This is a genomic window from Kamptonema sp. PCC 6506 (assembly GCF_000180455.1).
Classification (GTDB): domain Bacteria; phylum Cyanobacteriota; class Cyanobacteriia; order Cyanobacteriales; family Microcoleaceae; genus Kamptonema; species Kamptonema formosum.
The window spans coordinates 1-48128 of sequence record NZ_CACA01000330.1 but is presented as its reverse complement, the minus strand read 5'-3'; the positions used below and the strand labels follow the sequence as shown (position 1 = coordinate 48128).

The following is a 48128-nucleotide window of genomic DNA, read 5'->3' as shown; positions in this document are numbered from 1 at the left end:
AAGGGAGGTAGGGGTAGAAATGATGTTGATAGCAGGTTTTTCGGGAATTGGAAAAACTGCGGTTGTCAATGAAATTCATAAACCAATTGTGCGCCAGCGCGGTTACTTCATTAAAGGAAAATATGACCAATTCCAACGTAATATTCCTTTCAGTGCTTTTGTGCAAGCCTTTCGAGATTTAATGGGGCAATTGTTAACTGAAAGCGAGTCTCAAATCCAGCAATGGCAAAGTAAAATATTAGCAGCAGTTGGGGAAAACGGACAAGTAATTATTGATGTCATTCCCGAATTAGAAAGAATTATTGGTTCACAACCAGCGCCACCCCAATTATCAGGAACAGCAGCGCAAAATCGATTTAATTTATTGTTCCAAAAATTCACCCAAGTTTTTACAACAGCCCAACATCCATTAGTAATATTTTTAGACGATCTACAATGGGCAGATTCAGCATCGCTGAAGTTAATGCAGCTCTTAATCGCTAATACAAGCTATCTTTTCTTAATGGGTGCATATCGTGATAATGAAGTTAACCCGGCACATCCATTAATGCTGGCTTTGACCGAAATAAAAAAACACAAGCAATAATTAATACGATTACTTTACTACCATTAACTCAAGGGCAAGTGAATCAATTAGTTGCTGATACGCTTAAATGTACAGAAAGTTGGGCAGGTACTCTTTCTCAATTGGTCTATCAAAAAACTCAAGGTAATCCGTTTTTTGCCACCCAGTTTCTCAAGGCATTACATCAAGATAATCTCATTAAATTTGACTTTGGATTAGGCTGTTGGCAATGTGACATTACACAAGTTAATCAGCTTGCACTTACAGATGAAGTTGTGGCATTTATGGCATTACAACTAGGAAAACTACCGACATCAACTCAACAGGTGTTGCAGTTAGCTGCTTGTATTGGCAATCAGTTCGATTTAGCAACTTTGGCAATTGTTTCGGAACAATCCCAAATTGAGACGGCTGCTGCTTTGTGGAAAGCATTACAAGAAGGGTTGATTTTACCAGTTGGTGATGTTTATAAGTTTTATGTTGGGCAAGAAAGTCAAATAGTTACTAAAGAAAACGATCGGATTGTTACATACAAATTTTTACACGATCGCGTCCAACAAGCTGCCTATTCTCTGATTCCAGACGAGCGCAAGCAAGCAACACATCTACAGATAGGTCAACTACTTTTAAGAAATACTGTTTTGGCAGAGCGCGAGGAAATGTTATTCGAGATTGTCAATCAACTAAATCGCGGTCGATACCTATTAAACGATCCAGAAGAACAGGAAAGATTGAGCCACTTAAACTTATTGGCAGGACGAAAAGCTAAAACTTCTACGGCATATACTGCTGCCTGTGAGTATATAATTACTGGCATGGAATTATTGATGGAAGACTGTTGGAATATTCAATATGAATTATGCTTTGCGCTCCACAAAGAACGGGTTGAAGTTGAATATTTGAATGGCAATATTGAAGCATCACAAAGCTGGATCGATCGCACTCTCGAACGGACAAGAACTGCCCTAGAAAAGGCAGAGATTTACAACTTGGCAATTATTCAATATACCCTACGAGCTGAGTATCCAGAAGCTATTGCTGCGGGGATTAAAGCTTTATCCTTGTTCGGTATTGATATTAACGATGAGGATTTTGAGGTGGTACGCGATCGCGAAATTGCCACTGCTCAAGCTATCTTAGAAAGCCGAGGGATTGCTTCTCTCAGCGATCTACCCATGATGACCGATCCTGAGAAAAAAATGGCTACAAAGTTAGCTATTGCTATGGGCCCGCCCACCTATCGATCGCATCAGCGTCTGTGGTCAGTCATTTGTGTCAAGGCTGTTAATTTGTGTTTGCAATATGGTAATACGCCTGAAATAGGCTATATTTACCCAGCCTACGGTGGCCTACGTGGTTATGCTTTAAATAACTATCAAAATACAGGTGAGTTAATCGATTTAACGCTGCAATTAATGCCCAAGTTTAATAATAGTTCGGCTGAAAGTGTAGCCTATTTAATGATTGGTAGTTCTCTCCGCCATTGGTCTCACTCTCTTAAGGTAGCCAGCCAAGATTACCAAAATTCTTATCAAATTGGTTTGGAATCCAGCAATTTACAATATGCGGCTTATGCTTTTGGACACAATATGTACTGTCGTTTTTATCAGGGAGTAGAACTGAAGCAGTTAGAGGCAGAAATTAATCAATCGCTGGCTTTTAGCCAACAGCAAAAAAATCAATGGGCTATCGATTTACTAACTGGTGGTCAAATGCTTGTAGCCAAGTTGATAGGAAGGAAAAATTGGTCGGAAACTATAGAAGATGATTATCTCGAACGCTGCCGAAAACATAAAAACTGGCAAGTTATCTGTATTTATACTATTCTGAAAAGCCAAATACTCTACCTCTGCGATTGCCCAGAATCAGCTTTAGAATCTGCCGAGAAAGCTGAAGCTGAGATTGTTAATGTTGCTCCCCAAGGCTTACTTCCCTACGCCAGACATCGCTTTATCTATGCTCTATTGTTATGCCAAAGTTACGAGCGAATACCACAGGCAAAACAATCGGATCTGTGGCAAAAATTGATAGAATATAAACAGCAATTAGCTGTTTGGGCGCAAAACTGCTCGGAGAATTTTAGCGCTGCCTACGATCTAATTTCAGCAGAAATGGCGCGTATTTCTGGAGATAAATTATTGGCAATTGAACTGTACGATCGCGCGATCGCAGCCGCCAGTCAAAACCAACTTCTACAAGAAGAAGCTCTCGCCAACGAACTAGCAGCTAAATTTTACTTGGAATGGAAGAAAGAAAAAGTAGCTCAAGCCTACATGATTGAGGCCTATTATTGTTATTCACGATGGGGAGCCAAAACTAAAATAGAGGATCTAGAAAAACGCTATCCTAAATTACTCAGTCTTATTAAAAACGAAGCGAGATATGCTAGTACCTTGAATGATACTATTACGCGGGGTAAAATTAGTTTTACTCGCTCTTATAGTAGCGTCTCAGAAGCTCTAGATTTGGCTACTATGCTAAAAGCTTCTCAGGCTATTTCTGGGGAAATTGAACTGAATAAACTTTTAGCTATTGTAATAAAAATAGCGAGCGTAAATGCTGGTGCAACTAAGTGTGTCTTGCTGCTTAAACCTGAGATTGAGTTACGGCTAGCAGCTCTTATGGAAGAGGGACAAGAACCACAGATATTATCATCAATGCCTTTAGCATTAAGTCAGGATGTGGCGCTGAGTTTGGTGAATGCTGTCAAGCATAGTTTGGAAGCGATGGTAGTTGTTGATGCTAGGTTAAATCCTCAGTTTGCAGGCGATCCTTATATTGAACAGTACCAGCCTAAAAGTATTCTTTGTAGTCCAATTATTAATCAAGGACTATTGATTGGTATTTTATATTTAGAAAATAATCTGACCGTTGGAGCGTTTACGAGCGATCGCGTCGAACTACTCAATTTACTCTGCACTCAAGCCGCAATTTCCTTGGAAAATGCCCGACTTTATGAGCGATCGCAACAAACTCTAATTGAACTGCGTGCCAGCGAAGCTCGCTTTCAGAAGCTGACGGATAATTTGCCTGGGCTAATTTATCAGATCCGCCTCGCTGCCGATGGTTCAATTTCAATTCCCTACGTTAGTCCAGGCTGTGCCGATCTCTATGAAGTGCCACCAGAAGAGTTCTTGACAGGAATCAAAGACTTTCGGATGTTGGAGCATCCCGACGATCGCGCAGCCATGACCCAGGCGTTCGTCCATTCTGCCCAGACTCTCATGCCATTTGAGCAGGAATGGCGGATTATTACGACCTCTGGCACTGTGAAATGGGTGCAGGCGGCATCACGACCAGAACAGCAAGCCGATGGCTCGATCGTCTGGGATGGCGTGATGATCGATATTAGCGATCGCAAACTTGCCGAGAAATCTCTCAGACTCAATCAGTTTGCGATCGATCGTTCCAGCATCCCGATCTGGTGGGTTAAACCTAGCGGACAGGTTGCTTATGTTAATGATGCCGCCTGCCGCGATCTCGGCTATTCCCGAACCGAGATTTTGCAAAAATGCGTTGGAGACTTTAACCCAGAACTTTCCTCAGAGGTTTGGGAAAAACATTGGCAGGAGATTAAGGAACAGGGTTCATTTGTCTTTGAGGCTTACAATTTCAACAAATCAGGACATCGTTATCCGGTGGAAGTAACGGTTAATTACCTTGAACTAGATGGCGAAGAATATAACTGTGCGTTTGTGAAAAATATTAGCGATCGCAAACAAGCTGAAGCCGCACTCTACGCATCCCAACAACGCTTGTCGTTGCTAATCCAACAAACGCCAATGGCAGTAATCGAGTGGAGTCCAGACTTTCTGATTCAATCTTGGAACCCAGCCGCTGAAAAGATTTTTGGTTACACAGCAGCGGAAGTAATGGGGCGTTCAGTCGATTTTTTGATTGCAGATGAAACCGTAAAAATTCATTTCGATCTGATTGTGGCACATCTGTTAGCGCAAACAGGAGGCAATCGCAGCACCAATGAAAATATCACAAAAACAGGCGAGAGTATCTTCTGTGATTGGTACAACAATCTTCTAGTCAATGAAGATGGAGATTTAATTGGTATTGCCACGATCGCAATCGACATCACCGATCTCAAACAAGCCGAAAAACAACTGCAAGCATCCCAGCAATTATTAGAACTGGTACTCAATACTATTCCCCATAAAGTGTTCTGGAAAGACTGCAATCTGATCTATCAAGGCAGTAACCGCGCTTTTGCTGAGGTTTTAGGGTTTAGTTCATCCACAGAAGTCGTTGGCAAGTCAGATTACGATCTGTCTTGGACTGCCGAAGAATCAGACTGGTTCCGCCAGTGCGATCGACGGGTGATAGAATCAAATCTGCCCGAACTCGGTATTGTTGAAACGACGCTGCAAGCCGATGGCACAACAGTTTGGGCTGAGACTAGCAAGCTACCGCTACACGATACCACTGGCACAGTCATTGGTGTATTAGGAATTTACCAGGATATTAGCGATCGCAAGCAAGCCGAAACCCTGATCGCCCAAAAATCTCAGGAACTGGAACAAGCCCTCCAAAACTTGCAGCAAACCCAACTGCAAATGATTCAAAGTGAGAAGATGTCAGCATTAGGGAATTTAGTCGCCGGTGTTGCCCACGAAATCAATAATCCGGTGGGTTTCATTGGCGGCAATATTCAACCTGCCCTAGATTACATCAATGATATCTTTGGATTAATAGACCTAATCCAACAAAAATATCCTCAGTTAGACCCAGAAATTCAAGCAGAGATAGAAACTATTGAACTAGACTACATCCGGGAAGATTTACCAAAATTAGTTGACTCCATGCGGGAAGGAATCAAACGAATTCAAGAGATTAGCACTAGCCTGAGAACTTTCTCCCGCGCCGATACCGATTATCCAATCGCTTGCAATATCCACGATGGTATTGATAGCACAATCATGATTCTGAAACATCGCCTCAAAGCCAATGAATCTCGCCCAGAAATTACAGTTATCAAAAACTATGGTAATTTACCGCAAGTAAAATGCTATGCAGGGCAGTTAAATCAGGTATTTATGAATCTTTTTAGTAATGCCATTGATGCCCTAGAAGATTCAAACCAAGGGCGTAAATATGCAGAAATTGCCAATAAAATTACAGTTGATACTGAGTTATCAGCAGATAAAAAACAGGCAATAATTAGGATTAAAGACAATGGTATTGGCATGAGTACAGAGGTTCAGTCCAAGATTTTTGAGCATTTATTTACGACGAAAGGAGTAGGGAAAGGGACGGGATTGGGGTTAGCGATCGCGCGTCAAATAATTGAAGAAAAACATCAGGGAAAAATTACAGTTAGCTCTGTACCTAGTGAGGGTACTGTGTTTGAGATCACTATCCCTGTTAAATAATAAAATATAATTAAATTCACCTGTTATCTAATAGAGGATAAACGAGTTATGCACCCGCGCTCAAATTTTTCAAACTATCAAATCACAGAAGAACTATACGCAGGTACGCGCACCCTCGTCTATCGCGGCATCCGTATTAGTAACCAACAACCCGTTGTCATCAAACTCCTGCGAAACGAATACCCCAGCTTCAATGAAATCATCCAGTTTCGCAACCAATATACCATTGCCAAAAATCTCACGTTTCCTAGTGTTATTCAACCCCTAAGTCTAGAACCATATCGCAATAGCTATGCCTTAGTGATGGAAGACTTTGGCGGAGTCTCCCTATCTACTTATTATCTCAAAACAGCAACAAATGACCGTAAAACAAATAAATATTTACCTTTAGCAGAATTTCTTAACATTGTGATTCGACTGACAGATATTCTCCACTATCTCTACCAAAATTGCGTCATTCACAAAGATATTAAACCTGCTAATATTCTGATTAACCCAGATACCAAGCAAATCAAACTAATTGACTTTAGTATTTCTTCTCTCCTACCCAGAGAAACCCAGGAAATCCAAAATCCTAATGTTTTAGAAGGAACCTTAGCCTATATCTCTCCGGAACAAACCGGGAGAATGAATCGAGGGATTGACTATCGGAGTGATTTTTATTCACTAGGAGTTACACTCTATGAATTATTGACAGGGTCTTTACCATTCGTCTCAGCAGATGCAATGGAATTAGTCCATTGTCATCTTGCTAAACACCCAATACCAATCCATCAAATTAATCCAGAAATTCCCCTAAGTTTATCAGAAATAGTCAGCAAATTAATGGCAAAGAATGCCGAAAACCGCTATCAAACTGCATTAGGAATCAAGCACGACTTAGAGATTTGTTTAGAACAATTACAAACAACAGGTAAGATAGAATCTTTTGAACTTGGCAAGCGAGATATTAGCGATCGCTTTACCATCCCCGATCAACTTTATGGCAGAGAAGCCGAAGTAGAAAACCTGCTAGAAGCATTCGATAGAGTCAGCCAAGGTGCAACAGAAATGATGCTGGTAGCTGGGTTTTCGGGAATTGGGAAAACCGCAGTTGTTAACGAAGTGCATAAACCAATTGTCAGACAACGCGGCTATTTTATTAAAGGTAAATACGACCAATTCAACCGCAACATTCCTTTGAGTGCTTTTGTCCAGGCTTTTCGTGACTTGATGGGGCAATTGCTGAGTGAAAGCGATACTCAACTGTTGCAGTGGAAAGAGAAAATTTTGTCTGCTTTAGGTGAAAATGGGCAAGTTTTAATAGATGTCATCCCCGAACTAGAGCAAATTATCGGCAAACAGCCAGCAGTTCCAGAACTCGGTGGTAGTGCTGCTTTAAACCGCTTCAACTTGTTATTTGGCAAGTTCATAGCCCTGTTCGCTACACAGCAGCATCCTCTGGTAATGTTCCTTGATGACTTGCAGTGGGCAGATTCCGCTTCACTAAGCTTGATGCAAGTGTTGATGAGTCAAAGCCAGATATGTTATCTGCTGATTGGGGCATACCGAGATAACGAAGTCTTTCCGGCTCATCCCTTAATGCTGACATTAGAGGAGATGAAGAAAGACTCAGCAACCATCAGCACTCTAACTCTGGCTCCTTTAAGTCAATCTCATATCAATCTTTTGGTTGCCGACACCGTCAGTTGTTCCACAATCACAGCGCAACCTTTGAGTGAGTTAGTCTATCAAAAAACCCAAGGCAACCCGTTCTTTGCTACCCAATTTCTCAAAGCTTTGCATCAGGATAGCTACATTGCTTATGACTTCAATGTAGGATATTGGCAGTGCGATATTGCAGCAGTGAAATTGCTCTCGCTCACTGATAATGTAGTCGAGTTCATGGCAATGCAATTGCAAAAGTTGCCCGATACAACCCAAAATGTCCTCAAACTTGCTGCCTGTATTGGCGCTCAATTTGATTTAGAGACATTGGCTATAGTTTCAGAATTTTCTTCAATCGAAGCCGCAACAGCATTGTGGAAAGCCTTGCAAGAAGGCTTGATTTTACCCACCAGTCAGATTTACAAGTTTTTTCTGGGTACACAACACTCACAGGCAGAGGATACAGTTAATCCAAGCTATCGATTTTTACACGATCGCGTCCAACAAGCTGCCTATTCTCTGATTCCCGATGACCAAAAACAGGCAACTCATCTGTCGATTGGTCAACTCTTGCATGACAATATTTCTGAAACTGAGCTAGAAAAGCATATTTTTGAGATTGTCAACCACTGGAATCAGGCGATCGCCCTCGTCCTTGACTCGGCTAACAAAGATCGTCTTGCCCAACTCAACTCAATTGCTGGGCGCAAAGCCAAAGCCTCTAGTGCCTATGAACCTGCCCTCAAGTATTTCAACACAGGTCTAACGCTTCTGTCTGAGCAAACCTGGCAGACTCAACCCAACCTGACCCTGGCGTTGCATGAAGGTGCGGCAGAAGCAGCTTGTCTCTGCGGCAATTTTGCCGAAATGGAGCAGCGAGTCAGCGAGATTTTAGCTCAAAAACTCCATCCGCTCGATCGGGTCACAGCTTACGAAATTAAAATTGATACCTATACGACCCAGAATCGACCTCAAGAAGCGATCGCCATCGCTCACACTGCCCTGAAGCAATTCCACATTTACCTGCCAAAACAACCCACTGAAGCAGGGATTGCTACAGAACTAGAAGAAGTTGCTGACCTGCTGCACAACAAAACGACTCACGATCTGCTCAATTTGCCAGAAATGACAGAGGCAGAATCACTGGCAGCAATGCAGCTACTATCCAGCTTAATGCCAGTAGCTCACGTCTCTGCTCCCTTGCTGCTTCCCTTTGTGATTATAGCTTCGGTGAAACTATCGCTGCAAAAAGGAAATGCTGCCCTATCTGCTTATGCCTACAGTTGCTATGCCACCCTATTGAGCAGCATTGTAGAAGATGTTGATGCTGCTTATGCCTTTGCACAGCTAGGGTTGCAAATCGTTGAAAACTTGAATGCACGACGTATCCGGTCAAAAGTTAGTTTCGTCGTGGCAGCATTTATTGTGCATTGCAAATCTCACCTCCGTGAAAGTTTACCCCTTTTTAGAGAAGCGTTTCAGGTCGGGCTAGAGGTGGGCGATATTGTCCATGCTAGCTCCAGTGTGGCATGGTTCTATCAATCTGCTTATTTGAGCGGTCAACACTTAGGCACTCTGGTTTCAGAAGCAGATCCTTATATCACTGCACTGCTGAAGCTCAATATAGTTACTGCCTCAAACTATAGCTATCTTGCTTTAGCTGCGATCCAGAGACTACAAGGAACGCAAAGCCAGACCGAGTTGGATGCCCAGACCGCACAACTCTATACCACGCTGACAGCCGCAAACGATCTACTCGGGCTGCATTTCTACTGGGTTTATCATCTAACGGCGTTCTATCTGTTCAATGAAATCGCTCAGGCTGTGCAGGCAGCAGATGAAGCCCGTCAAACCCTGGCAGCAGGATTGGGTTTCTTCACAATCCCAACGTTTTACTTCTACGATTCGCTCACAGCACTCGCCGCTTATCCCGAAGCAACCGATAAAGCGGCGTTGCTCGATCGCATCTGGGCCAATCAGACCAAACTCTATCATCGGGCCCAGCACGCGCCTATGAACTTTCAGCACAAATATGATTTGGTGGCAGCCGAGCGCTGTCGAGTATTGGGCAATAAAACTGAGGCGATCGACCTGTACGATCGCGCCATCTCCCTCGCTAGAGCCAACGACTATATCCAGGAAGCAGCACTAGCCAATGAACTCGCCGCCAAATTCTACCTCGACTGGGGCAAAGAACGCATTGCTGGGGAATATGCGATCGAAGCCTACTACGGCTATGCCCACTGGGGAGCCAAAGCCAAAGTTGTTGACCTGGAAACTCGCTACCCGCAACTACTTAGACCTATATTAGAGCAAACCCGTTCGACTCTCTCCACTCACGAAACTCTGTTCACGTTGGGTGGTGTCACCTCCAGCAGTTCGGCCATATCCAGTAGTAATGTTTCTCTGGCTTTAGATTTAGCTACTATTCTCAAAGCTTCTCATACTATTTCCGCTGAAATCGAACTGGAAAATCTACTTTCATCGTTGATGACGATCGTCATCGAAAATGCGGGGGCTGATAAATGCGTGTTAATGCTCTTGCGAGACTCGCACCTGTTAATCAAAGGGTCAATTACCACAGGTTCAAAGCCAGTTGTCTTGCAGCGTATTCCCATTGAAGATAGCCAGGACATTCCCCACAGACTGATTTACAAAGTCTTGCATGACAAGCAAACTGCTGTGCTGGTGAATGCAAGTGCCGATCGCACCTTAGCCAATGACCCCTATATCATCCGTCAGCAGCCCAAAAGTATCTTGTGTAGCCCGATTTTGCATCAAGGTAAGTTGATGGGCATTTTATATCTAGAAAATAATTTAGCGACGGGAGCATTTACAAGCGATCGCGTCGAACTCCTCAACCTACTCTGCGCCCAAGCCGCCATTTCTCTAGAAAATGCCCAACTTTATGAACGTTCTCAGGAATATGCCCAACAGTTAGAGCGATCGCTTGATGATTTACAACAAGCCCAATTACAAATCATTCAAGGTGAAAAAATGTCCGCCTTGGGTAACTTAGTAGCTGGTGTCGCTCACGAAATTAATAACCCCGTTGGTTTCCTTGGTGGCAATATTCAACCTGCCCTAGATTACATCAATGATTTGTTTGAATTGATTGACTTATATCAACAAAAACAGCCAGAGGCTGATATTGAAGAGAAAATATACACCATCGATCTTGACTATATCCGGGAAGACCTCCCAAAATTAGTTGGTTCCATGCGAGAAGGGGTAAAACGAATTGCCGATATCAGCACGAGTTTGCGAACTTTCTCCCGCGCCGATACAGATCGTTCCATTCCCTGCAATATCCATGATGGGATTGATAGCACCATTATGATCCTGAAACATCGCCTCAAAGCTAATGAAAATCGCCCAGAAATACAAGTGGTTAAAGAGTATGGTAATTTACCTAAAATTGAATGTTATGCGGGACAGTTAAATCAGGTATTTATGAATTTATTGAGCAATGCTATTGATGCCTTAGAAGACTCAAATCAAGGGTACAAGTATGCAGAAATTCCCAATAAAATTACTGTTAAAACTGAGTTATCAGAGGATAAAAAACAGGCAATAATTCGGATTGCAGATAATGGAATTGGGATGAGTGAAGAGGTACAGGCGAAGATTTTTGAGCATTTATTTACTACCAAGGGAGTAGGGAAAGGTACGGGTTTGGGGTTAGCGATCGCGCGGCAAATTATTGAGGAAAAACACCAAGGTAGCATCAGCGTTCATTCGGAAAATGGTGTCGGCACAGAGTTTATTATTTCTATTCCTATCCAATAATAGCAATATTTTAGGATACCCGTTAGAGTACAAAGTTTTGGCCTGCTTACAAAGAGCGATTACCGAAGCTAATTGAACAATATTATCAATAATACAGTTACTTTAAGCAGGCGATCGCAGACAGTTCTTACTAACCCTTATTCACATTAAATTCACAATTTATACATATCCTTATAATTAAAAAAGTGATCTCGATCAATTGTCGTTAAAGAACATCAGAGTATTCTAGAAGTTGAGTTAGTAGTCGATCGGGGAGCCCATTTGTATAGACGACTAACAGTTTAAGTACGCAGAGAATTTCTGATCCAGCCACTCAAATAAAAATCACTATCCCAGCAAATCAGAGAAAATCACCATGAATCTAAGTGGATATCAACTTAACACGGAATTGTACAACGGCTCGAGGACGGTTGTTTATCGAGGGCAAAGGGAAGCAGATTCTTTACCAGTAGTAATTAAATTCTTGAAAAATCCCTATCCCAGCTTTAGCGAAGTGTTACAATTTCGCAATCAATATACGATCTCTAAAAATCTCCATTCACCCCTCATCGTTCCAATCTATACCCTAGAACCATATCAAAATAGTTATGCCTTGGTAATGGAAGACTTTGGGGGAATTTCTTTGCGGGATTATTTCCGTGTGGGAGAAAAGTTATCTGCTGACTCGCTGCCAGAATTTTTGCAGATAGCGATCGCCGTCGGCAATGCTTTAGATGTTCTTTATCAAAATCGCATTATCCATAAAGATATTAAACCCAGCAATATCTTAATCAATCCCATCACTAAACAAGTTAAATTAATTGATTTTAGCATTGCGTCATTACTACCGAGAGAAACCCAAACCCCGATCCATCCAAATGTCTTAGAAGGCACGCTGGCTTACATATCCCCAGAACAAACTGGGAGAATGAACCGAGGGATTGACTACCGGACAGATCTTTACTCGCTGGGTGTAACTTTCTTTGAATTACTCACAGGTGAGTTATCGTTTGCCTCTAATGATGCAATGAAATTAGTACATTGCCATCTTGCCAAATTTCCGCCATTGGTACATGAAATTAATCCGCAAATTCCCCCTGTCTTCTCAGAAATAGTCAGCAAGTTGATGGCAAAAAATGCGGAAGATAGATATCAGAGTGCATTAGGATTGAATTTTGATTTAGAAAAATGTTTAACTCAGTTAAAAGAAACTGGTGAAATTAGAAACTTTGAGATTGCGAGTAGGGATGTGTGCGATCGCTTCATCATTCCAGATCAACTTTATGGACGAGACACAGAAATTAAAACCCTCCTAGAAGCCTTTGATAGAGTCAGTCAAGGTGCAACAGAAATAATTCTGGTGGCTGGTTTTTCGGGAATTGGTAAAACCGCAGTTATCAACGAAGTCCATAAACCCATTGTTCGACAACAGGGTTATTTTATCAAAGGCAAATATGACCAATTTAATCGCAATATTCCCTTCAGTGCCTTTCTGCAAGCCTTCCGCGATTTAATGGGACAATTATTATCAGAATCAGACGAGCAATTACAAACATGGAAAACCAAAATTTTAGCAGCAGTGGGAGATAACGGACAAGTATTAATTAACGTAATTCCTGAATTAGAAAACATCATTGGCAAACAGCCACCAGCGACAGAATTATCAGGCAGTGCTGCACAAAATCGGTTTAATTTACTATTGCCCAAATTTGTACAAGTTTTCACCAGTAAAGAGCATCCATTAGTGATGTTTTTAGATGACTTGCAATGGTCAGATTCCGCTTCCTTGAACTTGCTGAAATTATTGATGCAAGATACAGAATATCTCTTAATATTAGGAACTTATCGGGATAATGAAGTTTCTCCCGTTCATCCCTTCATGTTAAAAGTAGATGAAATTGTCAAAACTGGGGCGACAGTGAAGACAATTACTTTGACACCACTGGGAAAATCTGAGGTGAATCAGTTAGTGGCAGATACGCTGAATTGCGAATTATCTATTGCCCAACCTTTAAGCAAATTAGTCTATCAAAAAGCCCAAGGAAATCCTTTCTTTGCGACGCAATTCCTCAAAGCTTTACACGATGACAAGTTAATAAGTTTTAATTGGGATATTCAGCATTGGCAGTGCGATCTTGCTCAAGTTAAAGCCTTAGCAATCACCGATGATGTGGTAGAGTTTATGGCATTGCGATTAGAGAAATTGTCGATAGAAACTCAGGAAATTCTGAAGTTAGCGGCTTGTATTGGGGCTGAATTTGATTTGAATACCTTGGTAATTGTGAGTGAAAAATCGGCAGAAAAGACGGCTACAGCTTTATGGAAAGCATTGCAAGAAGGGTTAATAATTCCGAAAACAAAAGTCTATAAATTCTTTACTCAATCGGATAGCGATCGAGTTTTCAAAGCTTCGGCAAATCCGACTTATCGATTTTTGCACGATCGAGTGCAGCAAGCCGCTTACTCTCTCATTCCTGAGACTTGGAGACAAGCAACTCACTTCCAAATTGGCAAACTTCTGCTTGCTAATGTTTCACCAGAAGAACAAGGCAGCAAAATTTTTGCCATCGTCAATCACTTAAATGAGGGCTTTGAACTTCATCAAAGTCACGAAGAACGTTCAGAACTTTTACACCTAAACTGTATTGCGGGGAGAAGGGCTAAAGAGTCTACTGCCTATGGGGTTGCTGTTAACTACTTTACGGTAGCTGAACATTTATTACCTCCAGATAGTTGGCAGCAATGCTATGAAAAGTCCTTAGACGTTTATTTCAATCTAGCAGAAGTGAAGTATTTGTCTGGAGATTTTCACTCTTCTCTAGCCATTATTAAAGCGATATCTAGCTTTGCGAGACGACAAATTGAAAGAGCTGAAGCGTTTAACCTTGCAATTCTGATGTTCACATTGCAAGGTCAGTATCTCCAAGCGCTTCACTATGGACAAAAGGCATTGTCTTGTTTGAATTTTGATTTATCAGAAATAGATTTACCAGAGAAACTAGAATCTTACCAACGTGAGATTCAATTGAAATTAGCGAATCGCCAGCCAGAGCAGCTAGTCGATGAACCAGAGGCTACCGATCCAGAGAAATGCCTAATTATCAAAATTCTGAATAATTTAATCGTACCCGTTTATGTTCTACAGAAGGGAGAGCTATACTTTTTCGTCGCGTTATCGATGGTTTCAGTATCTCTCAACTTTGGCGTGATAGCTGAATCAGGAAACGGATTTTCAGCCTATGGAATGTATCTGGGATATTATCAAAGTGACTATCAATCTGGCTATGAATATGGAGTACTTGCAGAAAGTTTAGCCAAACGATTCAGGCAAGCAGATAATCTATGCAAAGCTTGCTATATGCTTGGGAATAATCTTCTTTCCTGGGTACGTCCCTTGCGTTGCTCAATGCCTATTTTTGATGAAGGATTAGTGGCTGGGCTAGAGTCTGGAGAAATGGTTTACTCAGGTAATCTTTTGATGTACAAGCTGCTCAATTCATTTTATGCAGGAGACAGCGTATTAGAAGTTCAGCAAAATCTTCCTGAATATTTAGAGTTTTCTGCCAAGAAACTTAACTATCAACTTGCCGTGGATGTCATCTCTGGATTAAACATTTGGCTTGCTGAACTTACAGCTAGTCCTGCTGAGGATATTCCGACTGAGCAGCAGCATCTTGAGGCCTGTAGGATCAACAACAGCGACTATGCAATTTGTCACTATTTGCTCCTAAAAACTAAGATTTTATGTTTTTACGGGCGCTATGAGGAGGCAGTGGAATCATCTCGGGGGGCTGAATATCTCGTTGGTACAATTACGGGAAAATATCAGGTTGCAGCGATCAATTTCTATCAATCTATTGCTCTAGCAGAATACTGTCGAACTCATTCTCTAGGTTTAGACAATAATAGTTACATCCAAAAAGTTAAATCAAACCAAGTGCAACTGAGTCTATGGGTAGCTAGCTGTCCTGAAAACTTTGCTCATAAGTACGATCTCGTGAATGCAGTCTTAAGCGTTTTATCAGGACAGAAAACAGAAGCCATTGAACTGTTTGATCGCGCTATTTGCGGTGCTAAAGAAAACGACTATATCCAAGAAGAAGCCCTCGCCAACGAACTAGCCGCAAAATTTTACCTTGACTGGGGGAAACAGCGCATAGCCCAAGAATACATGATTGAAGCATATTATGGTTATGCCCGTTGGGATGCCAAAGCCAAAGTCGCTGATTTAGAAAAACGCTATCCCCAATTACTCGCCCCGATATTACAGCAAAGTTGTTCGCTCATTTCCAATAACGAAACTATCTTTCCTTTGGGGACTGTGACATCCACAAGTGCGGCTATATCCGGCAGTACCAGTTTCTCAGATACCCTAGATTTAAAAGCAATTCTCAAAGCTACCCAAACTCTCTCTGGGGAAATCGAAATGGAAAAACTGCTGGTATCATTGCTTTCTATTATTATTGAGAATGGAGGGGCTGATAAATGTGTCTTTATGCTGTTACGAGACGATCGTCTGCTGATCAAAGGGTTAATTACTGAAAGTTCGGAACCAGTGGTGTTACAACAGATACCTGTGGAAGAAAGTGAGGAAATTCCCCTGAAACTGATTTACAAAGTGCAGCATAACCAGCAAACGGTTGTCTTGATTAATGCTAGTAACGATCCGAGCTTCGCTAATGACCCCTATATTATCCGTCAACAGCCTTTGAGTATTTTGTGCAGCCCGATTTTGCATCAAGGTAAGTTACTGGGTATTTTATATCTAGAAAATAATTTAGCCAAGGGAGTATTTACAAGCGATCGCGTCGAGATCCTCAATCTACTTTGCGCTCAAGCTGCTATCTCCCTAGAAAATGCCCGACTCTATCAAAGTTCTCAGGAATCTGCCCAACAATTAAAGCGATCGCTTGATGATTGCGATCGCTTGATGAAAGTCAGTCGATTCAGCACCCCTTCCCCAAACAGGCGATAACGTGATTCCGAACGCTCGACAGTAGGTGCTAACAGACCAATCTCTTCATAATAGCGAATAGTTTTTACAGATATGCCGCTAATGGCCGCGACTTCGCCAATTTTGTGTAATTTTTCCGCAACAGATGTACCCATAATTTTAGTTGGTAATAAGGGGACTTAAACAAATTTTAAACCCAATTTTTCCACTGTTACAGTTTCATCATCGCTATGGCTTTTTTGAGAGGGGAAATCTCTTCAGCAAGATAGAAACTGAATTGATTTAATTGGTGCTAGGATTCCATCATCTTTTCCCTCATCCATCCTACCATATTGGCGATTAAATTTGGCTGCGAAGGTGAAAAGGTGGGTAAGGAAATTTCGGCTGCGTCGCACACTGCACAAATGAAGCCATCAAATTTACTTAAAGCCTTGAGGAAGGTATTGCTAAATGCTGTCGCGTTTTCGGTTCCTGTTTGAGGGAAAGTTTGCCAGTAGAGGGTCATTTGGTTAGGGTGGTGGAAGAATTATGCCATGCTTCATAGAAGGTGAGGTAAGGTAAGTTTTGGGCACAAAGCCAGACGACTTTGTAGTTTTCGCGGATACGAGAATCTGGGCAATCTTTTAAGCCTTGAATTACTAAAGGTAAAAAAATAGTTTGATTTGAGACTTGTTGACCTAATAATATTGATTCTAAGCAATCACGAGCTACCTCTTGAATTTTATTGTCTTGGTTTGTACGTAAAACTAAGTTTAAATGAGATAATATTTTAATAATTTGCAAGTCTAAATCTTTTTCTGTTATATCGCCTAAGCCAAGGATGTTAAGATCGTTTGGAAGCAGATCTATTACCCCATCTTTAAGTTGATTAATCACTGCCTCGGTTCTTTTTTGAATGTCAGTAGCATACGGGTATTGTGGGTGGTCAGTTGGGGCTATCTTTAAAAAAGCCTTAGCGATTAACCAGTTAGTAAGAAAAGAAGAACATAGCCTATCAATTTTTTCTATATGTTGAGCCATATTTTCTACGATAAAATTTATGCCATCAAAATTAATATCTAAACTCTCAAAAACAAGTTGACTAAGATAATCAATGGCAGTTCCAGTAGGATCTATATTCATCAAATCCATGATTTTTTGAATGGCTTTTAATCTGAGATTTCCTGTGGTAATTTTACCCAGACTACAAGAAGCTATTTCTACACAACAGTTATTTTCAGAGACATCATCTATTATGCAATCCAATGCCTGAATTGCATCACAATTACCAGTGCCGATTACTCCTAAAGTTTTGATCGCTTCATGTCGGATATGCCGATACTTACTTCTATCTAGTAATGGCAATATAAATTTCACCGCTTTATGGTAGTCTGCTTCCGTTAGTGCTTCCCTAGCTCCCTCTATAATACTAGAATGAAATTGATACAAGCCTAATTTTTCATAGAGATAACCAAAACTCCATTCTATAATCTGCTGTACAATCTCATCAGCAAAGCTACTGTTCCTAAATTCAGTAATTGCAGCAGCAGCTAGAAAATAAGCTCGATACCAATAAAATTTACCCTCAAATCCATCATCAAACTCTAACAACGCCTTAATAAACCCTTCCTTCTGCTCAAATAAAACATCATTCCGCCCCACCCACAACAACATCACCTCTTTCCACCGCCGCTCAAAAATCCGATAACTCCCCAACTTCGGATTATCCGGTACATGATGCAAGAAAAAGTGCCAATCCTCAATAGCCTTCGCCGCAAAATACTCCTGAAACGTGGGATGAAAAAAGGCATAAACCGCTTCATCCGTTTTCGCATCTCTATCAACCAAATTCAGCCACCCTAACTCCTCAGCTAACTTAAACTGAGACTCCCCCATAAGCTGAATTGCCCAACTTTCCCTTAACCGAAACCGGCTCTCACTTTCAATTCCTGCCTTTGCCAATTCTCCCAGCACTTGATTTAACTGCTGTCGCTGTGCCCTTGTTGTCGAGTGTTTCTCTTGTTTCCACTCATAAAAGTAGCGAATAAACCGCTCGTAGAGCATCGCCTGAGTTTCCGGCAACTCTTCATCAGGACTTAAATAAAACGTCTGGCACAACAACGCTAATCGCAGGGGATTTCTAACTAATTTATAAATGTTAGTGCGGTTGGATTCTTTTAATTTATTCAGTAATTTTTTTCCTTTGCTCAAACAGTTATCAGATGGGTATTTCTTGTGCGCTTCTGTAAACCAATCCCTAATAAACTTATCAACTTTCTCAGGCTTAAACTCCAACGTGCGATAGGTTTTAAATCCAGGTAGCGGATTATTAACACTAGCATCCCAAACATTCAGGCGACAAGTCAAAACCACCCGCGCCTCAGCCACCCATCCGACAAGTTCATCCCGAATTTTTGCTAACGCCTCAGCGGGAGAAGCAGCCGCCATTTCATCCACTGCATCTAACAGCAACCAGACTTTACCTGACCGAAATTGTTGCTCAAGGGAGGCGGCTAAATTCTCCTGTGTGGCTTCGATTTTGCCAGCTTGTTTCAGCCAAATTTTCAACAGATACCCGGCTAAAGTTTCACCTTGCAAACCACCCAAGGGAATGCAAATCGGCAACCCCAAATTATGCTTGTCAATCCAACTCGCAATCTTATCGAGCAGCGTAGTTTTACCCGCACCCGGTTCACCAATAATGGCAAGGCGTTGGTCATTTCCCCCTTGAATCACCTCTGTGAGAAACTGCTGATTCTCATATTCTTTAACAATAACTTGCGGATTAAGTTGATATACATCATCTTTTGGCACAGATTCATCGCGTCGCTGCTGTTGCTTGCGCTCCAATAACCCTAGTGGCACATAGACATTTAATTCACATCCTAATTCCGTTGCTTGGCGGCGGAGTCGCTGTTTTTTTTGCTGTTCGGTGAGGATGTCGCGGCAGATTTGCGACCAGTTAATTTCAAGTTTATCGGGGTCTGGTGGGTTACACTCCTTCGGATCGACGATTTCGTTGATGTTTAAATTTAAGGCGTTGCAGATGACTTGAGCATAAGCCCGATCAATCTTTTCACCCTGAAAAAATCGCCCTATTGTCTTGGCATTTATCCCAGTATTCTCAGCAATCTTCTCATAAGTCAACCTGCCCCGATCATCACCTGGATCATTTTGAGCTTGTTTAAGTTTAATGATGCCTTCTGTAGTTGGCTTGATGCTGCGAGATTTGCGCGGTTGATTCATAGCTGCTTGAGCAGGAGGTACAGAGAGGGTACTACTATGCCCTGACTTATATCCCTAGCTTACCTAACTCTAGCTTTAATTGTGAAGGACAGAACAGAAACTTAATTATCTTTCCAATCTGGGCTGGTGACAACCCTATACCAAAAACTAGAGTTGTCTCAAAGCTAATTCATACAAAGGTTTTGAGCCATGAACGACTCTCAAAGAAATCAAGCACGTTTACTCAGCGAAGCTATGTCAAACTTCGACACGGCTTTAGAACAAGAACCGCAAAGAATAATTGAATATCAACTGCAAACGAGCCAACCCCATACAGAAAACCTGCCGGTCTTTCCTGGCTTGCCCCTATCAGCTTCGATAATGTGGTTTCTGCTAGTTTTAGTGCATTTTATCGTTCTGTTGAGAAGCACTAAAAAATAGATTGCTAGAGAGATAGGAATGAAAATCAAATAATTACTGCATATAATAATATGTAGTTGCGCTTTAGTGAAGATAGCGCAACTACATACATGAGAGTCAATTATTTAATTTTCTTCATTCCCTAAGAAATGATCCCGCCATTTCTAGGCGTGAGAAGCAGTAGCAGTTTGAGCTTTTGGTTGCTGACCATCCGCTGAGAGGGATTCTCCTTCTATAAAAGAACGTAGCATCCAGGCCATTTGTTCGTGCTGTTCCATCAAACCAGTCAAGAAATCAGCAGTTCCTTGATCCTTAAATTCTTCTGAGCAACTATCAATATGCTTGCGAAGATTGCGGATAACTAACTCGTGATCGTCCACTAAACGCGCCACCATTTCTGTTGCTAAAGGCAAATCGCCAATATGTTCTTTAACCGAGGCATATTTCAGAAATCCTTCAGCAGTACCAATTGGATAACCGCCTAAAGTTCTCACTCGTTCCGCTAGTGCGTCAATATTGATAGTTAATGCTTGGTAGTGTTCTTCCCACAACTGGTGTAGCGAACGAAATTGAGGGCCGACGACATCCCAGTGATACTTTTTGGTTTTGATTAAGAGTAGATAAGCATCTGCAAGATCGTGATTCAATAATTCAACCACGCCACCACGCTGCTCTTCAGATAGACCGATGTTTAACTTACGCATAGAAACGGCTCCTTACATTCATTATTCTCACTATCATTGGAACAAATTTTATCTATAGATTACATCAACCAAGAGGATGATAGAATTTAGATAAAAATGGCACAATTGAGGGTAAAATATTCTAATTAGATATCTTTAGATAGATGCAAATGATGCGATATTTTGGGTTGTGCGATCGCGAGAGAGGTAAGCAGTGAAAATTTTTGTTCCAGGCCGCCTTTGTCTGTTTGGCGAGCACAGCGATTGGGCTGGAGGCTACCGCCACGTAAATCCTGCTTTAGAAAAAGGCTACACGCTAATTGCTAGTACAAATCAGGGAATTTATGCAGAAGTTAAGCCTAATTCTACCGAATTGATAATTAAGACTACATTAAATGATAGTACCAAGCTCGATGAAATTGCACTGTCTATGGATAGAGCTAGTCTGCTGGCAGAAGCAGAAAAAGGTGGCTTTTTCAGTTATGCGGCTGGCGTTGCTTACCAATTTCTGACTCACTATCGCGTCGAGGGACTGGAAATTGATAATTATTTAACAGATTTACCTATTAAAAAAGGCTTGTCTTCAAGTGCGGTAATTTGTGTTTTAGTAGCTCGTGCTTTTAACCGTTTATACGACTTGAAAATGACGGTGAGAGGAGAAATGGAGATGGCCTATCAAGGCGAGATTTTAACTCCTTCTCGTTGCGGGCGTATGGATCAAGGTTGTGCTTACGGAAATCGACCAATTTTGATGATTTTTGACGGTACACGGATGGAGGTAAATGAGGTAAAAGTTCCCAAAGATTTGTTTTTTGTAATTGTAGATTTGGCTGCTAGTAAAAACACTCAAGAAATCTTAGGTAGTTTAAATAATTGCTATCCATTGGCTGTGAATCAGGTACAGAAAGATGTGCAGGAATATCTCGGTTCTATTAGTTCTAAAATCACTCTAGATGCAGTTGCGGCTTTGCAAGATGGAGAGGCAGAAAAAATAGGTGAATTGATGAAAATTTCCCAGAGTGAATTTGACAGATGTTTAATTCCTGCTTGTCCTCAGCAATTAACGGCTCCCGTACTTCATGAACTTCTAAATTATTCAGCTATTCAGCCTTATATTTTAGGCGGTAAAGGTGTCGGTTCGCAGGGAGATGGTACTGCACAGTTTATTGTTAAAAATGAAGAGAGTCAACAGCGGGTTATTGATATAATTGAGCGAGATTTCCCTCAGATGCAATGTTTAAAGCTCACAATTCCTTCTCAGTCTAGAGTTCGTAAAGCAGTAATTCCAGCGGCTGGGTTTGGTACGCGAATGTTTCCGTGTACTAAGGTTGTAAAGAAGGAATTATTTCCCATTATAGACCGGGATGGTCGCGCTAAACCTGTAATTTTGGCAATTGTTGAAGAAGCAATTAGTGCGGGAATTGAAGAGGTAGGAATTGTCGTACAACCAGGCGATCGCGAAATTTTTGAAGATTTATTTAAAAAGCCACCCAAGCCAGAACTTTTACAAAAATTGTCTCCACAAAATCAGGAATATAGCAAATATCTAGAAGATTTAGGAGAAAGAATTACGATTCTTACCCAAGACAGTCAAGATGGCTTTGGACACGCTGTGTTTTGTGCTAAAGAATGGGTAAATGACGAACCATTTTTACTGCTTTTGGGCGATCACATTTATGCGTCTGAAAGCGAAAGTTGTGCGCGTCAGCTATTAGATATTTACTCCCAGGTACAGCAGAGTGTTGTTGGTTTAAGAATTACGCCATCGGAGATGATTCATCATTACGGTTGTGCTACTGGAGTTTGGCAAAAAGAGGGTTCTATTTTGTCTGTTACTCAATTCTATGAAAAGCCGAAAATAGAGTACGCTCAGCAATACCTTCATATAAAAGGTATGGCAGATGAGCTGTTTTTGTCAATCTTTGGTATGTATGTACTTCAGCCTAAAATTTTTGATTATTTGGCAGCTCACATTAACCAAAATTTCCGGGAAGGAGGGGAATTTCAATTAACGTCTTGCCTGGAAAAATTGCGGCAGGAAGAGGGGATCGCAGGTTATATTGTGAAAGGCAAGTGTTTCGATACGGGATTGCCCGATGTTTATCGACAGACATTAATTGATTTTCCTAACTCTGGTCAGTAGCTATGTTTAATAGCAGTAGCTCTCGCGCTTCTTGCTTGACTCTACCTTCAATTACCTCTGCTTGTAAAGTAATAAAAGCCTCGAAGTCTTCTAATCCGTACTTTGTCATCTGCAAAAGGTGACGCAAATTTTCTTCAGCTTCTAGGGTCAAATAGCCCGTTGCTAAAGCGTTTTGAACAATTTTACTAATTAAATTCACAGTAGTTGCCCCTAGAAATTACACATTCTTACGCAAGACTAAGCCTCCTTAAACTTTGTTTCACAATTCTGGGGAAATCTAGGTTGTTTCTATCTTAAGAAATAGATGTAATGGCTCAGACTCGTACTAAAGTTAGATAAACAGAACTTACGCACCCAACCAAAGAAACCGGGTTTTTTGACTAAAATACTTCGCCCTTATCCACAGATCCTCTCAAAAACCCGGTTTCTGGAGCCTGATTTGTCTGAGATTATTGCTAGTTACTAATGGCTGATATTGCTTTTCCCTTCTTCCCTAGCCCCTAGCCCCTAGCCCCTAGCCCCTAGCTATAGTTGCTAGTAAAATTATGAAACGGGGACAAATAAGACAGATTCCAGACGCTCTAAAGTGCCTTGCAAATCATCATTAATTACTTGGAAATCAAACTCGCCAGCCGCATCTATTTCTTCTTTAGCGCGTTGGAGACGACGGGCGATCGCATCCTCTGAATCTTGACCCCGACTCCGCAAGCGCCTCTCTAACTCATCCCAGGAAGGCGGTAAAATAAAAATCCGCAACGCCTCTGGGAAAGTATCTCTAATTTGTCTCGCCCCTTCTAACTCAATTTCTAAGACTACCAATTTTCCCTCTTGAATCCCCTGCTTTACAGACTCGATCGGTGTTCCATACAAATTGCCTGCAAATTCAGCCCACTCCAGTAATTCCCCAGCCTCTACCATTTGTAGAAACTTGCTGCGGCTGACAAAATAGTAGTGTTTCCCCTCAATTTCCCCTTCACGCGGAGAGCGAGTCGTCACCGATACGGATAAATACAGTTGAGAGTGGCGTTGGAGGAGCGATCGCACTAAAGTCCCCTTTCCCACCCCGCTAGGCCCTGTCAACACAATCAATCTACCATTCGTCATTGCTTAATCATCCTTGCCTTGACCATCTTTGTGGAGTACGAATCTGTGAGCAACTGTTTCCGGCTGAATTGCGGACAAAATTACATGACTGGAATCTGTAATAATTACCGCTCTAGTACGCCTACCGTAAGTAGCATCAATCAGTTGTCCCCGTTCGCGCGCATCACTAATGATACGCTTGATTGGCGCAGACTCAGGGCTGACAATTGCAATCACTCGGTTTGCAGACACAATATTGCCAAAACCGATATTAATTAGCTGAATATCCATGCAAAACTAAGGCGCTAGTGTGTAAGAAGCTGTAATTTCTTAATTTTAATGATATCTACAAAAATTTTGAGTTACAAGCCGGAAACTGACAAAAACTGACTTTTTTAGTTTTTGTCAGTTTTCGGCATTTTTTAGCATAATTTATGAATTTTTAAGGGCGAAATTTTTAATTTTTAATTTTTAATTTTTAATTCTGCAAGTGCTTTTTGGCTTTTTTGCTCGAAATAGTCTTAAAATGTAACTTGTGCTTGCCAGTAGGGAACTGCAACACCTGTAATTTAACGACTAAAAAGGGTGCTGCTCGTGCAACCAGTTGACTTTACCACTTTAATGGCTGCTTGTTGCGAACTGCGCTCAGACTGGCTGCCGGCGCGTCTGGAACAAGTATATCAGCGCGATCGCCACACTGTAGCTTTAGCACTGCGAACTATAAATCGGCGCGGCTGGCTGGATATTTCCTGGCATCCTCAAGGTGCTCGCCTCTGCATTGGTTCACCACCGCCTCGCACGCCCGATACTTTCACCTTTAGCCAACAACTGCGGCATCAACTAGGAAGTTTAGCACTGGTGGCGATCGCACAAGTCGCCCCTTGGGAAAGAGTCATCGACCTGCAATTTGCCCGCAGACCCGGAGAACCCGCCCTCTGGCATCTCTACGTCGAGATCATGTCTAAATATAGCAACGTTATCCTCACTACTCAAGACAACCTGATCGTCACCTGCGCCCACCAAGTCAGCGCCCAACAGTCCAGCGTCCGCCCCATCCAAACAGGTCAACCTTACGAACTTCCGCCCTCCCTCACCGATGCTGTACCCAGTTTAAGCGAACCTATAGAGCGATGGCAACAACGCATCAGCCTAGTTCCCGGACAATTGCGGCGGAACTTACTTAAAAATTATCGCGGATTAAGTTCAGCATTGGTCATGTCTGCGATCGCAGCCGCCGGTTTAGACCCCGACCAATCTACCTTAAATCTCAGTCCTGAAGATTGGCAACAATTATACAATTGTTGGCAACAATGGCTCCAAGCCTTAGAAAAATCCAACTTTCAGCCTAGTTTTACGCCCCAAGGCTACACTGTCATCGACTGGAATAGTCGGCAATCTCTGAATGGGAAATCGGCTGTTGAATCTGTACAAAAATTACTCAATACCTACTACACAACAGAGTTAAATCAACAAGTATTCGCGCAACTGAGCCATCAATTAAAACAGAAACTCAGCAGCCTCTTAGCCAAATTACGCCTCAAAGCTAATACCTTTAAAGAACGTTTACAACAATCTGCTCGTGCTGATGCTGACAAATTGCAAGCAGATTTATTAATGGCCAACCTGCACGAATGGCAACCGGGGATGAAAACTATTACCCTCCCCGACTTTGAAACTGGGGAACCAGCTACCATTCCTCTTGACCCCGAAAAAAACGCCGTCCAAAACGCCCAAGCCCTTTATAAACGTCACCAAAAGCTTAAACGCGCTCGTATAGCAGTAGAACCCCTGTTAGCAGCCGTACAGGAAGAAATAGATTATTTAGAGCAAGTAGAAGCCGCTCTTTCACATTTAGAAAGCTACCATAACTCCGAAGATTTGCAGACTTTAGAAGAAATTCGCGACGAGTTAATTCAGCAGAAATATCTCGAAGATCCCGGTAATCGCTTGCGGGCGGGACAAGAAGCCCGCGCCGCTAAGGAACAAGGGCCCGATTTCTATCGCTATAAAACGCCCAGTGGTTTTGAATTATTAATTGGTCGCAATAATCGCCAGAATGATTTATTAACTTTCCGCATTGCTGGAGATTATGACCTGTGGTTTCATACCCAAGAGATTCCAGGGAGTCACGGATTGCTGCGCCTAGAACCGGGTACTGCGGCTGAGGAAGCCGATTTGCAATTTGCAGCTAATTTGGCCGCTTACTACAGTCGCGCGCGTCAGAGCGAACAAGTACCAGTGGTTTATACTGAACCGAAGTATGTTTATAAGCCCAAGGGTGCCAAACCTGGGATGGTAGTTTATAAGCAAGAGCGAATTATTTGGGGTCGTCCGCAGCAAGCCTTGGCTAAGGCTGCACTTAGGGTTTGATGGCTTTGGCTGTCAATTAAACCGAACACAGGCTTAACAATTTGTTATATATATGCAATTTTTTTGTTAAACTATTACTTGAGAGGGAAGACAAAGGTCTTCATAACCCCCTGCAAGCTTGGGAAGGCGCAGTTTGGGTTTCCTCCTTCTGAGAACACAACGGATTTAAATATTTTTGCAGACCAGCTTGTATTTAAGCTGGTTGTTCTGTTTCAGGAAATAGAAGAAGGGGCTAGGGGCTAGGGGCTAGGGACTAGGGAAAGAGGGGGAGCGGGGGAGCAGGGGAGGATGGGGGAGATGGGGAAGATGGGGAAGATGGGGAAGATGGGCAATTAGCAATTAGCAATTACCAATTACCAATTACCAATTACCAATTACCAATTACCAATTACCAACTCAGATAAAACCGTGCTTTCTGTATTTGCTAATTCTTCCAATGTTAAACGAGTTAAGGCGATTAAAAACTTCCCTTGATTGACAACACTTGATAACTCCTCTAGATGATTTGTGTGAAATTTTTCTAAATTCTCGGCCGCATCTTTGACTAAAGCGTGCAATACTTGAAAAGCTCCCATAGACAAAGGCGGTTCACCGCGATAGTTTTCCATCCGGCCACCTTGTCGATATTCTGGATAAGCTTCTAATCCTAAAAACTGCAAAAACCAATCAGCCCGATATTTACCATTATTAGCAGCAATAATACCTCGATAATCTGCAATTAACTCATCCATTAAATTATTCCGCATTGAACCTAAAAGTCGGCGCGTAAAATAGTGAGTACATTCATGTTCCAAACGAATCGTAAGAGAGATAGGCAACCACTCTGATTCACTCATTCCCATATCTGAGGCTGCCAATCCACTATAACCCCCTGGACTCAAAACAATAAACCGATCTTGATAGCGATCTTTTTGGGGAATTAACTTCTTGAACTCAGCTTGCCATGCTGCCTCTGTTATCATTTGCATTTGTTGAGATTCCCACTGGGTGCGATAAGTACGAACGCGATCCCAATTGTTGTATCCTGCTACCATCACAGCACCCATTGAGTTAGGAATAGGTTGAGGTTCATTGCGATGGATAAGTGCTTGCACCAAGCTGACAAAATCTTCGCGGCATCCCGCAATTAAAATCGGAATTTTGCCCGCCAAACTTTCATGGAGAATCAACTTTAATGTTTCTGGCTGTTGTAAGACTAACCCTGTTGCTTCCGCCATCGCCACTGTAGAATAACCCTTCCGAGTTGCTAACCGATAATTTTCTATTTCACTGATACCAGCGAGTATGGGAAATTGTAACTGTACGAGTTTCGATCGTAAAGTGGTAAATACCCCCTCCTGCTCTGCTTCAGTTAGGTAAGTTTCCCACGCTGTCAGATATGATTCAGGTAAAAGGGGAAAGGTAGGCAAAGAGTCAAATTCAAGCGGTGCGAACACATTGTCATTGTAGGCGAGTAATTCCTCTATTTCTAAGGGAGTTGCGCCATAACGGGTGAGGATGTCGGTGCGAAGGGATAGAGACATTTTCCCAAGATTTGCAATTGCTAAAACTCAATTTGCCAGTGAGTATAACATAGAAAGAGTCATCAGTTTTATTCTGTTCTCACTGGCGTTATTTAAGAAATCATTTAATTTGGCTAAGTTTCTTTAAGCGACGGCTTCTAGTTCATCTTCACTGAATTCTCCCTCTTCAAATACTATTTGGCTCCGCGCGATCGCCACTACCAGCATTTCTGCAACTTGCTCTTGAGTGAAGGTGGTATCTACTTCACTTTTTGCCAGTTCTAAGACTTTTTCGCTCTTGCTATCCATACTCTACGCGCTCCTATGACTGCAACTTAGAATAGCTTGATTAAGCAATCCCTAGATTACAACTTGACCCGAAGTTTGATTACAGTTTTGTAATTTTTACGTAGTCATTAGCTCTAGAAGAGCGATCGGTACAGTAGTGGATCGCCAATAGCTCAGCTTCTGGTGGACTTTGATTTTAGATCGACTCTTGACTTTTGATTTGAAATATGATAATTCCTGAATTACTTAGAAATAAAAGTTTTGTGACACTCTTCATCTAAACTTGGCGCTGATGAGGGTAGGATGAGAGCCAATAGACTAACATTGAGACAGCATTCCTAAAATTGGATAGACAAGAAGATGGGAATCAACAACGATATAACAACAGCTCAAGCCTCACAAAAAGTTGTCAAAGGAAATGACCCTCTGGTTTTAGATAATTCTAATATCGTCTGGCTAATTCAGTCGGGAACGCTAGCGATATTTGCTGTAACAGTTGTTGATAAAGTTCCCACCGGAGCCCGTCGCTACTTATTTAGTGTCTGTGCTGGTAATGCCCTATTTGGAGTGGTAAAAGCTGGGGAAACGCCCTATCAAATTATAGCAGTTGCCGTTGAAGAAGCGACATTAATTGAGTCAAGCATGACTGAGATAATTCAACTTGCAGAGTCTCAAGTTGATGACGAACGAGAAACTTGCCGACAGATCCTAGAGACTTGGAATAGTCACCTGACCTCTGTATTTACAGGCACTAATATTCCCTTCAAACCGATCGACACGCTCAAAGATCGAGTCCAGATTACTCCTTTTCTCTCTCAACTCCACAGTGACTTTCTTTACCACTTAGAGCAACTAGAGAACCAAGAAATTAATGCTAAATTTGCCATATTTCAAGAGCGTCAACGCCTCAACCAACAAAGTACCCAAGGTGCAATTACTAAGTTAGTATCAATTCTCAAACCCAAAACCGTAGAATTTTTTCAGGAAGGAACCCCCTTATTAATCGCTGCTGGGGCAGTTGGTCGAGCTATGGGCATAGAAATTCGTCCTCCCGCCCGTTCAGAAAATTTAGAGCGCCTCAAAAACCCCTTAGAAGCTATTGCTCGTGCTTCCCGAATTCGTTATCGGCGAGTGCTACTTGAAGACCGCTGGTGGCGGCAAGACTGCGGGGCTATTTTAGGCTATATGGAGGCCGATAAACGACCGGTTGCCTTATTGCCGGTACCAGGAGGCAAATATGAGGTTTTCGATCCAACTCAACAGCAACGTCTACCTTTAACCTCAGAAATTCTTGAGGAACTAGATCCCGTTGCCTATACTTTTTATCGACCCTTTCCAGAACAAACTCTTAACTCTTTAGAAATTATCAAGTTTGCCACCAAGGGTCTGCAACGAGATATCGCAATTCTCATTCTTGCTGGAGTGATTGCCACTCTGTTAGGAATGGTTATTCCCCAAGCTACTGCCATTCTAGTTGATAACGCAATTCCTGATGCCGATCGCGGGCTACTATGGCAAATTGGACTGGCTTTGCTAGCCACCAGTTTTGGCAAAACTATATTTGAGTTAGCGGAAGGATTTGTCACTTTAAGAACTCAAAGTCTTTCTAATTCAGCCTTGCAAACCGCTTTTTGGGATCGGTTACTGAAACTACGAGTTTCTTTTTTCCGCCAATATTCAACCGGGGACTTGCAATCGCGAGTTTCAGCTATTACCCAAATTCGGCAAATTCTCACCGGTACTGTCTTGGGAACTCTGTTTCATAGTTTCTTCTCTCTGTTAAATTTGGGATTACTATTTGTTTACAGTAGCAGTTTAGCTTTCATAGCTGTGGGAGTTGGTGTCCTCAGTGTGATGGTGACATTAATCTCAGGACTGCTCACTCAGCGAACAATGCGTCCTTTGCAAGAATTAGAAGGGGAAATTTTTGGATTAACGGTGGAGTTAATCGGAGGTGTTTCTAAACTTAGAGTAGCAGGAGCCGAGAACCGTGCCTTTGCTTACTGGACGAGAAAATACACAGAGCAACTTCAGTTAATGTTGAGTACAGAAGTGCTTGAGGATATAGTCGCGATCTTCAATACAGTTTTACCAACTTTAAGTTCGATGCTCCTCTATTTCTTAGCAGTTAATTTGATTGTACAAGGAAAAGGTACGCTTTCTACTGGTACATTTCTGGCATTTAATAGCGCTTTTGCGATTTTTATTACGGGGACTACTAGCCTTAGTAATACGATTATTAAGATATTGGAAATAACGGTGCTGTGGGAACGGGCAAAACCGATTTTAGAAGCAGAACCGGAAATCGATCTGAATAAAACAGATCCCGGTAGGCTAAATGGAGGGGTGAAATTAGACCGGGTGACATTCCGCTACCGCCCGGATGGTATGCTCACACTCGATCAGGTGACAGTTGAAGCTAAAGCTGGAGAATTTATTGCCCTTGTTGGCCCGTCAGGTAGCGGAAAATCTACGATTATTCGGTTACTTTTAGGATTTGAAACGCCGGAAGATGGAACAATTTATTATGACGGTCAAGATTTAGATGGTCTAGATATTTCTGCAATTCGCCGTCAGTTAGGAGTGGTGTTACAAAACGGTCGGATTAATAGTGCATCTATGTTTGAAAATATTTCTGGCGGTGCATTAGTGACTATGGATGAAGCTTGGACAGCGGCAAAAATGGCTGGGTTAGGAGAGGATATTGAAAATATGCCGATGGGAATGCACACTGTGATTTCTGAAGGCGGTACTAATTTATCAGGGGGACAGCGACAACGTTTGTTAATTGCTCGTTCGTTGGTACTGAAACCCAAAATTTTGATTTTTGATGAGGCAACTAGCGCTTTGGATAATAGGACACAAGCAATTGTTAGTGCTAGTTTGGAACAGTTAGATGTAACGCGAATTGTGGTAGCTCATCGCTTGACTACTATTCGTAATGCAGATTGCATTTATGTGATTGAGGCTGGTCAAGTGGTACAAAGTGGTAAGTTTGAGGAGTTGATAGAAAAACCGGGATTATTTGCTCAATTGATGGCTCGGCAAATGGCTTAATGTTATGTATTGTTAACAGTTAATCGTTAACAGTTAACCGTTAACAGTTAACCGTTAACAATGTCTAAACAAATGCCCCTAAAAGTTTGAGTGTTGCTAACTGTGCTTCTGTTAAATGTGTAGATTCCCTCAAACACATTCCTTCATAAAGCCTTTTACTTCTAAGAGTTTCTAAGCATTCGCCGGTGCTGACTTTCCACAATTTAATGGTTTCGTCTTGACCGGCACTGGCTAAAATGTCACCATTCGGACTAAATGCGATCGCCCAAACCCAGTTTGTATGTGCCGATAGAGTTTGCCAACACTCACCGCTGTCAATTTCCCAAAATTTTACGGTTTGATCGCAACTTCCACTCGCTAAGAATTTGCCATCGGGACTAAAGGCGACTGTTTGCACCCAACTCACATGATCCCAAAAGGTTTGCAGGCATTGACCTGTATCAATATCCCAGAGTTTAATAGTTTGGTCGCAACTGCCACTAGCTAATAGTCTTCCATCGGGACTAAAGGCGACTGCTTGCACCCAACTGCTATGTCCTTCAAAGGTTCTTAAACATCTTCCTGTGTGGACGCACCATAATTTTACGGTTTTGTCTTCGCTGGCGCTGGCAACGATCGCACCATTAGGACTAAAGGCGACTGACCACAACCAACCTGCGTGCGATCGCCAGGTGGCGCAACAGTTGCCAGAACGAAGGTTCCATAATTTTACGGTATTGTCACCACCACCACTAGCTAACATTTTCCCATCGGGGCTAAATGCTATAGACCGAATCCAGCGCGGGTTTCCTAGTAAGGTTTTCAGGCAAGTGCCGCTGCTAGCATCCCATAATTTAATCGTGTAGTCGCTGCTGGCACTAGCTAAGGTTGTGCCATCGGGACTAAAGGCGACGGAACAAACCCAACCTGCATGGCCTAGTAAGGTAATGGGACTGCAAGGGCCAGAGGAGTTAAGGTTAGTTTTCCAAAGCTTGACTGTACCATCTTCGCTGCCGCTGGCTAGGGTTTTGCCATCGGGACTGAAGGCGACGGATTGAAACCAACTGGCGTAACCTTGCCAAATGCTGTTGCAGTTACCCGTACTCACTTCCCAAAACCTGACGGTGCGGTCTTCGCCACCGCTGACTAGGGTGTTGCCATCGGGACTAAAGACGACGGCGCAGAGGCGACTGCTATGGCCGTGTAGTGTTTTCAGGCAGCGCTTTGCTGTTAAGTCCCAGATTTTGACGGTGCGATCGCCACTACCACTGGCAAGTAGTTTACCATCGGGGCTAAAAGCGAGGGAACGCAAACGTTGGGAGTGTCCGGGGAGTGATGCTAATAGGGTTCCTGTGCTAGTTTCCCATAGTTTGACGGTGCGATCGCCTCCGCCGCTGGCTAAGGTTTTGCCGTCTGGACTGAAGGCGAGGGTGCGAACCCAACTGCTAGAATCCTGCCATGTCTGCAAGCATTTCCCTGTGAGAACGTCCCAGAGTTTGATGGTACGATCTTCGCTACCACTGGCGAGGGTTCTGCCGTTGGGACTAAAAGTTACTGACCAGACGTAACTGGTATGACCTGCGTAAATTTGTTGACACCAACCGCTTTGAATGTCCCACAATCGGACTGTGCGATCGCTGCTGCTGCTGGCTACGGTTTGACTGTCAGGACTGAAGGCCACCGTCCGTACTCGTTGATTGTGTCCTGAGAGGGTTTTCAGGCAGTTTCCGGTGCCTACGTCCCAAATTTTGACGGTGCGATCGCTACTCCCGCTACACAGTAAGCTACCATTTGGGCTGAAGGCAATTGAATTTACCCAACCTGCGTGTCCTTCGTAAATTCTTAACAGCGTACCGTCGTCTGCTAACCACAAGCAAATTTCTCCATTAGCGTCTCCGGTTGCTAATAGCGTGCCATCGGGACTAAAGGCAAGTGCTAAAACATTGGTTAGCTGTTTGGCAAACACGGATTTAGCTAAATCTGCACCTTTAAAATTGACATCATGTAGGTTTGTGCCTTGCAAATAAGCTTGCCAAACTGTGAGATGAGAAAAATCATAGCCGCTGACATCGATCTGCATTTGACATAGAATATTCAGCAGATTTCCGGCTGCATACCCAGGCGATTGAGATGGCTGCATTTGCAGCTCATGTATCAATTGTTTAAAGTGATTTGCAATCCTAGCTTTGGTTTTGAATGCTGTTAATAACCTTTCGAGGATGGGATTGAGAATAAACTTGATTTGGGTTTGTCGGATATAGTCTTTTGCCTGAGCTTTGAGCAGAGCATGACTGTTTAAAATCGCAAAGTTTCCCGTTTCAATCTCTTCGCAAACTTGCTTGACTAAAGAGCCGATCGCATATTCCCTCACTACGGGCTGCAAGACAAACTGACTGCCGGTTTGTTCGATCAGCGAACGTTGCACTAAAGACTTTAAAGTTTCAACTAACCGAGGTTTGGAAACCAGGGGATAAATATCAGAATATAATTCCTCTGCTGATACTGGTTCTAAATTAATAGCTATCCAGTAAAATAAAGCTTTGCCTAAGTCGGTTAAACGATTAAACTGTTCTTCTAAGAGAGTACGTATTTCATCAATCACCAATAGGTTATGTTGAGTAAACTCTGAAATATTACCTTCAAATAATTCTCGAATCGTCGAGGCAATAATCTTTAAGGCAAGGGGATGACCAGCATACTGTTCAACTAAAGCAAACCCCTCTTGTTCTGATGTCCAGTAACAACCTTTGAGGCGTAATAGTTGCAAACCTGCGGAGGTAGATAAACCTTGCAGTCGCAAGCAGCGAATTGGTAAAGTTTCCCCCTGCATTATCGAAATTTCTTTCGGTTTTTCACGAGTGGTTAGTAGCAAGCAGCTATGGTGACGACCCTCTCCTAAACACTTAAAAAATTCACCGTAATCTTCATAACCTTCTTGGTAATAACCCGTGTAAACACCACCCTGTAGAATCGTTTCGACATTATCTAAAATCAACAAGCAACGATGGTTGCGGAAAAAATCGATGGCGCAAGAGATTTTTTCATGGACTGTTGCAGCTAAATCGATTTCTTGACTATTAGCAATTGATTGCAGAATGCTCGTTAAAATTTGTTGTAGGGGTGGAGCATTTCGCAGCGATCGCCAAATCACGTATTGAAAACAATCTTGGATTTGTTCAGCTAATTTCACGCTGAGATAGGTTTTGCCAATGCCTCCTAAACCAACGATCGCGACTAAACGACAGCGATCGCCTACAATCCATTGTTTAAGTTGAGCTATTTCCTCGTAGCGATCGTAAAACGTGGAAACATCAGGCGCAATCCCCCAATCTTGATAACTCTGGAGTTGTGCGGGTGGCAAATTGTCGTCAGGCGGTACAACCGGGGAGCTCAATAAATCTTGAGTTGGGTAGCTTGTGGGCGGGGCTAAAACTGCTAGCGATGAAGTGGAAGGATCTTGCTGCACAACGCTGACAGGATAGTTATCCGAGTTTTCTGGTAAAGATAGGTTCCTCTTCTCTCCCACCGCAGACCATTTTCGCTCTAGCGCTGCTCGAAAGTTCGCCTTGCTTACCTTTTCGCCACAAGCATCGGAGAGCGATCGCCACAGTTTCGGGCCTGCATCTTGCTTGAGATAGCTAGCTGAATAGCCGTGAGTTTGGGCAACTTCGTCATAGCGCAAACTTGGCCTCGTCCAAAATTCCTCTAATAAAAGTCTTTGCAAGTCGCTCAAGTGCCTGGCCGTTTTAGCCACCACCAAATTATCTGCCAATTCTAGTGCCTGACTGACGTTCATGGTTTAAAACTTAGGCTTTTTGCTAACAAAAGTGTACCTGACCTGAATTTATCAGAGTTTTTCTGACCAAAGTTAAGAAAATAATTAAATTTTGTTTCTAACTCCTGAGTTTTACTGAACTTTTCTATATTGACGGTACTGGGAAGGACTGGTTATTCTGATAAAAGATTCGAGCAAGAATCAAACGTCAAGCGAACATCGCAAAGACACCTCTTAAACCCATTCATTTAAAACAGGAAAAACATCATGTCTACTCGCAAAGAAGCCGAAGAACAACTCGCCATCAAAGCTCTTAAAGATCCCAGCTTCCGCGAAAAACTCAAAGCCAATCCTAAAGCAGTGATTTCTTCAGAGTTTAACACTCAAGTGCCAGACGATCTGACAATTGAAGTAGTAGAAGAAACAGCTACTAAGATGTACTTAGTTCTACCTGCTCCTGAAGCTGTTGAAGAAGAATTATCTGAAGAACAATTAGAAGCTGTCGCTGGTGGCGGTTGCTGGATTGCTGGTAGCCGTGGCTGCGGTTTTGTAACTCGCACTTAATGCGATTTAGACAGCAGTTTCTGGAGCTAGTCTAAGAAGAGGAAGCTAAGCACTTGAATAAGTTTTGCTTCCTCTTTTTTATCCAAATTAGCAATTAGCAATTAGCAATTAGCAATAGGACTTAGAAAAAATGCAAGTTTGTAAAAAAGATTTAATTAAAATTGTTGAAAAAGCTAGCACGATCGACGAACGCCTTAACTCTAATTTTGCCTTCGATTCAGCTAGCGAGAGCCCAGACATTATTAATGCCCGAATCAAACAGTGGTGTCAAGTTGTAGCTGAAGGAGATTTCGCAAAATTCCAGCAACACCTGAGCCAGATGGGTTTAGATTTAAACTCAGCCCGCAACGCTGTTAGTAACGTTCGCTTTCAGGGCGATCGCTTACCAGCATGGGCTCAAACCCTAGAAGAGAGCTTACAAGCCAGAACTGCGATCGCCAAAGACAATTTAGCATTTCTCAATCCCCTGCGCCCTTTACCCTTTGAAGAAATTTGGCTGTCTTCAGTTTACATCGCCAGAGAAAAACTAATCGCGAACACCGGAAATAGCTACTCACTGCTAACCGCAGCCGCCCACGCCAACTTAGAACGCAGCCTGCTAGAATTGTTAGCAAATTTGGGCTCGCGGGCATTATTTCAGAAATTTAAAATCTTTCAACAGCAAAAACAACCTGCCTTAGTTAGCTCCTGGCCATTAACTGTCACCTATACTAACAAACAATACAAGCAATTTATCGAAGACTTGCTGAACGGAGAATTAATAACATTTTTCCAAGAGTATTCCGTATTGGCACGTCTAGCCGGGACGCTGGTAAACTTATGGGTAGAAACAACAACTGAATTCCTGCAAAGATTAGCTTCAGATTGGAGTGAAATTCAGCAAACTTTCCAACCGGAAACAGAGCTGGGTCAAGTTACAGTTATTCAACCCAACCTTTCCGATCGCCACCGTCAAGGGCGTTCCGCGATCGCAATTCTATTTAGCTCAGGCTTAGAACTGGTTTACAAACCCAAAAGCCTTGGTACAGAAAAAGCTTACAGCCAGTTACTCACTTGGTTAAATAACAGAGATATTCCCTTAACCTTTAAACCGCAAAAAATCATCGATCGCTCAACCTATGGCTGGGCAGAATTTATCGAACATCTACCTTGTCAAAACCAAGCACAAGCTAGTCGCTACTATCAACGGATGGGGATGTTTCTCTGCCTAGCCTACGTCCTCAAAGGCACAGACTTTCTTGATGAAAATATTATTGCTTGTGGCGAATATCCCGTCCCCATCGATTTAGAAATGCTCTTAAATCATGGCGTGCGGGGGGAAGTTAGCACCGCCGATCGAGATGCCTATTCCCTCGCTTACGAACAAATGTATAGCTCCGTATTGGATACGGGATTACTTCCTAGATGGCTATTTGTAGCCACAGGGCAAAGCCTTGACGTTTCAGGTTTGGGAAGTGGCAGCCAGCAAGAAACGCTCTTTAAAGTAACGAAATGGCAGAACGTCAATAAAGATGACATGGTTCTAGGTTCGGATTATGAGGCGATGCCACCTGGTAAAAACATACCGTATCTAAATGGTGTGGGACTTTCCCCCAGCAATTATTTAGAAGAACTCATCGCTGGGTTTCGGCAAATGTACCAGTTTCTCCGAGAACAGCGCGACGCACTTTTGACAGCAGATAGCCCTTTAATGAATCTGGGCAAACAGCAAGTGCGCTTCACTTTCAGAGCAACAAAAATTTATTGCGTCATACTAGAAATGTCGCTGAAATTAGAGGCTCTGAAAGATGGTGCAAATCGCAGCATTCAGTTAGATTATTTGAGTAGAGAGCGATTTTGGAATGACAAATTTCATAGCTTGCGACGCAATAGCGAGGGAGCAGTTGGGCAGTTGATTGCAGCCGAAAAACAAGCACTAGAGTATATGGATATTCCCTTATTTACAGCTTGGGCTAATCAAGATGCTTTGCCGATCGCTACTAATGAAACCATTGAAAACTGCTTTGCCCAACCAAGTATCGACTTAGCGATCGCTCGATTGCAACAATTGAGCGCAGATGACCTAAAATGGCAAATTGGACTAATTCGCGGTTCCCTCTACGCACAGATTGCCAAACAATGCGAGAGTTCTAGTTTAAGCCCAAGTTTAGAACTCCAGCTCGATTTAGTCCCACAACTGGATTCAAAAGATTTAGTCCGAGAAGCCGAAGCGATCGCCAAACGCCTCCAAAACAATGCCCTTCATTCTCCCAATGGTAGCGCCAGTTGGATTGCTCTAGTTTACTTAATGGAGATCCAGCGCTTTCAACTAGAACCTGTAAGCGATCGGCTCTATGACGGCAGTTGTGGAATTGGCATATTTCTATCAGCTTTAGCCAAAATTCAAGGAAATTCAGAACTTCAAGAACTAACTTTAGCAGCGATCGAATCTCTGCGTCAGCATTTACAAAATCCTCAAATTAGTCGCGCTATGGTGCAAAAAATTGGGATTGGCGGTGCTGTGGGATGCGGTTCTATAATCTACGGGTTAACTCGAATTGGCCAATTTCTAGAAAATAGCGCTGTAATTGAGGATGCAACCAAAGCTGCTGCTTTATTAACACCAGAAAAATTTGCCGACGATCGCAAGTTTGATGTTACTTTCGGCACAGCCGGAGCGATTTTAGGACTGTTAGCGCTCTACGAAGTAACCAAAGAACCAGCCATTTTAGAACAAGCGATCGCAGGAGGAAAGCATTTACTTCAATACCGCACTGCTAGCGACTCCGGATTCAGAACTTGGCAAACCGTTGATGGCAAGTTACTAACAGGATTTTCTCACGGTGCGGCGGGGATTGCTTATGCCTTATTGCGGTTATATAAAGTCAGCAACGAGGTTGTATTTCTAGAAGCAGCAGCAGAAGCGATCGCTTACGAACGCAGCGTTTTCTCACCAAAAGCAGGTAACTGGCCAGATTTTAGAAACTCCGTCAGCCGTAACGGAGAACCCAGTTTTACGAACACTTGGTGTCATGGTGCGCCAGGAATAGGTTTAGCACGGCTGGGAAGTTTGGAAATGCTTAATTCGGCGGAAATTCAGCAAGATATTGAATTTGCGATCGCAGCTACGCCGCAAGTCAAAGCCGAAGAAATAGACAATTATTGCTGTGGTAATTTCGGGCGGCTCGAGCTATTTCTAGAAGCAGGAAAACGCTTAAATCGACCGGAATTAATTACTATTGCCCAACAACAAGCTGCTTGGGTAGTAACTCGCGCCCGACAAACGGGATCTTTCCAAGTATTTGCTAATGTGGCAGGGGATACATACAGCCCTGGTCTGTTTACGGGAACTGCGGGAATTGGTTATCAACTGCTGCGCCTAGCTTATCCCGACTTACTGCCATCTCTATTGTTGTGGAAATGAAGCAAAAGAGTTTTGAGTTTAAAACGATCAGAAAAACTATCACAGAGGATTCGGAAAATGACTGCTAAGACATTACCTTTGGCTCCCCAATTGGCTCAATTAGATGACGCGCTAGAACAAAAAACGATCGAGCGGTGGATGAAATTAGACGAGCAAGAATTAACGAGTATCAGCCATATCAAGCGATTTACGGAATATTACGAAGCCGATCCAGAATTTAGAAAAAATGTGGCGATCGCACCCGAACAAACAGTGGCTCAATACAATCTCAAAATTCCCTTAGCAGAAATTCGCTGGTTATGGGACGCGGAATTTGTAAAAAGCCAACAATCCCAAGACATCCCATTTCCCATCGCCCTCCAACGTTTCATTGACTACGAAAAAGCACGGGAACGATATTTTTTTCGCTGGCGCAATAATATGCCGGATAGCGATCCGAGATTTCAGGCGTGGCGCGATCGGCAAATTGCACGCGGAGACAGCGAAATTCGCAAATCTCATAACGCTCAAATTCTCCATGCACCTGTTGCTTTTGAACTGACTAAAGGATGTTCTGTTGGCTGTTCATTTTGCGGGATTTCAGCACCGCGTTTTAGCGATATCTTTACTTACACCGCCGAAAATGCCCAACTTTGGGGCGAAGTGTTAGAAGTTATTAAAGAAATTTGTGGCCCTGCTGCCGGTACTGGCTTTTGTTACTGGGCAACTGACCCCCTTGATAACCCCGATTATGAACAGTTTGTCAGCGATTTTCAAGCCATTTTAGGCGCAATTCCACAAATGACGACTGCCCAACCCATGAAATATCCAGCACGGGTGCGATCGCTTTTGAAATTCTCAGACTCTCAGGGTTTTACTTACCATCGCTTCTCTATTTTGTCCCTCAAAATTTTACAAAATGTATATGCAGAATTCTCGCCAGAGGATCTAATCCGCGTCGGTTTAGTCATGCAAAATAAGGAGTCGCTGATGAATAAAGCAGTGGCTGGTCGTTCCTGGGAAAAGCAAAATAAAGCTGGAGAAGCATCTGATGAGTTAGCCCAATCAACGATTGCTTGTGTAACAGGATTTTTGTTTAACATGGTCGAGCGCAGCGTTAAAATTATTAGTCCTTGCAAAGCTGACGATCGCTGGCCTAATGGCTATCGAGTTTACGATCGAGGAAACTTTGAGAGTGCCAATGACCTCAAAGTTCTCTTAGAACGAATGATAACTCAGCAGATGCCTTTAGAAATTAGAGCCGATCAGAATCTTAGATTTCGCCGCGACCTCAAACACGAAAATCTTGATGATGGCTTCAAACTTTCCACTCGATTTCTAACCCTCAAGTTCCGCCACCGTCCTTTGATTAAAGAATTGGGAGAAGCAATTTTAAAAGGCAATAAAACGGCAGCCGAAATCGTCGCGGAATTTGAAAAATTAGGAGTGAATGCAACAGAAACTTATTACTCACTTAATTTAATGTTCAATCGTGGCGTTCTTGATGACGAACCTCAGCCTGGGTAGCTGAAACTATAGTAAAAGTAGGTTGGGTGGAACGAAGTGAAACCCAACATCAGGATTGTAGCAATACTTTTCAGAATTAGTATTAGCAATTACCAATTACCAATTACCAAAAAAGGAGAATCACTATGGCTAAGATTCCGTTTTATATCATGGAAGAGCACAATGAAGCATTTTTTATTTGGCATTATGCAGTAGCGGAAGGGTGGATTAACAAAAATCAGAATACGCTACTTCATGTAGATGAACATTCAGACCTAGTAGTTCCAATTTTAAATAGTTCTCTGAAGTCGGTAAATGAGAATATAAAAAGGGTACATGACTTCACCTACAGCGAATTAACAATCGCTAATTTTATCTATCCTGCACTTTATCAAGGAGTATTTAGTCAGGTTTACTGGTTGCGTCAAAAACACGACCCAAAATTAAATGGACAGAAACAACTCAATATCTATTCCCATCAGGGAGAAGGTAAAAGATTAATACTAAAATCGAAGGTTGACTTTAATAACCTGTTTAATCCTGATTGCAAATCTTTCACAATTACACCGCTTAATGCTCAAGATGATCTCTCTAGTGAGGAATCAAAAAAATTAAATAAATCGGTAATTCTCGATATCGATATTGACTATTTTTCCTGTGATAACGTATCGGGAGAATATTTAGAAGTTGAGATTACAGAAGAGGCTTACTATGACTATATCAATAACCTTTATAACAAACTGCGTATTTGTTGGGGTGGGAATGCCTCGGTCAAATATATGGATGGGAAGTATTACTTTTGTATCATCCAACCTGATAAATTAGTCGCTGAAAATTTGAAGGTTTCTGAGGATGCGATCGTAGAACGAATTGATGCACTGATTGATTTTTTGAAAGTAAATGAAATTCAGCCTAAACTAATAGATGTATGTCGTTCTCGTCTCAGCGGATATACACCTAACGATCAATGGGAATTCATTGAGAATACGCTAGTAGAAAAGTTATCTAGCATCTATGAATTCGAGCCAATTTTTGTGAGCGAACTGTCTAAAAAAGTTTTAGTAGAGGTCTAGTTTTATAGGGTTCTTAACTAATTTGAGTACAAAACTTCACCCAAAATTTAATTAAATGTAGGGTGGCCGCGAGCCGCAACAAACCTGTAAATCATAGCATAAGATAGTTGTCGGCGAGCGCCCACATTACAATTACCAATTACCAATTACCAATTACCAATTACCAATTACCAATAATATTTTACTCAGACTGAATCAAGCGCATATAAGGGCCGGGAACTGCCCTCATTTCCTCATGAGTACCGCGCTGTACAACCTTACCTCGATCTAAGAGAATGATCTCATCACAGTCACGAATCGTACTCAAACGGTGAGCAACAATTAAACAAGTACAACCCCGCCGCCGAAGATTTTGATCGATAATTTTCTCAGTTTCTGCATCTAAAGCACTCGTAGCTTCATCCATAATTAAGATCGAAGGATCGTTTACCAAAGCACGGGCAATTTCTAAACGTTGTCGCTGTCCGCCACTTAAGTTTGCCGCACCTTCAAGCAAATTCCCTTCAATACCACCAGAAATAGCTAAAACCACATCTAAAATCGCCGCATCTTGGCAAGCACGTAATAATTGATCTTTGGGAATTGTACTATCCCATAGAGTTAAGTTTTCACGCACGGTTCCCCCAAACAGAAAAATATCCTGTTCAACCATTGATAGAGAATTTGTAAGCACAGAACGGGGGATTTTATGACGAGGAATACCATCAAATAAAATCTCTCCAGACCAAGCTTCATATAACCCTGCAACTGTTTTGGCAACAGTCGATTTACCAGAACCACTCCCTCCTACTAAGGCTACTCTTTGACCTGGTCGCAAGCTGAGACTAAGATTTTCAACTAAAGGAGCGTCAATTCGTGAATAGCCAAAAGTGAGATTGCGAAGTTCGAGATATCCTGCCAATTTAAAGGCAGAATTAGTTAATTTTCCATTTGTACGAGGTATTGCGTCAACCTGAAAGGGATTTTGAGGATTTTCTAGGTTAATCTGCGAATCAACTTCATTATCTAGCACATCATCTAATTGGTTAATATCTCCCTCTAACTCCTGAAGGGTACTACCAAAACTCACTAAGGTATTAACTGGCTTCTGAAATAGAGCCATTAAACTTTGAAAAGCAACTAACATCCCTATACTTAGGTGTCCATCCATCACCCTTAACCCGCCAATAATAAGAAGTGACAGAGTGGTTAAGGCAGTGATGAAATTGGGTAAAACAGTGATAGCTTGGTTGCTAATTCCGAGTTCCTGTTGAGCATTTTCTGCTTTCGTATAATATCCAGCCCAACGAGCAAAAAAGTCTGATTCTAAGGCTGCGGATTTGATGGTTTCAATACTTTGTAACCCTGCAATGGCAACACCTGCTGCCTTTCCTTGATCTTGCACTAACCTCATGTGACTATCTTTGCGTTTCTCTGCCACCCACTGCAAGGTTGAGACATTAAGGATTGCCAAGAAGATGCTGATTATAGTCAGTACCCAGTCATAGGCAAACATCACTGCTGCATAAAATATAACCATCACAACATCGATCGCAGTTTGGGCTAACTGACCAGATAATACATCTGCAACTCTGGTATTTAACTGTGCGCGGTTGCTAATTTCTCCCGCGAACCTTTGAGCATAAAATCCCACTGGTAAGCGGAGAATATGCCACAAAAAGCGGCTTGACATCCCCACAGATAGTTTGATTTGTAAATGTCTTAAGTACCGCAATTGCAGCAGAGTTAAACTGGCTTGAATGAGGGCAGTAATTCCTATGCCGATTAATAAGGGTCGCAACCAATCATAGCGATTTTCGACGAGAATATTATCCACAAAGATTTGACCAAAAATGGAAATAGCCAACCCCGGAATTACAAGAAAAAAACCAGCTAAAATACAGTAGATAATTGCCCCTACTGAGCCTTTTAAACGCTCCATTAAAGAGCGAATAATGCTAGGTTTACGGCCACCACGTTTAAACTCTGGGCCCGGTTCCATCAGCAAAACTACGCCAGTGTAAGCCTGATCGAATTCCTCAAAACTCACACTCCGAGGGCCAGTGCCGGGATCGTTGAGATAAACACGGTCTTTTGTAAATCCTTCAACTACTAGGAAATGGTTGAAGTTCCAAAATACAATAAAGGGAGGTTGAATTTCTTGAAGTTGGGCAAGTTGTTTTTTAAATCCCTTCGCCTGCATTCCATAATTTTTAGCAGCTTTTAATACATTCGATGCTTTACTGCCATCACGGGAGACACCGCAATTAGTCCGCAGTTCGGGTAAAGGAACGATCCGACCATAATATCTCAGAATAATTCCCAAAGCGGCTGCACCACACTCTACCGCTTCCATTTGTAATAAGGTTGGTGTTTTTACCCGCTTGAAGATTTTGGGTTGTTTTGATTTAGAAAATCCCATCTTTAACATCTTTTTCATCAATAAACACCAGTCCATTCCCGGAGAACGGGTAGTAAAAAGGTAATAGGCGCTTGTTCTTCCACCCGAACTCTAGCAGTGGTGGTAATCCCAGGGGTAATTTTTAGTTGTGGGCCCTGGGAAGATGACCACTTATAACCACTGGGAGTTTGATCTGATTCCAATTGGGCACGGACTTCTACAATCGCCCCCCCTGCATTTTCTCCACCTGCTCCGCCGCTGACATTTTGAATTAATCCACTAACCAAATCGGGATTGCCAATCACTGCTGCCACACCTTTTTGAGTAATAGGAAACTCGGAAACTGAAGTGACAGTGCCAACAATTCCTCCATATCGTTGCCGCTTAACTGTATCCGGTGTAATTTGAATCATCATCCCCGGTTTCACTTTTTTGCCATCTTTAACTGTAAAGTAACTAACTCCAACTATGGTGCCTTTGCGGCTGGTCACATTCAAAGAACCTAAATTAGTACCGGGTGAAACTACTTGTCCTTCTGTAGCCATGATTTCTAAAATGCAGCCGGCGTGAGGACTGCGAATTTCGCTGTTGTCAATAATTTGTTGTTGCAATTGAGCAATTTCTCGACGGACATCCTGAATCGGATTTTGTTTATTATTTAGTTGTTCTAAGTTATCTTGTTCTAACCGCTTGGCTTTGGTTTCCAATTCTTGCAAATCTGCTTGAGTTTGACGAATTTGATTGAGATTTTCTAGATGTCGTTGTTGAGATTCTGTTTCCTTGACTTCCAAGTCCTTAAGTTGTGCTTGAATTTCATTGATTTGATTGAGACTATTGAGATATTGTTGTTGGGTTGTGGCTTCTTGAACATCGATATCTTTGAGTTTTGCCTGAAGCGCTCCAATCTGATTGAGATTTTCCAGATATTGCTGTTGTGCTTCCACTTCACGAGCATCTAAATCTTTTAATTCTGCCTTGAGTTCTGCAACGCTTTCTAATTTCTGAAAATATTCTTGTTCTGCTTCGAGGAGAGTATCTTGAGGGATGGCACCTTCTGAGAAGAGTTGCCGACGTTTTTCTAATCTTTCTGCTAAAACTGGCGCTAGTTTTTTAGCATTTTCTAAGCGTTGTTGCAGGCTCTGACGCTGTTCAGTAATGGTATTTAAGCCTTTTTCTTTGAGGGTAGGAGTGAGTGATTTAGTATCCCGTAGTTGCTGTTGAATACTTTGTCTTTGTCTGACAATGGCATCTAAACCTTTGCTTTGGATTAGAGGTGTCATTTGTTGCAAATCCTGTAACCTTTGTTGTAGACTCTGACGTTGTTGGGCAATAGCATCTAAGCCTTTATTTTGCAGCATAGGAGTCATAGACTGAGCGGCTAAAAGACGTTGCTGAAGACTAATTTTGGAAGCAATAATGGCATCTTGTTCAGAACGAGTTCCCTGATTTAAGAGCAAAGATGTTTCGTTAGATTGCTGTTGCAATTGTGCTTGTTTATCTTGAGCAAGTTTTAGCCGCTGCTTTAGTTCAGAGGGATCGATGGTTGCTAAGCGTTCATTTTTAGCAATACATTGGCCGGCTTGAACGTATAATGTTTTGAGTTGCCCTGAAATTGGGGATTGAAAATCAACTACTTGACGGGGTGCAATAAAAATACCGCGTCCATCAATGGTGATTGGTATTTTGCCAAAGATACTCCATGCTAACCCGACTATAACTAAACCTCCTAAAACGCTTAAAGGTACCCATTCTTTGGGGCCAACTACTTGCATGAGTTGATCGAGGCGTTCTGGAGAAGAGAGTCGCTCTAGAGATTCTTGGCGAAAAATATTTCGTTTTTTGCTATCTTTAGTAAACATCGTATGTTACTCAATTATAACGGTTAACGTAGCTGGCGAATCATCCAATCAAAGCGGGTGCCGGCAATGGCAGTTCCTTCTAAAACATCAAAATCAAGCTCGTCTTCGGCATCAATTTCTTCGGAGAGCATGGAAGTAAGATCGTTGGCGAGAGTGGCAAATCCACGACGCATAAGTCGATCGCGCCAACGATTTGATAGGACAACAGCAATGGCTCGATAAAATCTACTTGCAAAGGCTCTGTCTTCCTCTAGTTTGGCGGCTAATTGTGATTGAGGTAGAGCTAGTAACCAAGCATTTTCTACTACTTTGACAGTAGCTGAGGCGGTGCCTATTTCTACAAAAGACATTTCACCGAGGATTTCGCCTTTAATTGACTTTGCGACTTCTTTCTCTGTTGTGATTCCGTTTTTGGTAAGGGAAATATAAATACCTAATGTGCCTTCTAGTAAAATGTAAACGGCAGGTACGGGTTTTCCTTGTTGGATGAGAACAGTATTAGGAATAACTTTTTCGGGTACTCCGTGAGCAATCATCCAAGCAATGTCGCTATCATTGAGAACGGCAAATACAAGTAGAACTTTTCGTAATGGTTCGCTGGGTAATGCTTGATTTTCCGTTAGTAAACCTGATAAGCCGCGCAATTGATCCGAGAGTTTTAAGGATAATAAATGATAGAAACGAGAGGCAAAATCTCCATCTGTTTCTAGTTTGCGGACCAGCGTGGTTTTGGATAGTGACAATACCTGAGAATCTTCGACTACCTTGATGGTAGCAGAAGGTAAATGATTATCCAAAAAAGACATTTCTCCCATTAGTTCGCCGGCGAATAGTCGCTTGAGTTCTTGTTCTCCTCCGTCTTGGCGCGATACGGTAACAGCTAGGGTTCCTGAGATAGATAGATAGAGTGATTCTACTGGATGACCTTCTTGGATCAGCACTCGACCCGGTTGACATTTTTCAGGGGTGCCTTCATGTAAAATCCATTCTAAATCCCTCTGATTTAAAATACTAAAAAAGGGAAATTGAGCCAGAGTTTCTGGGACGATCTGCGGAGTTTTCATAAATAACATTGTAAAGCTAATTCTGCGAGGATAAGCTAAACTTGGGAAAACTAGATAGAAAGCACCCTAGAATTGGAATTTGGATGGGAGTTTGAGTTTTGCTATCAAACTTATTTTGTACATTTTCACTGAGCAAATAATACAAAAAAAAAATTCTAATGTCAAGAAGCTTATTAAAAATTTACACCCGCAGGCTGGTTGAGTTTTAATTACTCAACTGTTATATTAAGCTTTGTTAAGCTATAATTTGAGCTCGGGTAATATCCCAAGCACAATTTTTGTAATCTCAGGAGACAGGAATGATTGAAGTTTATTACTGGACAACGCCCAACGGACATAAAATTACGATGTTTCTGGAGGAAGTCGGAGTACCTTATACGCTGATTCCGATTAATATTGGTGCAGGCGATCAGTTTAAACCGGAGTTTTTGAAGATTGCCCCTAACAATCGCATTCCTGCTATTGTCGATCGCGAACCTGTGGATGGTGGCGAACCAATTTCTGTGTTTGAGTCGGGGGCGATTTTGCTTTATTTGGCAGAAAAAACTGGGAAGTTGATCCCTGGCGAGATTCGCGATCGCCTCGAAGTTCTACAATGGCTATTCTGGCAGATGGGCGGTCTCGGGCCAATGGCCGGACAGAACCATCATTTCAGTCAGTATGCTCCCGAAAAAATTCCCTACGCGATCGCACGTTACGTGAATGAGACGGGACGTTTGTATGCTGTATTGAATCGGCGGTTAAGCGATCGCGAATTTGTTGGCGGTGACTATTCGATCGCCGATATTGCCATTTATCCCTGGATTGTACCCTATGCGCTCCAAGGTCAAAAACTAGAAGATTTTGAGCATTTGCAGCGTTGGTTTGAAGCGATTAAAGCCCGTCCCGCAACCATTCGAGCCTATCAGCAAGCAGAAGCTTTCAAAACTCAGGCAATTAGTATTGAAGAGTCGCGAAATTTGTTGTTTAATCAGTCTGCCAAAACAGTTAATGATTGATTGAAGAAACAAGGAACAAGGAATAAGGGAGGAGATAGAACAATTTACTTAAGCGATCGATATCGGATCGATCTTGTCGCGATCGCAGCGCTACTTGAACAAGACTTACCCCAAAATATCCGTAACGCCACTTTCTAGGCAGTACCATCTGAAAGGCGGCGTTACGGCGCGATCGCGCCCCTCCAAACTGCTACACAAAACATTACATTTTTGTTACAATCGTGGCAACTTTAATCTTAACTATCAACACTCAGAACTATGAGCCAATCGCCCTTACCCGTTGAAACCGACTCTGTGTCAGCCACCTCAACCACCCCGTCAGGAACAGCACCTCAACCGAGTTACGTCAAACTCGCCATGCGAAACATGGTTCGCAAGCGCGCAACCTCCCTATTTCATTTTTGCCTAACAGCGATCGCCCTGTTAGGGATACTAATTGGTTTAGCATTCATAGATCGCTATTTTCATCCCTAAATATAGCAG

The 48128-nt window shown here is 42.3% G+C and carries 26 protein-coding genes and 2 pseudogenes; 15 read left to right on the top strand and 13 right to left on the bottom strand.

The features are described from left to right. Nucleotides 1-10 precede the first annotated feature (10 nt). From OSCI_RS31120 to OSCI_RS22160, 4 genes and pseudogenes are all read left to right on the top strand, one after another. A pseudogene (locus OSCI_RS31120) lies at nt 11-603 on the top strand (ATP-binding protein); the annotation flags it as partial. A gap of 21 nt (nt 604-624) precedes the next feature. Then, the gene (locus tag OSCI_RS22170; RefSeq protein ID WP_007357398.1) at nt 625-5946 is read left to right on the top strand and encodes a PAS domain S-box protein; all 5322 of its coding nucleotides are present in this window, start codon (nt 625-627) and stop codon (nt 5944-5946) included. 48 nt (nt 5947-5994) lie between these two features. After that, nucleotides 5995-11382, top strand: a complete 5388-nt coding sequence (locus OSCI_RS22165; protein ID WP_007357397.1) for a trifunctional serine/threonine-protein kinase/ATP-binding protein/sensor histidine kinase — start codon at nt 5995-5997, stop codon at nt 11380-11382. A 355-nt stretch (nt 11383-11737) separates the two neighbouring features. Then, nucleotides 11738-16336: an ATP-binding protein gene (locus tag OSCI_RS22160; protein WP_007357396.1), complete on the top strand. Its 4599-nt coding sequence runs from the start codon at nt 11738-11740 to the stop codon at nt 16334-16336. On the opposite strand, the pseudogene OSCI_RS28750 reads toward OSCI_RS22160, so the two are convergent. From OSCI_RS28750 to OSCI_RS22150, 3 genes and pseudogenes are all read right to left on the bottom strand, one after another. Further along, nucleotides 16276-16470 (bottom strand): annotated as a pseudogene (locus tag OSCI_RS28750) (MerR family DNA-binding transcriptional regulator); the annotation flags it as partial. The gene OSCI_RS22160 and the pseudogene OSCI_RS28750 sit on opposite strands and share 61 nt — an antisense overlap. Before the next feature lie 137 nt (nt 16471-16607). Beyond that, a complete protein-coding gene (locus OSCI_RS22155; RefSeq protein ID WP_007357395.1) occupies nt 16608-16820 on the bottom strand; it encodes a hypothetical protein in 213 nt (70 codons plus the stop codon). Next, nucleotides 16817-19540, bottom strand: a complete 2724-nt coding sequence (locus OSCI_RS22150; protein WP_007357394.1) for an NACHT domain-containing protein — start codon at nt 19538-19540, stop codon at nt 16817-16819. Before OSCI_RS22150 ends, OSCI_RS22155 begins: the two co-directional genes overlap by 4 nt. Before the next feature lie 189 nt (nt 19541-19729). Between OSCI_RS22150 and OSCI_RS22145 the strand changes: the two genes are divergently transcribed. Then, nucleotides 19730-19960 (top strand): hypothetical protein, encoded by a 231-nt coding sequence (locus OSCI_RS22145; RefSeq protein ID WP_007357393.1) that lies wholly within the window; start codon nt 19730-19732, stop codon nt 19958-19960. 143 nt (nt 19961-20103) lie between these two features. Here OSCI_RS22145 and OSCI_RS22140 read toward each other — a convergent pair whose 3' ends face one another. After that, nucleotides 20104-20643: a Dps family protein gene (locus tag OSCI_RS22140; RefSeq protein WP_007357392.1), complete on the bottom strand. Its 540-nt coding sequence runs from the start codon at nt 20641-20643 to the stop codon at nt 20104-20106. A 193-nt stretch (nt 20644-20836) separates the two neighbouring features. Here OSCI_RS22140 and OSCI_RS32310 point away from each other — a divergent pair, with 193 nt between their 5' ends. Further along, on the top strand, nt 20837-22765 hold the full coding sequence (locus OSCI_RS32310; protein ID WP_007357391.1) for a sugar phosphate nucleotidyltransferase: 1929 nt from the start codon (nt 20837-20839) through the stop codon (nt 22763-22765). Here OSCI_RS32310 and OSCI_RS22130 read toward each other — a convergent pair. The 3 genes from OSCI_RS22130 to remA all read right to left on the bottom strand — a co-directional run bounded on the left by OSCI_RS22130 (nt 22749) and on the right by remA (nt 24139). Next, nucleotides 22749-22964 (bottom strand): hypothetical protein, encoded by a 216-nt coding sequence (locus tag OSCI_RS22130; protein ID WP_007357390.1) that lies wholly within the window; start codon nt 22962-22964, stop codon nt 22749-22751. The two genes, OSCI_RS32310 and OSCI_RS22130, sit on opposite strands and share 17 nt — an antisense overlap. 344 nt (nt 22965-23308) lie before the next feature. Then, nucleotides 23309-23869, bottom strand: a complete 561-nt coding sequence (gene gmk / locus OSCI_RS22125) for a guanylate kinase (RefSeq protein ID WP_007357389.1) — start codon at nt 23867-23869, stop codon at nt 23309-23311. Nucleotides 23870-23872: 3 nt separating this feature from the next. Further along, complete coding sequence (remA, locus tag OSCI_RS22120; protein WP_007357388.1) at nt 23873-24139, bottom strand: extracellular matrix/biofilm regulator RemA; 267 nt, start codon at nt 24137-24139, stop codon at nt 23873-23875. Nucleotides 24140-24442: 303 nt separating this feature from the next. Between remA and OSCI_RS22115 the strand changes: the two genes are divergently transcribed. Further along, the gene (locus tag OSCI_RS22115) at nt 24443-26218 is read left to right on the top strand and encodes an Rqc2 family fibronectin-binding protein (RefSeq protein WP_026103779.1); all 1776 of its coding nucleotides are present in this window, start codon (nt 24443-24445) and stop codon (nt 26216-26218) included. A gap of 374 nt (nt 26219-26592) precedes the next feature. Here the strand turns inward: OSCI_RS22115 and OSCI_RS22105 are convergent, their stop codons facing one another. Next, complete coding sequence (locus OSCI_RS22105) at nt 26593-27741, bottom strand: DUF7005 family protein (protein ID WP_007357386.1); 1149 nt, start codon at nt 27739-27741, stop codon at nt 26593-26595. Between the two features lie 123 nt (nt 27742-27864). Continuing rightward, nucleotides 27865-28029, bottom strand: a complete 165-nt coding sequence (locus tag OSCI_RS30905) for a hypothetical protein (RefSeq protein WP_007357385.1) — start codon at nt 28027-28029, stop codon at nt 27865-27867. A 339-nt stretch (nt 28030-28368) separates the two neighbouring features. Between OSCI_RS30905 and OSCI_RS22100 the strand changes: the two genes are divergently transcribed. Next, the gene (locus tag OSCI_RS22100; RefSeq protein ID WP_007357384.1) at nt 28369-31065 is read left to right on the top strand and encodes an NHLP bacteriocin export ABC transporter permease/ATPase subunit; all 2697 of its coding nucleotides are present in this window, start codon (nt 28369-28371) and stop codon (nt 31063-31065) included. Nucleotides 31066-31129: 64 nt separating this feature from the next. Here the strand turns inward: OSCI_RS22100 and OSCI_RS22095 are convergent, their stop codons facing one another. Next, entirely contained in the window at nt 31130-34840 is a 3711-nt protein-coding gene (locus OSCI_RS22095; protein WP_007357383.1) for an NB-ARC domain-containing protein, read from the bottom strand. A 246-nt stretch (nt 34841-35086) separates the two neighbouring features. On the opposite strand from OSCI_RS22095, the gene ospA reads away from it, so the two are divergent. The 4 genes from ospA (at nt 35087) to OSCI_RS22075 (ending at nt 41344) form a co-directional block, all read left to right on the top strand. Then, nucleotides 35087-35383, top strand: coding sequence for a proteusin family RiPP peptide OspA (gene ospA / locus OSCI_RS22090; RefSeq protein WP_007357382.1), 297 nt, complete (start codon nt 35087-35089; stop codon nt 35381-35383). Between the two features lie 130 nt (nt 35384-35513). Beyond that, complete coding sequence (locus OSCI_RS22085) at nt 35514-38786, top strand: type 2 lanthipeptide synthetase LanM family protein (protein ID WP_007357381.1); 3273 nt, start codon at nt 35514-35516, stop codon at nt 38784-38786. 57 nt (nt 38787-38843) lie between these two features. Continuing rightward, nucleotides 38844-40292 carry a radical SAM family RiPP maturation amino acid epimerase gene (locus tag OSCI_RS22080; RefSeq protein ID WP_007357380.1) on the top strand — a complete coding sequence of 483 codons (1449 nt, stop codon included), beginning with the start codon at nt 38844-38846 and terminating at the stop codon, nt 40290-40292. 125 nt (nt 40293-40417) lie between these two features. Beyond that, nucleotides 40418-41344, top strand: a complete 927-nt coding sequence (locus OSCI_RS22075) for a UPF0489 family protein (protein ID WP_007357379.1) — start codon at nt 40418-40420, stop codon at nt 41342-41344. Between the two features lie 181 nt (nt 41345-41525). On the opposite strand, the gene OSCI_RS22070 is transcribed toward OSCI_RS22075, so the two are convergent. The 3 genes from OSCI_RS22070 to OSCI_RS22060 are packed head-to-tail and all read right to left on the bottom strand — an operon-like array spanning nt 41526 to nt 46647. Further along, nucleotides 41526-43745: an NHLP family bacteriocin export ABC transporter peptidase/permease/ATPase subunit gene (locus OSCI_RS22070; RefSeq protein WP_234708800.1), complete on the bottom strand. Its 2220-nt coding sequence runs from the start codon at nt 43743-43745 to the stop codon at nt 41526-41528. A 17-nt stretch (nt 43746-43762) separates the two neighbouring features. Beyond that, nucleotides 43763-45583, bottom strand: coding sequence for an NHLP bacteriocin system secretion protein (locus OSCI_RS22065; protein WP_007357377.1), 1821 nt, complete (start codon nt 45581-45583; stop codon nt 43763-43765). A 23-nt stretch (nt 45584-45606) separates the two neighbouring features. After that, on the bottom strand, nt 45607-46647 hold the full coding sequence (locus OSCI_RS22060; protein WP_007357376.1) for a cyclic nucleotide-binding domain-containing protein: 1041 nt from the start codon (nt 46645-46647) through the stop codon (nt 45607-45609). A 299-nt stretch (nt 46648-46946) separates the two neighbouring features. Between OSCI_RS22060 and OSCI_RS22055 the strand changes: the two genes are divergently transcribed. The 3 genes from OSCI_RS22055 to OSCI_RS28745 all read left to right on the top strand — a co-directional run bounded on the left by OSCI_RS22055 (nt 46947) and on the right by OSCI_RS28745 (nt 48119). After that, nucleotides 46947-47645, top strand: coding sequence for a glutathione binding-like protein (locus OSCI_RS22055; protein ID WP_007357375.1), 699 nt, complete (start codon nt 46947-46949; stop codon nt 47643-47645). Further along, entirely contained in the window at nt 47646-47783 is a 138-nt protein-coding gene (locus tag OSCI_RS30275; protein ID WP_155523408.1) for a hypothetical protein, read from the top strand. It abuts the gene before it with no gap. 120 nt (nt 47784-47903) lie between these two features. After that, nucleotides 47904-48119 (top strand): DUF3285 domain-containing protein, encoded by a 216-nt coding sequence (locus OSCI_RS28745; protein WP_007357374.1) that lies wholly within the window; start codon nt 47904-47906, stop codon nt 48117-48119. Nucleotides 48120-48128: the final 9 nt, after the last annotated feature.

What these genes read in the sequence shown, in the direction of transcription:
- OSCI_RS22165 (WP_007357397.1), top strand. Translation starts at nt 5,995, where the DNA reads ATGCACCCGCGCTCAAATTTTTCAAACTATCAAATCACAGAAGAACTA.
- OSCI_RS22160 (WP_007357396.1), top strand. Translation starts at nt 11,738, where the DNA reads ATGAATCTAAGTGGATATCAACTTAACACGGAATTGTACAACGGCTCG.
- OSCI_RS22155 (WP_007357395.1), bottom strand. Translation starts at nt 16,820, where the DNA reads ATGACCCTCTACTGGCAAACTTTCCCTCAAACAGGAACCGAAAACGCG.
- OSCI_RS22150 (WP_007357394.1), bottom strand. Translation starts at nt 19,540, where the DNA reads ATGAATCAACCGCGCAAATCTCGCAGCATCAAGCCAACTACAGAAGGC.
- OSCI_RS22145 (WP_007357393.1), top strand. Translation starts at nt 19,730, where the DNA reads ATGAACGACTCTCAAAGAAATCAAGCACGTTTACTCAGCGAAGCTATG.
- OSCI_RS22140 (WP_007357392.1), bottom strand. Translation starts at nt 20,643, where the DNA reads ATGCGTAAGTTAAACATCGGTCTATCTGAAGAGCAGCGTGGTGGCGTG.
- gmk (WP_007357389.1), bottom strand. Translation starts at nt 23,869, where the DNA reads ATGACGAATGGTAGATTGATTGTGTTGACAGGGCCTAGCGGGGTGGGA.
- remA (WP_007357388.1), bottom strand. Translation starts at nt 24,139, where the DNA reads ATGGATATTCAGCTAATTAATATCGGTTTTGGCAATATTGTGTCTGCA.
- OSCI_RS22105 (WP_007357386.1), bottom strand. Translation starts at nt 27,741, where the DNA reads ATGTCTCTATCCCTTCGCACCGACATCCTCACCCGTTATGGCGCAACT.
- OSCI_RS30905 (WP_007357385.1), bottom strand. Translation starts at nt 28,029, where the DNA reads ATGGATAGCAAGAGCGAAAAAGTCTTAGAACTGGCAAAAAGTGAAGTA.
- OSCI_RS22100 (WP_007357384.1), top strand. Translation starts at nt 28,369, where the DNA reads ATGGGAATCAACAACGATATAACAACAGCTCAAGCCTCACAAAAAGTT.
- OSCI_RS22095 (WP_007357383.1), bottom strand. Translation starts at nt 34,840, where the DNA reads ATGAACGTCAGTCAGGCACTAGAATTGGCAGATAATTTGGTGGTGGCT.
- ospA (WP_007357382.1), top strand. Translation starts at nt 35,087, where the DNA reads ATGTCTACTCGCAAAGAAGCCGAAGAACAACTCGCCATCAAAGCTCTT.
- OSCI_RS22085 (WP_007357381.1), top strand. Translation starts at nt 35,514, where the DNA reads ATGCAAGTTTGTAAAAAAGATTTAATTAAAATTGTTGAAAAAGCTAGC.
- OSCI_RS22080 (WP_007357380.1), top strand. Translation starts at nt 38,844, where the DNA reads ATGACTGCTAAGACATTACCTTTGGCTCCCCAATTGGCTCAATTAGAT.
- OSCI_RS22075 (WP_007357379.1), top strand. Translation starts at nt 40,418, where the DNA reads ATGGCTAAGATTCCGTTTTATATCATGGAAGAGCACAATGAAGCATTT.
- OSCI_RS22070 (WP_234708800.1), bottom strand. Translation starts at nt 43,745, where the DNA reads ATGGGATTTTCTAAATCAAAACAACCCAAAATCTTCAAGCGGGTAAAA.
- OSCI_RS22065 (WP_007357377.1), bottom strand. Translation starts at nt 45,583, where the DNA reads ATGTTTACTAAAGATAGCAAAAAACGAAATATTTTTCGCCAAGAATCT.
- OSCI_RS22060 (WP_007357376.1), bottom strand. Translation starts at nt 46,647, where the DNA reads ATGAAAACTCCGCAGATCGTCCCAGAAACTCTGGCTCAATTTCCCTTT.
- OSCI_RS22055 (WP_007357375.1), top strand. Translation starts at nt 46,947, where the DNA reads ATGATTGAAGTTTATTACTGGACAACGCCCAACGGACATAAAATTACG.
- OSCI_RS28745 (WP_007357374.1), top strand. Translation starts at nt 47,904, where the DNA reads ATGAGCCAATCGCCCTTACCCGTTGAAACCGACTCTGTGTCAGCCACC.